Origin of the sequence: Micromonospora sp. LOL_024 (assembly GCF_048060415.1) — a bacterium.
Taxonomy (GTDB): Bacteria; Actinomycetota; Actinomycetes; order Mycobacteriales; family Micromonosporaceae; genus Micromonospora.
The window spans coordinates 1-55,200 of the sequence record NZ_JBHMIS010000012.1; the positions used below are offsets into that span (position 1 = coordinate 1).

A 55,200-nucleotide genomic window follows, 5' to 3' on the forward strand; every position below is an offset into this window, starting at 1 on the left:
ATCCGACACGCCGACACGGGCACCATCACTCACAGCCACAATCGATCATGAAACGGCCGTGCGCCGCTCTGTGGCGGCCGCCCGCGCTGTCGATCGGCGGTCGCCGATGTCGAGTGTCTCCGGTCAGAGCTCGACCGCAACTGTCGGTTCGTGGCGTACGGTGAAGTTCACCGAATTCGCGACGAAGCAGGCCCGGTGCGCGTCGTCGTGCAGGCTGGCCGCCCGCTGCGCCATAGCGGGGTCGGCCACCGTGACCGTCGGCGCGAGCACGACCTCCTCGAACCGGCCACCGTCGCTCCAGGCGAGCATCGTTGCCCGGGCACGGTCCACGTACCTGGTCACCGCCACCCCCGCAATCGTGCACAGGTGCAGGTAGGTCAGCATGTGACACTGCGCCAGCGAGGCGACGAGCAGCTGCTCGGGGTTCCAGCGCGCAGGGTCGCCCCGGAACGCGGGATCGGCGCTACCGGCGATCGGAGCCGGCCCGACGGCGGTCACGTCGTGGTCGCGGCCGTAGTCCCGATGCCCGCTTGTTCCCGTGCCTCGGTTGCCGGTCCACGTCACGACCGCCGCATAGCTGTGTGTCGTCATGGGGTCATCCATACCACTGCGCGGATCCCTCCCGCATGCACCGCGATGCGGTGGGGGAGGGGCCGCTGAGAAGCGAGTGCGGGGCCGACCAATCCGCTCCGGGCGAGGCCGGTGATGGTGCGGCGGCCGGGACGCCACGAGGCGCTCGTCATCGAGGTTGCTCAGTGCGGGCCGTCGGTGTTAGGACGTGCCGAGTCCTAGCCTCGGGGGTTCAGGGCAGCGGGTGCCACGGTGCGGTGATCCGCGGTTCCCGCCCGCGGCACTGGCGACGCTGCTTCATCGATCGACAGGATTGCGGTGACGCGCGGAGGCGAAACCGAGCCAGGTGTGCCGGTTGCCGGCCCAGCACCATCCGATCTTCGGCGCTCTGCGTCGGGCGATGCCGTCGCGTCCGGTTCCGCCGCTGATCCAGATGGCGGGGGTCCGGGCGTCGAGGGTGTCGCCAGTGGGTTTGCGGGAGCCGATGGTCATGAAGCAGTGATTGGGTTCGAGTATCTTCGGATCCTGTAGCAGCCAGCTGATTCCCTCGTTGACGGTGAGCGGCGTTCGTCCGCGTTCGAGGATGGCGGGTAGCGCCTCGTTGGGACTCCAGTTGCACATGTCGTCGCCGCGGTCGGGCTCGCGGACGAGATAGAGCGGGCAGTCGGGTAGGGCGAGACCGTCAATGGGTACGAACTGCTCGAGGTCGACCATGTCGTCGACGACGAAGCCGGGTTTGTTGTGGCGGCGCAGCAGCGGCGCCAGTTGACGCGCGGTGGCCAACTCGGGGTGCACGGCCAGCACGCACTGGGGCTCGTCTGGCAGCGCGGCGACGTGGGCGGCGAGTTCTGCCGGACTGCTGCCTGTGGCGTCGGCGAGTCCGGCTTCGAGTAGGCGCTGCAGTTGGTGGGTCAAGCTCATGTGCTCTCCTGGTGGAAAGGGGACCGTGACGTGGTGCACGGTTCGCCGCCGGTGCCGTTCGAGCTGTGGGCCGAACGGCGCGGACTGTGGTGCGTACGAGCGCTGCGTGTCGCGGTCCGGCCGGTTTCAGCGGCGCAGTCTGCGGTACGCGCGTGCCGACAGCGGCACGAAGACGGCGGTCAGCAGGAGCGGCCAGCCGACCGCCAGCCACACCGCCCCGTCAACCAGCGGCCCCTCGGTGATGCCGGTCGGGTTGCCGAAGAGCCCACGGGCGGCGGAAGCGGTCGCGGACAGCGGGTTCCAGGCGGCGATCGCGCCGAGCCAGCCGGGCATCGTCTCGGCGGACACGATCGCGGTGGACAGGAAGCCGATGGGCCAGACCAGCACCTGTACCGCCATCGTCGCGCCCTCGCCACGGAAGCTCAGCCCCACGAAGATGCCGATCCACAGGACGGCGAACCGAAACAGGAGCAGGAGCAGGACGGCCGGGGCCGCCGATGCCGGATCCGACGAGATCCGCCAACCGATGAGCAGGCCGCCGAGGATCAGGACCAGCAGTTCGACCGCCGAGTAGGCCAGGTCGGCGCCGACGCGGCCCAGCGCCACCGACGCACTGCCGATCGGCATCGAGCGGAACCGGTTGGTGATGCCCTTGCGGGCGTCGTTGGCCATCGCGGTCGCAGTGGCCTCCACCCCGAACATCATGCTCAATGCCAGCAGGCCGGGCAGCAGGAAGCTGATGTAGTCGCCGCTGCCCGGGACGCTGATCGCGTGGCCGAACAGGAAGCCGAAGACCAGCAGCAGCATGATCGAGAAGAGCAGGCCGAAGATGGGTGCCCACGGCTGGCGTACCCAGTGGGCCAGGTCCCGCTGGGTGATGATCCAGCCGGCGCGCAGTGTCGTCATCGCGCCACCTCCTTGTCGGTCAGGGTCAGGAACACCTCGTCGAGAGTGGGGCGGCGCAGCGTCAGGTCATCCGGGGTGACGCCGAGTTCGTCCAGGTCGCGGACGATGCCGGCGATCGCGACCACGCCGGTGCCTACCTCGAAGGTGATGCTGCGGGTGTCGGCGTCCATCGTGGGCGGCGCCCCGACCGTTGCCGACAGTCGCTGCGCGATGGACTCCAGCGGCTCGTGCAGCGGCACGGTAACGCTCACGCGGTCGCCGCCGACCTGGCGTTTGAGGGCGTCCGGTGTACCGCTGGCAATGATCCTGCCGTGGTCCATCACGGAGATCATGGCGGCCAACTGGTCGGCCTCATCGAGGTACTGGGTGGTCAGCAGGACCGTTGTGCCGCGGTTGGCGATCTTGCGGACGGCGGCCCAGACCTCGTAGCGGGCGCGGGGATCGAGGCCGGTGGTGGGCTCGTCGAGGAACAGCACCGCGGGGGTCAGGATGAGGCCGGCGGCGATGTCGAGCCGGCGGCGCATCCCGCCGCTGTAGGTCGAGACCGCCGGGTCGCCGCGTCCGTCAGTTCGAAGGTGTCGAGCAACTGGTCGGCGCGCACCCGGGCGTCGGCGGAGGTCAGGCCGTAGAGCCGGCCGAACATGACCAGGTTCTGCCGGCCGCCGAGGATCTCGTCGACGGCGGCATGCTGCCCGACCAGTCCGATGCGCCGCCGGACCCGGTGGGCCTGGGTGCGCACATCGAACCCGGCGACGGTGGCGCTGCCGCCGTCCACGTCCATCAGGGTGGCCAGCGCCATGACCGCGGTGGTCTTGCCGGCGCCGTTGGGACCGAGCAGCCCGTGGATGACACCGGGGGGGGCACGCTCAGGTCGAAGTCGTCCAGCGCGTGCACGTCGCCGTACCTCTTGCGTAGTCCGTCGGCGGTCAGGGTGTGGTTCGTCAACGCCGGCTCCTAACTCCGTACCCCTTACGGACATTGTGCCTGGTACACCGTACACCACACGGGGTAATCTGCCCGCATGGAAAGTCAGGACATCGACCGCACACTCGGACTGCTGTGGCGGCGCACCCTCGGCACACCGCAGGGCTCACGGGGACCGAAGCAACGGGCCACCGTCGACGAGGTGATCCGGGCCGCGATCGCGGTGGCCGACGAGGAGGGTCTGCCCGCCTTCTCCATGCGGAAGGTCGCCGGTCGGCTAGGGCTGAAGCTGATGTCGATCTACACCTACGTCCCCGGCCGCTCCGAGCTGATCGGCCTGATGGTGGACGAGGTGGCGGGCGAGCAGGAACTCCCGCCGCACGAGGGCCCGCTGCGGCAGCGGATGACCGGGGTCGCCGAGCAGTTGTGGGACGAGTTCCAACGGCATCCCTGGCTGCTGCAGGTGGAGAACAGTCGGCCGTGGATCGGTCCGAACGTCTCCGACCGGTACGAGTGGCAGCTCGCGGCCATCGAAGGTGCCGGTTTCACCGATCTGCAGATGGACCAGGTGGTCACGCTGCTGAGCGGGTTCACCGCCGGGATGGCGCAGGCATGGGTGGCCGCACGGCGTACGGCGGAGCGTTCCGGCATCTCCGACGCCGAATGGTGGGAGATCAACGCGCCGGTTCTCGAGCGGGTGATGCCCGCGGCCGCCTATCCGATATCCGGCCGGGTCGGGCAGGTGGCCGGCGAGGAGTACAACGCGGTCGACGATCCGGAACGCTCGTTCCGGTTCGGGCTCGACCGCATTCTGGACGGGCTGGAGCAGCTCCTCACCAGGTAGCCGCCGCCCGCCGCGGCTGGTTCAGCACATGCCCTGGTGATCGGATGGTGCCAATGGCGTGCCCGACGACCCTGTCCGGCACGGTTGGTTCCCGACTGTGGCGGTGTGGCCGGCACGATCTCCCGCTTGGCACGGAACTTCTCCGCCGCAACTGGGGAAGCGTCTCGGCGCAGACACCGTTGTTCGACAGCAACACCACGGTGGTGTCGTCCCTGATCCCGGATGCCACCAGTTGCTCGAGAAGGCGGCCGACGCCGTGGTTCATCCGCTCGATCTGGGCCGCGCACACCTGCGTGCGGCGAGCCACAGCGCGCCCGCGCCCAGGTGGTAACGAAAACTGTTTCCACTATAGTGGTGGGATGAGCGACGAGTACCGGATCTCCGGCGAGTACCTGCACCTGCTCAGCGAGCCGGCCTGGCAGGCCCTGCGTACCCCGGTGGCCGAGGCGCTGCGCGGCGCGGTGGGTGACGCGATCCTGCTCGACGTGGGCGCCGGCAGCGGCCTGGGCACCGAGGTGCTCGCCGCAGCCGTCCCCGACGGCGACCTGATCGCGGTGGAGCCGTCCCCGGTGCTGCGGGCAGTGCTGCTGGCCCGCCTGGCCGCCCGCGCCGTCCTGCGGCAGCGGATCACCGTGGTCGCCGCCGACGCTCTCGGTGTCGACCTGCCCGCCCGCCTCGGCGGCGTGCTCGCGATGAACATGATCGGTCACCTCGACCCGGACGGACGCCGGGCGTTCCTGCGGCGGGTGGCCGGGAGTCTCGTTCCCGACGCGCCGTTGGTGCTGAACCTGCAACCACCGGCGGAGCCGACCGCGGTCCCGTTCTCGGTCTTCGCCACGGTGCGGGTCGGCCGCTACACCTACGAGGGCGGCGGCGCGGCCGAGCCGTCCGGGCCGGACTCGGTGACGTGGCGGATGCGCTACCGGGTCCTGGACGTCGACGGTGCCGCGCTGCGAGAGGACCACGCCGACTACCACTGGCACGTCATCCCGGCGAAGGTGCTGCTTGCCGAACTCGCCGAGGCCGGACTGGCCGGCGAAATCGGACCGTTGGACGTCGTCCGGGCCGTACGTCAGCCCTGATCTGCGGGTCCACCCACCTGCCAGGCGAGCCCGAGCCCGGCGGGTGGGGCGCTGCGGTACGGGATTTTCAGGGCCTGGGGTTCCGGAGCCAGGTGCGGCGGGCGACCCAGACGGTGCGTTCGGTGCGCTTCGTCAGGTCGGTGCGGTGCCGATCGCTGTGCGGGCCGCTGATCGAGGAGCTCGTCGAGTGCGGTGAGGTCCTCGGGGGAGAGTGCGTCGGCGACGGCGCGGCGGCTGCGTGGCGATGCCCCGCCGCTAACCGGGCGGAAACAGTCCGCGCGTCCACGATGCGTCGGACCGGGCCCTGCCGACGAGGCCGCGATCGAGCAGTCCCCGGCAGAGGCTACGGGCTACGGCTACGGCGTAGCGGTTAGCCTGGCGTCATGGTGAACACCGACCTGGACGAGTTGATCGTCGCGGACGCCGACTCCCTGCGCGACTGGTTGTCGGCCAACCACGGCTCGTCGCCCGGCGTATGGCTCGCCCTGACCAGGAGGGGCGGCACAGTCACGACGCTGACCTGGCAGCAGGCGGTCGACGAGGCCCTGTGCTTCGGCTGGATCGACGGGCAGGGCCGTAAACGGGATCAGGAGACCTCCTGGATCCGGTTCACCCCACGCCGACCCCGCAGCTCCTGGTCACAACGCAACGTCGCCCACGTGGCCCGGCTGCAGGCGCAGGGGCGGATGCTGCCGGCCGGGCGGGCCGCAGTGGAAGCCGCGAAGGCAGATGGGCGGTGGGCGGCGGCCTACGCCCCGCCGTCGGAAGCCGAGGTGCCGGCCGATCTCCTCGCCGCCATCGCCGCCGACCCCGCCGCTCAGGCCATGTTCGACGTACTCACCAAGACCAACCGGTTCGCTCTCATCCACCGGCTCGATGCCGTCAAGCGGCCGCAGACCCGCGAGCGCAAGATCGGCGAGTTCGTCGCCATGCTGGCCCGTCACGAGACGACCTACCCGCAGAAGGTCAAGCCTCCGGAAGCGCCGTAATCCTATCCGTCCGCGGTCGGCACGGCCGACCGCGATCGGCGACAATGGACCAATGCCCCTCCTGCCTGCCCGCCGGCTCGCTGCGGAGCGCCGAACAGCGCCGTCTCGACACCGATGAGCACATGGTCCTACGGCCGTGGCGTCCCGAGGACGTCGCGACCGTACGGGCCGCGTTCGCGTGCCCCGACATCCAGCGGTGGCACGTGCGTCGGATGGACAGCGACGCCGAGGCGCGTGACTGGATCGCACACTGGTACCGGCGGTGGGCCGAGGAGGCAGATGCCAGCTGGGCCATCGCCCGGGGCGTCGACGACCAAGTCGTCGGCCAGGTGGGCCTGCGGACGATCATGCTGTCGGAGGCGTCGGCGCAGCTGTCGTACTTGGGTGCTGCCCACCGCGCGTGGGAGCGGCGTTGCCGCGCGCGCCGTCCGCACGCTGGCATCGTGGGCGTTCGGCACGCCGCGGTTGAACCGGCTCAGACGGCGCCTTGGTCGACCAGTCTGAACGTGGTGTCGACTGTCCCGTCGCCGAGAAACTCCACGTGGATCCTCTTTCTGCTGGGACTCCACGTCACCGTCCCGTACTCGTCGCTGACGATGGCGTAGGTGGTGCGTCCCTTGTCGTCCTTGCCGTCCTGGCGGACGATCCCGAACAACGTCGCCGCGGTCGGCTCACAGTCGGTGCCCACCAGCGACGTGGACCCCGCTGCGTCGATTTTGACCCCGAGGCACGATCGGTGCGAGACGTCCGGGTTCAAGGATTCGATCATGTGGTCGACGCCGACTGGTACGAGTACGAAGAGGGCATCCGAGGCGTTACCGTCGCCGACCTGGACCTCGTCGCCGGTCGGCAGCGAAAGGTCGCGGTCGATCTCCACGAGTTGCAGGAGGATTCGCCGCTGCCCGGCCAACACGGCCCGTGCACCGTCAGCCCCGGTCGACGGCGAACCGCTGGCCGTACTCGATCTGGGCCCAGGCGCGGCGGACGCCGACCGCTGCGTCGTCGGGTCGCTTGCCGTCCTCGCGCCGATGGGGTCCGGCTGGGACAATTCGCGCAGCAGTTGCGGGCCGAACAGGGCGACGGGCACCAGCATCGCGATCACCGCGGCGACCCCGCCCAGCCCGGCGAGCCAGGCACGCCTGCTCGATCTCGTACGGCCGGTCCTGCCTGGGCGTGACTGATTCGACCGCCGGCCCTGCTCATCGCTACCGGTGCCCGGCAACGCACGTGCCGTCGCGCCCTGGGGTTGGACAGCTCCGGTACTCCCCTTCGGTGCTGCTGCGGTCAGTAGCCCGTCGAGCAGTTGCCGGGCGGTGGGCCTGGCGGCAGGGTCCTTCTCCAGCGCCCAGGTGACCAACCCGCGCAGCGGACCTTCGAGTCCGGTCAGATCCGGCGGCTGGGTGAGGATACGCATCGCGGTGGCGGTGGGGGAGTCGGCCCCGAACGGATTGCGGCCGGTGGCGGCATGGGCGACCACCGCACCCCAGGCGAAGATGTCCGCGGCCGGACCCACCGGTTGTCGGGACGCGATGTCGATCCGCTCTGGCGCCATGTACGAGACGGTCCCGACCATCTGGTTCGTCCGGGTGTGCTGGCTCGTCGCCTCGAACGCGCGGGCGATGCCGAAGTCGATGACCTTGATGCCGCCGGGCGCGACCAGGACGTTCGCGGGCTTCAGATCCCGGTGGATCACCCCGGCGCCGTGGATCGCGGTGAGCGCGGTGGCCACCCCGACCGCGATGCTGTGCATCTGCGCCGGCCCCAGTGGCCCCCGCTCCCGCATCACCTGGGCCAGGCTGGGACCCTCTACGTACTCGACTACCAGGTAGGGCGGGTTGTGGTCCGGGTCGGCGTCCAGGACCTCGGCGGTGCAGAACGGTGGGACCTGGCGCGCCCGGTTCACCTCACTACGAAAACGGCCCCGGAACTCGGCGTCGTGTGAGAGGTCCGGGCGAACCACCTTGACGGCCACCGGCCATCCCTGCGGCGACCGGGCGAGGAAGACGCTTCCCATGCCGCCCTCGCCGAGTCGGTCGAGCACGTCGTACCTGCCGATGCGGGCCGGGTCACCGGGACGCAGTCCGCCGTTCACGCCGGATGCTCGCAGGCCAGAACCACCCGGTGAACCGTTCCGCCTATCACCCGTTCCCCTTAGGTCACCCGCACGCCGCCCCAGCCTATCGCCCGTCGATCCGACCCCTGTCGATGCCCTCCACTGGCGGCCGGGCGCAGGGGCGCCGCCGCCGGCGGGAGTGCGGAGGGCCGGCGCCTCGACGGTGCGGGTCGCGGCGGCCGTGGCCGAAGCCGCCGTTGGTCTCCAATGGGCACCTGCGCCCAGGGCAGCCGTTTCGGCTCGGCGTACAAGTCGCCGAACCGGCCGCCTCGGAACGTCGCCTGCTACTGATGCGCGCCTGGCTGACCAACCTCGGCGCCAAGGCGCTCGTGAAGGTCTGGGAGGATGTCGTCCGGGCTGTGGACCGGCGGCCGACCACCGGGCAAACCCCTCAGCAGTTCCTCAGATCTTCCCCAAGCGTCGGGGGCGCGGGGCCGGGAAGCTGTGGCTGGGTCTGAAGTCGTAGCCCTGTCGAGGAAGGCCACGCAGGTGGGAACGGGCCAGGGCTCCGTTGCTGTTGTCGATGGCCCGAGATCGGCCGAGTGGCCTGGATTTACCCGGGGCCCGCAGCGACATGAGGATCGCGATGCCCTCAAATGACTGACCGACAGGAAGACGGGATGACTGCTGTCTCTCAGCCACCGATGTCGACCACCTTCCACTCTGCCAGCGTCGCGCGCGTCGTGACCCTGGCCTTTCTGCTCGTCAACATTGTCGTGGTCCACGCGATGTTCTTCCTGGCCGGGACTCCGGCCTACAACGTCCTCGGCTCCATGGGTCGTCTTCTCGGCCTGTATCTGGCCTTCACGATGGTCGTGCAACTACTGCTGATCGCCCGGCTGCCGTTGCTGGACCGCGGTTTCGGGATGGACCATCTGACCGTCTGGCACCGGTGGACCGGGTTCGCGATCTTCTGGCTCGCCGTGCTGCACCCGGTGGTCGTGCTACTGGGCTTCGCCACCTACAGCAACGTCTCGTTCCTGAGCGAGACGGTCACCCTGTCCCAGCAGACGCCGGTCCTGCTGGGGATGATCGCCGTCGCTGTGATCGTCGTCGTGGTCGCCTTCTCGGTGCGGGCCGCCCGTAAGCGCCTGCCGTACGAGGTGTGGCACGCCGTTCACCTGCTGCTCTACGTGGCGGTCCTGCTCGCCGTGGTGCACCAGGTGTACACGGGCACCTCGTTCACCGGTAGCGCCCTGAGTCAGATCTACTGGTGGTCTCTGTGGGCCTTCGCCATCGGCGCCCTGCTCACCGGCCGGCTGTTTCTGCCGCTGGTCCGTAACGCGAGGCACCGCCTGCGGGTCGCCGCTGTGGTGCCCGAACCGGACAACGCGGTGTCGGTGCACATCACCGGGCGGAACCTGCACCTGTTGCCCGCCCGGGCCGGGCAGTTCTTCCTGTGGCGCTTCCCCGGTCACAACCCGTGGTGGCAGGTCAACCCGTTCTCCCTGTCCGCCGCACCGGACGGCCGTTCCCTGCGGTTGACCGCCAAGGGTGTCGGCACCACCAGTTCGGGGCTACGTGGTATACGGGCCGGCACCCGGGTCTTCGCCGAGGGACCGTACGGTGCGCTGACCGCGTCGCAACGCGTCCGTGAGTCGACCCTGCTGATCGCCGGTGGGATCGGTATCACGCCGATCCGTGCCCTGCTGGAAGATCCGGACCTGACCGACGTGGTCATCCTCTACCGCGTCCGGGACGCCAACAACGCTGTCCTGATCGGAGAGTTGCAGAACCTCGCCCGGAGCCGGGGTGCTCGGCTGCACCTGCTGGCCGGTCGGACCGGACCGGACAACAACCCGTTCGCGCCGGCAAACCTCGCCAGGCTCGTGCCTGACATCACCGAACGGGATGCCTTCATCTGCGGTCCACCGGCGCTCACCGTGGCGGTGCTGGACACCCTGCGCCGGCTCGGCGTCCCGAAGCGCCAGGTCCACGCGGAGCTCTTCCGCCTCGCCGGAGGGTGACCTGCGTTGCACACCTCAGGGCGGCCGCACCCCACCGACCATGAACTGCCAGCAAGAGATGGGCGAAAGGAAACGCACGGGTGACTGTGGTGGTGGGCGTGGACGGTGCCGGGCGAACCCGTCGGCTCAGTGAGGTCGCCGCAGCCTCCGGCCGGCCGGTCCTCCCGGTCGCCACCACCTCCGCGCAGGAGCTGGGTACCCTGCTCGCCCGCGCCCGCACCGACGGCGCGATGGTCGTGGTCGACGACGCGCACCGGCTGCCGGCGGAGGCGCTGCTGATGTTGGCCGATGCTGCCCGCACCGGCGTGTCGATGGCGATCGCCCGCCGCCCCACGATCAGGGGGCCGGAGTTGGCCGACCTCGACGAGGCGGTCGCGGCCCTGGGCACGGTCGAACACCTCGGCCCGCTCGCCCACGACACGCTTTCCGCGCTGGTGGCCGCCGTGCTCGGCGGGCCGGCCACGGCCGAGCACGTGGCCGCGGTCCACACCGCCTCAGCGGGCTTGGCCGCCGTGGCCGAGGCAGTGGCGGCTGAACCGGATGGCACACCGCCCGCGCTGGTCGCCCGTCTGCAACGCCGGCTCGCCGGGACCGGCCGCGACACCGCGGAACTTACCGCGCTTCTCGCGCTCGGCCTGGATCTCGATGACGACGTGGTCTGCGCGGCCGCCCGGCTGGACCCGGCGCAGGCGGCGGCGGCGACACGCTCGCTGCGTGACCAGGGACTGCTGGTGCCGGACGGCGAACGGATGATCCCGGCGGTCGCCCGCGCGGTCCTCGCCGACCTGTCTCCGCCGGAACGCCGCCGGCTGCACGACACCGTGGCGGGGGCCCTGCTGGCCACTCGTGCGGACCCGGTGCGCGCCGCGGAGCACCTACAGGCGGCCCGCGCCCGTACTCCCACGGCGGCCGCCGTCTACCAGCAGGCCGCGGACCAGCTTCGCTTCACAACGCCCGACCGGGCCCTGTTCTGGTACGACGAGGCACTCGACGCCGGTGCCGCTCCGGCCGTGGTGGCTGCCGGCAGGGCTGAGGCGGCGATCCTGCTCGGACTGCCGGTGGATGTGGACGCGACCACCGCGTCTCCGGCTGACGCCGCCCGGTTGAGATTGGTCGCCGGTGCCGCCGCTGCCCACGATGGCCGGCTGGGCCGTGCCGCCGAGGCGTTGCTGAGTGCCAGCCAGCCTGGTCCGGTACTGGCCGTGCCGGCACTGATGGCGACCGGACAGCCGGGGCCGGCGCGATCAGCGGCGACCGGTGGTGGCCAGTTGCCGCTTCGGCTCCTCGCCGACGCGGCGTTGGTGATCGGCAGACCCACCGTGGCCCTGCCACTGCTGATCGAGGCCGCCGAAGCCTATGAGCAGGCACCACCGGCGGTCCCGGTCCCCGATCTGCCGCACGCGCTCGGCGCGGTGGTCGCGGTGACCGTCGGTGACATCGTGACTGCCGAGCATCTTTTGGAGCGGGCGTTGACCGCGGGACTCGGTGGACCGGTGGCCCAGAACCGGCACCGGACGTTGCTGGCTTGGGCGCGGCTACGCGCCGGCCGATACGACACCGCCCTCGCCGAACTTCATCGCCTCTCCGGTACGGCGTTGCCGGGTCGGGAGCGCCTGACGTTCGCGTGTCTCACCGCGGGGCTCGCCCGGCGCCGGGGCGATATCGCTCAGCTCCGCGCGGCGTGGGCGTACGCCGAGCCGGTGCTCGCCCGGCGTGCGGTGGACCTGACGCATATGGAGATGATGGAGGAAGTTCTTGTCGCCGCCGCGCGGTTGCGCCAGCACCGGCGGATCACGCCGGTGCTCGACGACCTGGAGGCGGTGGTGGATCGGCTCGACCGGCCAGTCGACTGGGTGGTGTCGCTCGGCTGGATCCGGCTGCAGGTCGCCATCGTCGGTGAGGACCAGAGGTCAACCGCTGCCGCCGCGAGTCGACTCGGCAGCCTTGATCCCTCGGGCGTGCGGCAGCAGGCCCAGTGCCGTGCCGCCGTGCGCTGGTCCGATGCGCTCGCCGGCGACGTGTGTCCGGACGGTGTGCTGGCGGATGCCGCCGAACTCGACGCGGTCGGCCTGCCGTGGGAGTCGTCGCGGCTGCTTGGGCACGCCGCGATCCGGACCCGTGATCCGTCGGCCGCACGTCGGCTGCTGGAGCGTGCCCGAGAGCTGTCCTATGTGGATCTGGCCGCGGATGGTTCGGGCCAGGACGCGGGCCGGGGCAGCTTGTCCGACCGGGAGGTGGATGTGGCTCGGCTGGTGTTGGCGGGCCGCACCCACCGGGAGATCGGCTCGCAGCTCTACGTGTCCCCGAAGACGGTGGAGCACCACGTCGCCCGGATCCGTGCCAAGCTGGGTGCCGGCAGCAGAGCAGAGATGATCGCCGCGCTGCGCAGCCGTCTTCCTGCGGAGCCGTAGGCCACCGGGGTCTGGTGGCGCTGGTCCCCTAATCCCCTTCGCGTAGAACGGGGATAGCCCCGATGCGAGGCATCGGCCACGAGCCGCAAGCTCTATGTATCCGGCCAGTGGGGCCGGCCCCGAGCAGAGCAGGAAGCCATGTCTACTGTGGAAGTAACCCCGTTGATCATCGAGAACATCCGGGCCCTCTTCGAGAAGGTCTTCAGCAGCGAGGCGGAAACCGCGAAGTTCCTTGCCGACCCGGCAGGATCCTTCGCGGCCAACGACATCGACGCCGCGACGCTCAGTGCGGTCGACGTCGACCAGATCGTCAACGAGGCCGCCTTCGGTAGCAGCGGTGGCGGTGGCTTCGGTAGCAGCGGTGGCGGTGGCTTCGGTGGTGGCGGTGGTGGCTTCGGTGGTGGTGGTGGTGGCGGCTTCGGTGGTGGTGGCGGTGGCGGGGGAGCCGGTGCTGCGGCCTCGGCGCCGGCCGTGCAGACCGTGCAGCAGGTCAGCACCGTCACCCAAACCTTCACGACCCAGAACGTCGTGGACAACTCCCGCACCTTCACCGACAACTCCACCGACATCGACAACTCCGTGGAGCTGGACGTGGACGGCGAGGTACTCGGCGACATCGAAATCGACTCCACGAACCTCAACCAGGCCGGCGACGGCAACGTCGGCGGCACCGGCGACGGAGACGTCAACGCCGCGACCGGCGACGGTGCGGTCGCCCAGCAGGGCGACGGGGACCAGGTCGCCGCGACTGGTGGCGGGGTGGCCGCGGGAGACGACGCGTTCGCCGCCACCGGCGACAACTCGTCGGTGGAGTTCGTCGACGGCGACAAGGTCACCGCAGGCGACGGCGCGGTGGTCGGCACCGGAGACGGCGACGTGCTCGGCGCGACCGGCGACGGTGCGTTCCTCGGCACCTCGGAGGACGGCGACGTGGTGGGCAACACCGGCGACAACGCGGTGACGGCGGGGGACGACATCGACGGTGTCGTCAACACCGGCACCAACTCGGGCATCCAGGCCGACGGCGACGTCGACAAGGCCATCCTGGGCGACAACTTCGGCATCGTCGGCGACGACGTGGACAAGGCCGTCGTGGGGGACAACAACCAGACCGCTCAGCTTGACATCGACACCGGCGGCGGCGCGGGTGGCACGGCGGGCGGCAGCGGTGGTGCCGGGGGGACCGGTGGCGCGGCATCCGCCGACGGTGGAAGTGGCGGTGACGGTGCGGCCGGCGTCGGCGTCGGCACCGGCGTCGGTGTCGGTCTACGCGGCAAGGGCAGTGGCAGCGGCGAGGGCGAGGGCGACGGCGGTGACGGCGGGGCCGGCGGCGCGGGCGGCACCGCCAGCGGTGGGAGCGCCGCAGGGGGCGACGGCGTCGGCGGCAACGCCGGCGGTGGAGCCGGTGGCGCCCTCGGACCGATCAACTTGAACTTCGGTGGGGGCAGCCAGCAGAACGTCAACGCCGGCGACGTGGAGGATTCGTCGCTGTCCGCCGGCGGTGACGCCTCGACCGCGCAGGACTCGTTCAACGACCAGTCGACGAACGACTCGTTGAACGACCAGTCCGTCGACGACTCGTTCAACAACGACGACTCGTTCAACGAGGTGGACGCGTTCAGCAACAACGACACCACCATCGCGGACCCGGGTGACAGCCCCGAGCCGGCCCCGAGCCTCGGCGCCTGAGTCGAGGGTCGGACAGAACTTCGTGGACATCGTACGGCGAGCCGGATGAGGACATCGTGGCGTGGTGGGTGCGCGAACCACCACGCCACGCTCGTGCTCGTGCCAACCGATCGACCGGCCTCGGTCCGCCGTACCCCTATGTGACGGGTAGGAACGACGTTGACCGCAACCATCGCATCATCTGACGCCGACGACACGCTGCAGCAGGCGGCCCGGATCGTCGATCTCGCACAGCGCGCCTGCGAGGCGTACGACCGCTCGGACCTCGCTCGCAGGCTCGCAGTCGTCCGTGCCAGCCTGGCCGACCCGGTGGTGCACATCGTCGTCGTCGGCGAGTTCAAACAGGGCAAGAGTTCCCTGGTGAACGGGCTGGTCGGGCACGACATCTGCCCGGTCAGCGACGATGTGGCCACGGCCCTGCCGACCTACATCCGGTACGGCGAGCAGCCGTCCGCTCAGCTGCTCCTCGACGAGGTCCCGCCCCGACGCGAGCCGGTGCCGGTCGACCGGCTGCGGGAGTTGGTGCTGGAGAAGGAGACCGAGGCCACGGTGGCCGGCGTGACCGGGGTGGAGGTCCGGCTGCCCCGTAAGCTGCTCTCCAGCGGCCTCGTCATCGTCGACACCCCCGGAGTCGGCGGCCTCGGCTCGGTGTACTCGGCGGCCAGCCTGACCGCGGCCTCGATGGCCGACGCGCTCCTGTTCGTCACCGATGCGGCGCAGGAACTCACCCGTAGCGAGTTGCAGTTCCTCCGCCAGGCCCGTGAAGTGTGCGGCACGGCGGTGTGCGTCCTGACCAAGACCGACTTCTATCCGCACTGGCGCAAGATCCGTGACCTCGACGCGGGACACCTGAGCGGCGAGGGGGACATGCCGATCATCGCCGTCTCCTCCGACCTCCGGCGGCGCGCGGTCGCCCGCGGCGACAAGGAGCTCAACGCCGAGTCCGGGTTTCCGGAACTGGTCAGGTTCGTCGCCCAGCGGGTTTCCGGCGGAGCAGCTGTCCGGGCCGCCGCCCAGGCGGGCGCGTCGGTGGTCGGGGTCTGCGAGCAGATCGAGGGCGAGTTCGAGGCGGAACGGGCCGCGCTGGCGGATCCGGCCGCAGCGGCGAAGGTGATGGACGACCTCGCCGAGGTGAAGCAGCGGGTCGAGGCGCTCAAGACCGCCGCGGCGAAGTGGCAGCAGACGCTCAGCGACGGAATCGCCGATCTCAGTTCCGACATCGATCACGACCTGCGTGGCAGGTTTCGTCGGCTGGTCGAGGAGGCCGACGCGCAGATCGAGGAGGGCGATCCCGCCGACGTGTGGGAGGAGACGGAGCGGTGGCTGCAGGCGCGGGTCTCCGACGAACTGCTGGCCACCTACATGATGCTCCGGGACCGGTCGATCGTTCTCAGCGACGACGTCGCCATCCACTTCCAGGAGGCCGCGGGTCAGGCCCTTCGTCAGGTGGCGGTCACCGACCCGGTGTCGGTGGCCGGCAGCGCGCAGTTCGAGCACAAGATCGAGCTGGCGAAGATGAAGGTCGGGAAGCAGGCGATGGTGGCGCTGAAGAGCGCCTACGGCGGTGCGTTGATGTTCACCATGCTCGGCACCCTGGCCGGCGTCGCCCTTGGTCCGATCGGCGTCGGGATCGGCCTGGTGATGGGGCGTAAGGGGCTGCGCGAGGAGAAGAAGCGGCAACGGACGAATCGGCAGAATCAGGCCCGCAACGCCATCCGGCGCTACTGTGACGAGGTCAGCTTCGTGATGACCAAGGACTCCCGGGACACCCTGCGCCGCATTCAGCGGCAACTACGCGACCACTACAGCGGTCTCGCCGAGGAACTGTCCCGATCCAACACCAGGGCGCTGAGCGCCGCTGCGGAAGCGGCGCAGCGCACCAAAGCCGAACGCGAGACCCGCCTACGTGATCTTGCCGCCGAGCTAGACCGCCTGCGGCAGGTGCGAGAACACGCCTCGGCAATCGTCTCCTGACCCGACTCAGGTGCCGTCGATGTCGTCGATCTCCGGCGTGTCGTCGAGGATCGAGAGAGTGGCCCAGGGGTCGCCGTCCGGAACCGGCCCGTCGGCTGGCTCGTCGAGGGCCGACCGCTGCGGCGTGTCGATGTCTCCGGCCTGCGGCGCCACCGCGTCGAATGCCAACTCGTCGGCAAGTACCGGGTCAGCGGCCCCGGCGCCGTGGCCGAAAGCGGTGTCCGGCGGCACCGGTGCCAGGCCGCCGGGCGCGTCCTCGGTGTGGTGTCCTTGCTCATCGAGCAGATCCGCCGCGTCGAGGCCGTCCGGATCGACCGGCGCATCGATCTCCGGGACCGACCCCACGTCCGGTTCCGCCGTGCGGGCGGTGGCGAGCAGGTCAGACAGTTGTCCGATGTCGCCCGCCGCGGTGTCAGCCTGGGCGATCGGACCGTGTGCCATGACGAACGGTGCCAGATGCTCGGCGATCTCGGCCGGGGCGGTGTCGGCGAAGTTGACCACGGCCTCGGCGAGGAGATCCGGTGGTAGATCCGTGAAGCCGCTGGCCCGCAGGACGGCAGCGAGATCACCCGGGTCCCCGGCATCGCCGGTCAACCCCGTGATGATCTCATGGAGGGATCGCGCCGGTGCCATGTCACCAGAGTAGGAAGGCACCACCGGAGGTGGCAGGGGGACATCCCCTGACCTTCCCCTATCGGCGGTGTCACGACACCTCAATTCCCACCCCGGGGGGGCAGCGAGGGGGATTACCCCGATGCCCCGTACCAGCACCTCCTGGCACGCTCTCGTGGTGCTTCGTCGTCAGCGCTCGGCGCCGGCGGGCGAGACGCGCCGACGAGCGGAACGCGCGAATGAGCGAAGAGCGCCACGAGCGAGGAACAAGGACGGCGGACGACGTGATCGAAGCGATGAGCGATCTCGCCTCGGACGTCTGGCGGCACACCCTGGACAGGTCCGGGCCGGTCCCAGGCCGACCGTGTGCGGTGCCCCGGCCCTCGGTCGAAGGCAGCCCGCCGAATGCGTCGTTCCACCTCCGCGCGCGGCGCGGCCCCTGCCATGTCGGCAACGTTGTCACCAGGAAGCGCCGCCGCTGCGCACAGACACCCTGGCCGCCGGGCATCCGGATGGTCCGGTTCGGTCGCTGACCGACCGTACGTTACCGCCATCGATTCACCTTCGACGAACTCCGGAGCACTGGGATGTACGCACTCGGCATCGATCTAGGAACCACATATACCGCTGCGGCTGTCTGGCGCGCTGGCCGCGCCGAGATCGCTCCGCTCGGCAGCCATTCGGCGGCGATTCCCTCGGTGGTGCTGCTTCGCGCCGACGAGACGTTCCTGACCGGCGACAGCGCCAGTCGACGGGGACTGAGCGAGCCGAACCGGGTGGCCCGGGAGTTCAAGCGACGCCTCGGTGACTCCACTCCCATTCTGCTCGGTGGGGTCCCCTACTCGGCGGAGGCGTTGATGGCCCGCATGCTGCGGGCCGCCGTCGACGAGGTGGTGTCCCGCGAGGGCGGTGAGCCGGCGGCGGTCTGCGTCTCGCGCCCGGCGAACTGGGGACCGTACAAGATGGACCTGATGCATCAGGCGGTCCGCCTGGCCGGCATCGAGCAGCCCGTCACCTTCACCACCGAGCCGGAGGCCGCGGCCGTCTTCTACGCGCACCAGCAGCGCCTGGAGCCGGGTGCGGTGGTCGCCGTGTACGACCTCGGTGGCGGGACGTTCGACGCGGCGGTGCTGCGCAAGACGGCGCACGGCTTCGACCTGATCGGCGCGCCGGAGGGGATCGAGCGGCTCGGTGGCATCGACTTCGACGCCGCGATCTTCGCTCACGTCGCCGCGGCGATCGGCGACAAGTTGGGGGAGTTGGACGAGGACGACCCGGCGGTGATCGCTGCGGTCGCGCGGCTGCGTGAGGAGTGTGTGCAGGCCAAGGAGGCGCTCTCCGCCGACACCGATGCCGCGATTCCGGTGCTGCTGCCGAACATCAACACCGAGGTCCGGCTGACCCGCGCCGAGCTGGAGGCCATGGTCCGCCCGGCGCTGCACGGCTCGATCGAGTCGTTGCGACGAGCCGTCCGCTCCGCGGGGGTGGACCCGCGGGATCTGCACTCGGTGCTGCTGGTCGGCGGCTCGTCGCGGATGCCGATTGTCGCGCAGTTGGTCGGCTCGGAGCTGGGCCGCCCGGTGGCAGTGGACGCCCATCCGAAGCACGCGGTCGCGCTTGGTGCCGCCTGGCAGGCGAGCACCGCGATCGCCGGTCCCGGCAGGGCGCGGGTCGAGCCCGCGCGTACGGACACCCGGTCCGCGACCGCGGCTGTCGCACCCGCGCCGACCGCGGCGATGCCCGCCTACGCGCAACCGGTGCCGCCGGCGCCGGAACGGCCGGTCCGGAGTTGGCCTCCGACCGGGTACGGGGCCGCGTCCGTGCCAGGCACCCCGACGACGGACGACATCGACTCCACCGGGCAGATTTCCACCACGGCGTCGGCGCCGGACAACGGTGGCCGGCGACGAGGACCGCTGCTGGTCGCCGCGGCCGTGGTCGTGCTCCTGCTGGTCGGCGGCGCAACGGCCTGGGCCCTGGTCAATCGGAACGGCAAGAACAATCAGGAAAACCAGGGTGGCGATCTCGCCGCCGCGGCGGGCCAGCCGCAGAACGAGACACCGGCCGAAGGTACGCCGCCAGCCGACGAGGTCCCGCCGGACGAGGATTGCACGGAGCTGAAGCAGAGTACCCGCTGGGTCTGCATCACCAAGGCGACGGTGCGGGACGGCACCTTCACGGTGTGGTTCGACGCGGAGTGGAACGGCAGCAAGCCGAACATCAACAACGGCTTCCACCTACATCTCTACGGCGGCGACGGCACCGAGCCCGACGAGGACACCATGGGCAGCCAGGCCACCAGCCACGGCACGTACTACTTCGAGGACGAACAGCCCTCGGTGCGCCGCATCTCGGACAAGGACTTCGAGGCCGTCGGTGACGCCGAGAAGATCTGTGCTCGGGTCGCGCAGAACGGGCACCAGTTGGCCCGGGCATACGACGGCAGCTACCACACCGGCAACTGTTTTCCGATCCAACGCTACTGATCGACCACGCGAAACTGTCGAGCGGGCCCGGAGGTCACCTGTCGGGCCCGCTCTGCGCTCGGGCGGTGCCCGAGCCCGGCAGCCGGCGTGCCGGGCCCGAGCCGGTCCACTGTGCCGGGCAGCGGTGGGCCGCCCGGCACGCTGGGTCCGTCTACTATGGCGCTCGACTCGGGGCGGCCCTCACCGCACTCGGTGCCGGTCGGCGATCATGCCTTCGCAGGAACGGACGGCCACCCGTGCGGCAACCGCCATCGGCGCCGAGGTCAACGGGTTCTCGGCGCGGCGCTGCCAACGGGCCAAGGCACCGTCCGCTGCCGCGTCCAGCTCCGCGCCGGAGGCATCCGGTGGCAGCCGTAGTCGCTGATGGGGTGCGGCGCCGCTACCGCCGATGAGCTGTTCCAGATCGGCTATCACGTCGGGCTTGCCGGTCACCCATCCGGCGCGCAGGCCGGAGAGCACTCTGAGCTCGTTGAACGGGTGCGCGGAGGCGATGATCTCCTCCACCTTGCCGGCGACACTCTCACTGCCCGGCAGGGTGTGCAGGCGCGTGACTTCGGCCAGGGCGAGGAGGGCCGACCTTGACTTGAGTACGTCCCGACGTTCGAGGAACAGCGACCCTAGGACCTCTCGGAGCTGGGCGAGCCCGCTACGTTCGGTCAGTTCCCGGGCCAATTCGGTGGCGCTGCCGCAGGTGCCGTGTCGCAGCAGCGCGGCGGACAGCCGCAGCCCGAACATGCCGAAGCGGGTCAGTAGCTCCTCCCGTTCGATCGAGGTCATCCCCAGCTCGGGCATGGCCTGGACGAACCGGTCGGCGGAGAGCAGCAACTGGTCGGCCTGGTCGGCCGGCAGCTCCGAGATCCGGCGCAGCCGGGCGAACTCCGCCTCAGTGAGGGTCGCCGCGGTCTCGGCGAGCAGGCCAGCCACGGGAACGACGGACTGCACCAGCTTCCGGACGCTCGGGTCGGTGCCCAGCCGGCCGGCGATCCGACGTGCCGACGCCATCGCGTCGAGCCGGCCCACGGCGATCTCGTCGGCGCGGGACAGGACCCCGATGGCGTTGACCGGGTTGGGCCGGGACACCTCCACGTCGTGGAAGGCGCGGAGAAAGTCGACGTCGTTGCTGTGCAGGTGCCGCATCAGATAGATCACGGCGTCGGCGGGTGTCTCCTGTTCGTCCGGGACGAGCAGATTCCAGGACCGCTGCGAGACCTGCTCGGACAGCGACCCGATGCCCGGGGTGTCGATCAGTGTCATGGGGCGCAGCGCCTGCGACGGCCAGCTGACCTCCAGTTGTGCGACGTTGTCCGCGCCGAGGTCGCCGAGGTCGATGTCGATGGCCCCGTCCTCACGGCTGAACCGCACCTGCCGCGGCAGACCCTGATAGGGATGGGCCATGATCCGGTATGTGTGTCCGTCCTGATACCAGGTGACGATGCGGGTGCACTCGCCCGCGTCGGTGGGTGCCAGCCGCTCCCCGACCAGGGCGTTGAGCAGGGTCGACTTGCCGGCTTTGATCCGGCCGGCGATCGCCACCCGAAGTGGTTCGTCGAGCCGGTCGCGTAGGGCGGCCAGTCGCTGTTCGTGGGGTGTGTCGCGGTACAGGTCGACGGCTTGGTTGAGCACCATCCGCGTACGGTCGACGAGACTCATGCCTTCACCGCGTACGGGTGCCGTTCGAGCAGATGGATCCAGACCAACTCGGACCCCACATCCTCACCTCGTCGTTGTCCGGTTTACTTTCTGTGTAGCCGGGCGTCACCGTGCCGGCCGTCGCCCGGCCCGCGCCGGCCGGGTCCCCTGAAGCGGCCGGGTCCCCTGAAGCATCGGCCCGTCGCCGGGCCACCACTTGGCGGAAGTCTGAGGTTTGCCTGATGAACCTCTGAGCCCTTGCGGTGGCGGTCCGGCGGATGATCCCGAAATCCTGCCGCAGGGCGGCGGTGTCGTCGGTTGTCGTGAGGCTGTCATGGAGTTCCGGCCGTGGCGGACAGTAGGCTCAGCTCACTGTGGGAACTACCTATCGTTTTGGTGACTTTGAGTTGGATCCGTTACGTCACCAGCTTCGCCGGGCCGGTGCCGCGGTGCACGTCGAGCCCCGCGCCCTCGATCTCCTGCTGCACCTGGTGCGGCACCGGGACCGGGTCGTCACGAAGAACGAGCTGCTCGACCAGGTGTGGGGTAACCGCTTCGTCAGCGAGGCCGCACTCACCACGGGATTGCGGACCGCGCGACTGGCCGTGGGTGACACGGGCAGTCAGCAGCAGATGATTCGCACTGTCCACCGGCGGGGCTACCAGTTCGTCGGCCCGACCACTGTGCTCGAGGTCGGACCGACTGCTGGGACTGGGCGGGACCCCGGCGCCGAGTCGAGCCGGCCGAAACCGTTGACCGGCGCGGAGAGTCAGACGATCCGGTTCTGCAACGCGGACGACGGCACCGGTATCGCGTACGCCACCTCCGGTTCGGGTCCGCCGCTACTCAAGGCTGCCAACTGGATGACCCACCTGGACCTTGAGTGGTCGACTCCGGTGTGGTCGCACTGGCTCAACGGTCTCGCGCGTGATCGGCAGCTGATCCGCTATGACGAGCGGGGCTGTGGCCTGTCGGACTGGGTGGCGCCGAGCTACACCTTCGACGACTGGGTCGATGATCTGGAGACGGTGGTCGACGCGGTGGGCCTTGACCGCTTTCCGTTGCTCGGTGTGTCGCAGGGCGGCGCGGTGGCGGTGGCCTATGCCGTGCGTCGTCCCGAACGGGTGAGCAGGTTGATTCTGGCGGGCGCCTACGCGCGTGGACGTCGGGTGAGGGCCGGCAGCGTCGCCGAGGTCCACGCGGCGGCACTGGACCTGAGCCTGGCCCGGGTCGGCTGGCTCCATCAGGATCCTGGCTTCCTGCGGGTGTTCGCTTCCCAGTTCCTGCCTGACGGCACGCCGGAGGAGTGGCAGGAGTTCACCGCCTTCCAGCGGCAGACGACCTCACCGGAGAACGGGGTCCGTTTCCTGGAGGAGTTTGCCCGGATCGACGTGTCCGACATCGCGCACCGGGTGCAGTGCCCGACCCTCATCATCCATTCCCGCGATGACGCGCGGGTGCCGGCCGCGCAGGCCAGAGAGCTGGCGGCACTCATTCCGGACAGCCAGCTGGTCCTGTTGAACAGCCGGAACCACCTGCTCACCGCTGCCGAGCCGGCCTGGGACGAGTTCCTGTTCCACCTCGACGAGTTCCTGATCGAATAGTCTCACCGTTCCTGTCGTCGGCAGGAGGGCCGCCGCTCACCCGCGGGGCGCACGTGGCGGTGTGGGCCGGCGCGGGTGCCGGTCCGCGGCCGACGAGCGGCGGGAGGCCAGCAACACCCGGACGGCCATGGCCGGGGTCATCAGTGATTCTGGGCGCGCCAGCAGGTTCTGTACCCGCAGCACCCGCAGGGTCACCGGCATGGAGGTGTGGCACGCCCGGATCACCGTTGCTATGTACCGGTTGATGAGGTCGGTGCCGAGCGGCCTCGCTCCGCTGGTGCGGGGATCGGCGAAGTCGGCGCCCGCCGCGATCCGCCACGGCACGTCGATCACCTTGGCGGCTCGACGGTAGAAGTCGCCCGGCAGTGCGGGTGAGGTGGGGCCGTGCCGCTCGATGGTGCGACCGAGCGCCCTGGCCTGGAGGGCCGCCGAGGACATGCCCTGTCCGTACACCGGATTGAAGCTGCAGATCGCGTCTCCCAGCACGACGAATCCTGCCGCGCTGCGCTTCAACCGTTCCACGTGTCGGCGCTGGCTGGTGGGCATCCGGTGGGTCAGCACCGGGGTCAGTGCCTCGGAGCGGGTCAGGATGTCGGCGAGTACGGGCGAGGGCAGGGCGCGGGCGAACTGCTCGAACTCGGCCTGGTCGGTTGGTGGCACGTCGCCGTGGAAGGCGCCGAGGGTGACGATCCAGCGGTCTCCCTCTACCGGCACCACGGTTCCGATCCGGTGGCCGCCGGCCGGGTCCTCGACGATCAGCGCGAGGACGCTGTCGTGCTGATCCGGTCGCCGGCGCATCAGCCGGGTTCCGTAGGCCATGTCGAGGTGGATGGCTGACACCTCGGGTACGGGGAACCCCTCCTTGGCGAGATGGTCCAGGAATCGGGTGTTCCGGCCCGTGCAGGCGACGACCAGGTCAGCGCGGTGCTCCGTGCCTTCACAGCGCACGCCGGTGGTTCGGCCGCCCGCCACGACGAGGCTGTCCACCGCCGTCTGGTCGGCGATCGTCACGTTGGGTCGGTCCCGCACGAGTCGTCGGCGGATCGAGCCTTCGAGCAGCGGCCGGCTCATCGACATCCCCGGGTAGCCGGAGTCGGGCATCCGCCAGTAGTCGCCTCCCTGGTGCCAGAGCAGATCACCGCCGTGAATGGGAACAGCACCGCCGGCGGTCAGATCATCGACCAGTTCGGGTAACCAGTGACTGAACAGCCGCATGCCCGCAGCCATCAGCACGTGGGCATGACGTCCCTGCGGAACGCCTCTTCGCACCACCGGTTTCTCGGGCAGGCGGTCGCGCTCGATGATCTTCACCTGGTCGAAGTGGTCGCTCAGGACCCGCGCTGTGGCCAGGCCCGCGATGCTCGCTCCGATGACAATGGCCCTGCCGCCTCGACGCTCGCTCATCCCTACCCACTCCGCCCTGTCTCGGACCCGGCTGGGCTGCCGGTCGGTTCGAGCATCGGGTGACTGTCAGGCCGACGCTTGGGGGAGGTCTGAGGCTTCGCTGAGGAGACAATGAGGTCAGTCGGACGTGGCCAGTCCCGCGAGGAAGGTGTTGATGTGGTGCAGGAAGACGGCCCAGGCCGGTTCGGAGGCGGTGAGCAGGTGGTTGCGGCTTTCGAGCAGGACGAGGCGGTTGTCGGGGATGGCGGAGGCCAGCTGCCTGGCCTCCGTGACCGGCACTCGTTGATCTTCTCGGGAATGGATGATCAGCGTGGGGCACCTCACCCGGTGGGCGAGGGCCGATACGTCGATGCGGGCCAGCGCCTCCAGGAACCGGACGCCGTGCTCGGCAGAGGTGGTCTCCCGCTGCAGGGCCACGAATTCGTCCCACCGTTCCGGCGCGGCGTCCGCCTGGAACTGGGACGCGAAGAAGCGCAGAAAGCTGCGGTCCTGGGTGAGCCAACCGAGCCGGGCGACATCCAGGTCGACGGCTGCCGCATCGCGTTCGTTGTCGTCGGCGGCGCGGACGAGCCGCCCCCTGGCGTAGGCCCCGGTGAGGATCAGCCTGCTGACCCGCTCGGGACGCAGAGCGGCGTACGCCAGGGCAACCGCCCCGCCCTGCGACACGCCGATCAGCGGGAACCGGTCGAGGTTCATCGCGTCGACCACCGCGTCGAGATCGGCGATCCAGTCCTCCGGTGAGGTGCCCGGCGAGGTCCAGTCGGACAGGCCGGAGCCGCGCTCGTCGTAGCGGATCAACTGACGATCTCGGGTGAGGCCGTCGAACCAGTGTGACCACATCGCGACTGTTCGTTCGACGTCGATCCGGGTCAGCCAGTTGGCGGTCCTGATCAGGGGCGGACCATCGCCGGTGACCGCATAGGCGATGCGGGTGCCGTCCCTGGCCCGGCAGAAACGGATGACCTCGCGGTCCGCGCCGGACGCCCGGGACCTGACCGCCGGGCCGGGGACCGAAACGACGGGGTCAGAACCGGCAGGCGCGGTGGCCGGAACCGGTGTCATCGGAGCGACGAACTGGTAGCCGCGCCGTTGCAGGGTGCGAATGAGTCGCTGTTGTGCGCCGTCGTCACCGACCGCCCGGCGGGCGGTGCGTAGCGCGGTGGTGAGCGCGGCCTCGGTGACGAAACGTCCGCGCCACACCGTGTCGAGCAACTCGGCCTTCGTCACCACGCGATCACGGTTCTTGACGAGGTGACAGAGCAGGGCCAGGGCGCGCGGTTCGACATGGATCTGCTGATCCTCGCGGCTGAGCCGGCCGCGTACGACATCCAGGTCGAATGATTCGAAGCGGAACACGCCGTCAGTCATCGTGGGCAACTATAGGTTGATCGGCAAGTGACGTTTCACCGAGCCTTCCGCTTGTCGGCGATGCGGGAGCGCCGCGGTCAGTCCAGCACCTCCACAGTGTCGCCGACGCTGACCGTCCGACCTTCGTGGGATGCTCCGCCCGATTCGGCCCGCACTGCCAACTGGAGACCGAAGAGAAGTTTCTGGCCGATTCTCCGCCGCGCGGCGAGCGTCCGCAGCGGCTCGCGCCCCCGTTCGGCGGTGTCCTGGTCGATCGTCGCGATCACACAGCGGTCACATTCGCTGGTGCCGTGGAACATGGCCCCGCCGATCCTGATCCGTCGGCCGACCCACCCGCCCTCGGCCCACGGCGCCGCGCCGCTGACCACCACGTTGGGACGGAACTGGATCATCGGCAGCGGCCCCTCGTCGCTGCCCGCCTCCAGCAGCCAGTTGTTGAAGTCGTCCAGCGACGCGGTGTTGGCCAGCAGCAGCGGACTGCCGTCGGCGAAGCTCAGCTCGGCGCCGGAGCCGGCCGGCACCTGCCAGGGGACGACATTGCGGGTGGGGTCACCGAGCCAGACCAGGCGGGCGGTGCGCCCCAACAGTCGGTCGAGCCACTGGTCCGCCTCGGGACCGGCGGCCCGGACCGGCGCGGGCGGCCGATCCCGGTACACCCGGACCTCGATCGGCTCGCCACCGGTCGGTTCGGTCAGATCGAGCGGGGGTAGCCCCGGCGCCTCCAGGGTCAGTCCGCCGGGCCGGGACACCGCCCGCATCTTCACCAGTTCCCGGTGTTGGTGCTGGCTCAGGCCGAGTCCGTGTTCGTCGACGATCAGCCAGCGCCGGTCGCCCTCCAGGCCCCACGGCTCGACCCGCGCCGTGTCGCGGTCCATCCGGCGGCACCCCTTAACCGGGTACGTGTGAACCGATACGACTCGCATCCTGTCAGGATCACACGACGTGGCGTGTCGCCGGTACCCAGAACTCCGGTGGTCGTAGAACGGGCCGCGGCCTGACGCACATCAGGTGTCCGCGCCGCGTGGGAACCGTCCGGCCCGCGGGCCCCGCCCACATCCTCCGTGAGCAGATCGGCGGTCGCACCGGCCGCTGAACAAAGGGAAACGGGAACGGAGTCCCTTTTCGGCGCATGGCTACACTCAGTCCGGCGCCCGCCAGAGCAGCACCTACCACACCTTCGTCGGACTCGTCGCCCGCAAGCGCTGACGCCGGTGACCAGTGCGTAGACCCTGCGGTGTGGTGGGCTCCCTGGTGTGGGTGGCGTGGAACAGGGTGGCGATTGTGCGTTGAGTAGGCCGGACAAGCAGCCACTCGGCTTGAAGCTGGGGCGGCGCTGGTCCGCGCCACCCCCGCCGCGGGCGCTGTTACCTGGCGGCGCAAGGTGGGTGTGGAGTTGGAGCCGTTCCAGGAGGCGTTGAAGCCGAAGTTCGTGGTGCCGTTGGCGCTCAACGAACCGTTGTAGCCGGCGTTCGGCGCGCTGACCGACGAACCGCTTGAGGTGATCGTCGCGTTCCAGGAACTGGTGATGCTCTGGCCGTTGGGCCAGGTCCAGTTGACCGTCCACCCGGAGATGGCGGCGGTACCGGCCTGCACGGTGCCCTCGGCGCCGAGTAGACGCCGATCGACTGAATCGATCCTGAGAGGGTGGGCGGCATTGCTGCCTGCCACGGCTTGGCGGCTCCCAATCGAGATAACGTCGATGTAGGCGATACCGATGCACAAGGGGCCGCCCGACGCGTCGGCGCCGGAGCAGCCTCCTGGGTGTGCGAGAGCGTGCCGGTCCCGTTGATGTCAGCCGGATTCCAGCGCGGTCGCTACCCCGCGACGCCCGCACCGGCTGGCCGCGGTCGACGGGAAGCTACTCGCCGTCGACGCCGTGCTGGTACAGGGGCGTGTCATCTGGCAGGGGTCGGTACCGGCCGATCGCCTGCCGGCATCGGCTCGGGTCGGCGTACTGACCGGCGGGCGATCCGGAGAATTCTGCGGCCCGCTTCAGCCGATCTGTTCGGCCAGCGCGACGATGACGCCCGCGGGGCCGCGGAGGTAGCAGAGCCGATAGGCGTTCTCGTACTGCGCCACCTCGCCGAGGAGTTCGGCACCGTGGGCGCGCAGCCGGGCGATCGTGTCGTCGATGTCGTCGACGGCGAACATGACACGATGCAGTCCCAGCGTGTTGGGCTGCGGGTTCTCCGACGCACTACCGACCGCCACGGGAGCGTGGTACTTCGTCAGCTCAAGCTTGCTGTGGCCGTCCGGCGTCCGCATCATCGCGATCTCGCTGCGGACCCCGTCGAGTCCGACGGTGCGGTCCGCCCAGAGGCCCTCGATCTGTCCCTTGACTTCCAACTCCAGGCCGAGCTCGGTGAAGAACGCAACGGCGGCATCCAGGTCCTCGACGACGATGGCGACGTTGTCCATCCGCTTGATGGTCATGTCCGCGAGGATAGAGCAGCTGGGCGGGGTGCGCTGCCCTCGGATCGTGGTCAGCCGACGACCACGGCGATCCGCCGGCAAATTGACATTGTCACTGTGGCAGGGCGTTGACTGGCCGGCGGAGGTGGTTCCCATCGACTCGGCACACCGAAACCCATCGGCTACCCGGCTGCTCGACGCGTTGGCCGCCGGGAACCCGTCGATCCGACTCAAGGCGGCCCTGGCGATCGGTACCCGTCCCGAGCCCGGTCTCGTCGATGCGCTGGTGGCGCGGTGCGCGATCGAGCCGGACTTCTTCGTGCGTGACATGCTCACGTGGGCGCTGACCCGGCTCCCGTCGGAAGTCACCGTGCCGAAACTACGTGCGGAGCTACGTTCCGGGAGCACACAGGCCCGCAGCCAGGCGTTGCACACGCTATCCAAGATCGGCGACAGGGACGCGTGGCCCGCGATCACGTCGTCACTGCTGCGCGACGCCGACGACGAGGTTGCCCGCAGCGCGTGGCGCGCCGCCGTCGTCCTGGTACCCGAAGGTGAGCAACAGGTGCTGGCCACGGAGTTGGCGACGCAGCTCGGCCGCGGCGACCGGGAGGTGCGATTGAGTCTGAGTCGGGCCCTCGTCGCGTTCGGCGACGTGGTCGAGCCGGTCCTGCGCGCGGCCATGACCCAGCACGACCCCACGGTACGTGCGCATGCGGGCGCCACAGAACGGCTCCTACGCGACCCGGACGCCGGTTTCGACCTCGCCGTCGACGAGGCGAGACGGGTCTTCGCGCTCGGCCTGGAAGGGGAGGAGCCGCCGGAGTGTTGATCGGTGAGGTGGCCCGCCGCTCGGGGGTGAGCGCCCGGATGCTCAGGCACTACGACTCCCTCGGGTTGGTGCGGCCGACCGGCCGCACGCGGGGCGGCTACCGGGAGTACACCGCCGACGACGTCCGGCGGGTCTTCCACGTGGAGGGCCTGCGATGTCTGGGACTGTCGTTGCGCCAGATCGCGCGTACCCTCAACGAGCCCGATTTCGCCCCGTCCGCGCTGGTCGGCGACCTGATCCGGAGGACCGAAGAACGTCTGAGCCGGGAACACGAGCTCCTTGAGCGGCTCCGTGCGGTCGATGCGGCGGAACCCGTCGGGTGGCGTGACGTCGCGCGGATCGTCGAGCTTCTGCACGGACTGAGTTCGCCAAGTGCCGCGCGTCGGCAGCAGACCGTCCTGGCCCCGCCCGGGCGTGCGTCGGTTCCCGCCGAGCTGCTGGCCGAGGCGGTACTCACCGAATCGGACCCGAACGTCGCCGGTGCCCTGCGGTGGGCCCTCGCACGGGCCGGCCGTAACGGTGTGGCGAGCCTGGCATCCGGCATGGCCTCCGCCGACGGCGACGTCCGGCGGCGCGCGGTCCTGGCGCTCGCCGAGCTGCCCGAGGAGGCGGCGACCGTGTTGCTCACCGACGCGCTCGGCGACCCGGAGCCGGCGGTCCGCAGGCATGCCGCTCTCGCACTGGGCGCACGGGGCGTGACCCGGGCCGTGCCGGCACTGATCGAGACAGTGGTCGAGGGCCCCAACGATGTCGAGGCGTCCGAGATCCTGGGCACGTTGGCGCGGGACGCGACGTGGGCCAGGCGGATCATGTGCCGGCTGGTCGATGAGCTCGCCGGGCACGCCGGGGACTCGGCGGTGCGGATGCGGCTGACCCAGGCACTGGCCGAAATGCCGGGGACCATCGCGCTGAACACGCTGCGGCAACTGGCCGACGACGCTGACCGGCCGGTGGCCCTCATCGCCTCGGCCCTGGTGCGAGTGCTCGAAGGCCGGCTGGACGTAGGCAGACCATGTGGTGATCGACACCTCGGGGCCGGTTAGGGCTGGCTGGATGTCCGCAACCAGCGATCCGCACGGGTTGCCGGCTGACCGTAGGCGCGGTTCGACCTTCGGTCGGTTGCTGGGCATGGTGCTGCGAGCGCAGGGCCGCCGGGCGCCGGGCGGGGGGAAACGGCCCGTGGCGCCTGATTTGTGATCGCTAGCTTGTGACGGTCCTTTACATCGATACCTCATGATCCCTATAATCTCGCGTACCGACTGGCGAAGAGCACGGGGTGTCGAGTGGCCGGCTTGCGTACGGGTGTGTCGAGATGGTGGGCCGTCACGGTGATCGCGGTGCTGATGGCCGCTGGACTGGGTGCGCCCGCCCGGGCCGGTTCCACCACCGTCGTGCCGCCGCCGTCGGGCGTCGATTCCCCCGACTACATCGACGACGGCGCTCCGCGTGGCGGCGTCGGCGTGCCGGGCACCTTCCACGTGACTGCCCCGACGACCAACGCCGACGAGGTGCGGGAGTACGCCTACAGCCTGGACTCGGGCGTAGTGATCGGGGCGGAGACGGTGCCGGCGCGGGCGACGGACCATGGCGCCTCGATCACCCTGGCTCCGAGGCATTCAGGTATCAACGTGCTGCACGTCTGGTCGATCGACCACGCCGGCCGGTACTCCAGTCAGGTGACGTACACCTTCGCTGTCCGGGCCGGGCTGGGCCCGGCCGCCAACTGGACGTTCGAGGGCACCAGCCAGAATGTCACCGACGCCTCCGGCAACGGCAACACCCTGAACCTCGGGGGGACCGCCGGCCGGGTCGCCGGTCGGTCCGGGGTGGGCAGTGCGCTCTCGCTGCCCGGGACGGCCGCCGCTACCAGATCCGACCCGATCAACGCTCCGCACCCCTTCACCGGAGTCTCCACCCCGGTCCGGACCGACGCGAGTTTCACCGTGACCGCCTGGGCCAGGATCAGCTCCACGTCGGGTGGCGGCGCGCAGACCGTGGTCAGTGCGAGCGGGTCGCGGATCTCCGCGTACCGCCTGGGCTACACCAGCCGCGACGACCGCTGGCAGTTCAGCATGGCGTCCGCCGATTCCGACCTCACCCAGTTCCACGGCGTCCGCTCCGATGCCGCGCCCAATGTGGGCAGGTGGACCCACCTGGCCGGAGTGTTCGACGCGGCGACGAAGGAGATGACCCTCTACGTCAACGGCGTCGTGCAGGCGCAGACCGCGACCCTCGTCGACGGGTTCGACGCCAGCGTCGAGGTTGCGGTGGGCAAGCACCGGTGGCACGGCGGCGATGACGGATTCTTCACCGGCGACATCGACGACGTGCGGTTCTACCCCTTCGTGGAGACCTCGGCGAACCTCGCGGGCCTCGCCGTGCCGTTGCCACCGACGATCACCTTTCCCTATGGCGCGCAGGCCACAGTCGGTGGCCAGGTCACGGTCCTGTTCGGCGCCGGCGGGGACCGGAACGTCACCGGGTTCCGGTACGGCGTCGATGGCGCCGAAATGGGTGACATCGTCGAGTTGGACAAGCCCGGCGGTGCGGCGATCGTCGCCGTCGATGCTGGTAGCGTCACCGGGGAGCGGGTCGTCCACGCGGTCGCCCTGGACGACGGCAACCGGGTCAGCCTGATGAGCGGGGCCTCGTTCACCGTGACGTCCACGCCGAGGTTGTCCGGCACCGTCTGGGACGCCACCTTCATGCCGAAGTCCGGGGCCGTGGTCCAGTTGCAGCCGGGTGGTTACGAGGTCACCTCCGCCCCGGACGGCAGTTACACCCTGACCGGCTTCCCGGCTGGCCCCTACACGATCACGGTGCGGTTCGACGGCCGGTGTGTTCCGGGATTCCACGGGCCGGTGGAGATCTACTCGTCCGGACTGACGCTGGACATCTACCTGTCCGACGATTCGGGCGGCACCTGTTCCGATCCGGAGAGCGCACGGTGAACTCTCCGGATCGGGATTTCCGATCAGTCAGGTGAGCGGGACGACGTACGAGTCGACGCGGGCTATCAGCCCGTCGGGAAGGTGAACAGGTCGTTGAAGGCGAAGTGGACCGGCCCGCCGTCGACGCGGACGCCGCGTCCTTCGCCCATGGTCACGACGGCGGCACCGTCCTCGTAGACCCGCTCGACGTGGAGTTCGGGACTGCCGGTGAATGCGGGATTCTCGATCTCACCGTCGAACTCGACCTTCCCTCGGGTGCTGCGGTGGCCGTGGATGACCCACTCGACGTCGTCGGTGAGGGTCGTCAGGATTCGCGGATGGTCGCCCGTCCGGAATCCGGCCTGGCTCGTCTGGAGTTCGGCGGGAAGCTGCCGCTGGTGGACCGTGAGGTGTGTGCCGTCGCCGACAGGGTGGACGGTGACGGTCGTGCGGAGGCCGGTAGCGGGCTCGTCGAACACGAGCTCGTGCGGCGCGGCGATGCTCACGTAGACGAACCGGAGCCGGCGGCGGGCTCCGCTCGGGGCGTGGGTGTCCAGTGCGAACTCGCCGCCGGGACGCAGGTCGACGGTCACCGAGTTTGGGGGCACGGTGGCGTGCGAACCGCCCCAGAAGGCCGCGATGCTCGCCGGTGAGGTGAAGGCGGCCCAGACGCGGTCGGGTGCCGCCGAGAGGTCGCGCTCGGCGATCAGTTCGTCGCCCCGGAGCTCTGCCCTGGTCAACGGGCTGCCTCCTCGTCGGGCAGGTGCTGTTCGAGGGCGTCGAGCCGGTCGTTCCAGGTGCGGCGCTGGTCGTCGATCCAGGTGCCGAGCAGCGTCAGCCGATCGCCCTCTGAGCCGGCAGGGGCGTCTGGTGCCCTCGCGTCGTTGTTCGACCAGGCCGCAACGTCGGAGGACACCCACGTGGTGGGAGATGGCCTGAGGGGTCAGGTCGAACGGTTCAGCCAGCTCGCCCACCGTGGCGTCGCTTCGCGTCAGCCGAGTCACCAGGGCGCGACGGACGGGATCTGCGAGGACTACGAAGCCACCCGCTCGCCGACGGTGCGAGCCGGCCCGGTCAGTTGGGCCCCGCCATCCGAACGGGTGATCTCCGACCACACCGCGTCGAGGGAAAGGCCGAGGACGTCGGCGATGGCGGCGATGGTGGGGAAGGCGGGGGTGGCCACGCGACCGGACTCAATCTTCCGGAGCGTCTCCGGTGAGACGCCTGCGGCCAGTGCGGTGCCGAGCATCGAACGCTGCCCCCTGGCGCGACGCAGGAGGGCGCCGAGGCGCTGTCCGCGCTCGACCTCTGCGGGGGTGAGTGGCAACCTGACCATGACCCGATTCTAGTACCGGGATAATATGGCCGGGATAGCTATTGGCTGTAGAGGTAGGGCACCTAATGATCGAGATTTTCAATCCCACCGACCTGCTGCGGGCGAAGGACACCGGCGCCCTGGTCGCCGGCATCCTGCAGACCCTGAGGAGCCGCAGCGCGGTCGGCACGAACCTGCTCGACATCGACCGGTGGGCCAAGGCCATGATCATCGAGGCCGGGGCGCAGTCCTGCTACGTCGACTACGAGCCGTCCTTCGGGCGCGGGCCGTTCGGGCACTACATCTGCACATCGGTCAACGACGCCGTGCTCCACGGACTGCCGTACGACTACCCGCTCGCCAACGGCGACCTGCTGACGCTCGACCTCGCCGTCTCCGCCGGCGGTGTCGTCGCTGACTCCGCCATCAGCTTCCTCGTGGGCGACGTGCAGCCCCCGGAGAGCATTGCCCTGATCACAGCGACCGAGCGCGCGTTGAGTGCGGGGATAGCCACGGCCGGCCCCGGAGCTCGCATCGGTGACATCTCCCATGCCATCGGCTCTGTCCTGAGCGACGCGGGATACACGATCAACACCGAGTTCGGCGGGCATGGCGTCGGGTCGACGATGCACCAGGACCCGCACGTCCCGAACAGGGGACGGCCCGGTCGCGGATACCGGCTGCGCCCGGGTCTGCTGCTGGCGTTGGAGCCCTGGGTCATGGCCGACACCGCCGAGCTCGTCACCGATGCCGATGGCTGGACGCTGCGCAGCGCGACGGGCTGCCGGACAGCGCACAGCGAGCACACGATCGCGATCACCGACGACGGGGCCGAGATTCTCACCTAGCACCAGGCCGGGAACTCGTCCCCGCCGCGCGGTCACGGTTGCCCACCTCGCGCAGCATCCAGCCCTGTGGACGAGGTGGTGTGGTTCGCGCAGGAGCCGTTCGCTCAGCCGGACGGACCAGTGGAAGTCGCCGCCCCGCCCCAGACAAGGGCGAAGGTCGCCATGGTGGCGACCCGCCGATCTCACATCAGGCTCGACTCGGCCAACCGGTCGAGTACGCTCCGATCCCTGTCGAGCGGTCAGGGCCGACGATGTACGGCGCGGACGAGTCGACTAGGTCCCAGCCCCTCGCCGTACCCGCCCGGAGCCAGCCGCAGGATCCGGCTCGCCGTCGCTGCCCGAGACGGATCCGCGAGGCTCGGCCTGTTCGTCGCGGACGTTCGCACTGGCGACCATGACTGTGCAACCTGCCGCGATCGCACCTGGCAGCATGGCGGCGTGCTGATCTACAAGATCCTGTTGCCCGGCGAATGGGCCGAGTTCCAGGCCGCCGGCCGGTTCGACGGTTCGCCGTTCGATCGAGAAAGCGGTTTCATCCACTGCTCGTCACGAGCCCAGCTGCCTGGCACGGCGGCCCGTGTCTTCGGCCTTCGGCGAACAGCCACAACTCGTCGTTGTCGTGATCGACGCCTCCGCGCTCGGTGACGCGGTGCGGTGGGAGGACGCTCCGGGCGGCTCGTACCCGCACGTCTACGCGACGCTGCCGGTCGAGGCGGTGTCCGGGGTGCACCACGTCGCCGGTGCGGCACGGGTGGACCAGCAGGTCCCCGGCGAATAGGCCGCTCTGCCGGCAAGCGTCGGCTGTGGCGCTCAGTCGAGCAGTCCGAGCTGCAGTCGGACGTGGACCTGCTCGGTGAAGCTGTCCTGCCCGTCGAGGTCGGCCCGCAGGTCGGCGGCGAACGTGGATCGGATCTGGGGGGAGGGTAGGCCGTCGCCTGACATCGCGGAGAACACGCCGCCCACCATGTCGGCGATCGTCAGCGGTGCCTCGTACCGCACCGACGACTCCACATATCGGTAGCCGGCCGCGGTGAGGGCCTCGCGGTTGCGGCGGCGACCCGCCTCGTCGGTCTGGCACGTCGCGGTGACAGGCTGCCCGATCAGCCGCTCCAGGCTGCCCCGCAGCGCGCGCGACCACCCGGCGTCCTGCATCCACAGCGGCGTGCCGTTGGTGATCACGGCGATACCGCCGGCGGGGCGCAGCAGCGGCCGGGCAGCAGCGAACAGCGCGTCGCGGTCCATGAAGTGGATGGCGACGGCCACCGTCAGCGCGCCGACCGCCTGGGTACCGAGCACCCGGCCCAGTGCGGGCAGGTCGCGGTCGCTGCCGAGCAGCCAGGCGGCGTTGGCGCTGCCAGCGTCCTGCGCGGCCTGGCGGGCCAGGGCCAGCATGTCCGGTTCGGGGTCCACACCGAGGACGGCTCCCACCCGGGCGGCGAGCGGAAGGCTCAACTGGCCGGTACCGCAGCCGAGGTCGGCGTCGCCGAGCCCGTACGCCTCGACGACCGTGTCAATCACCCGAGGTGGATAGCCGCGCCGGTGCCTGGCGTAGTAGCTCGCCACCTCACCGCCTCTCGGCGCCCCAAACGCTCAGGAACAGCACCGTTGATCATGAGGTTAGCGGTGGACAAAGTGGGACATCAATGCCGCCAACCTCATGATCAACGCTGCCAGCCGGCCGTGTGGGGGTGGGGGGTTACTCGCAGAACACTTGGACTTTGGCGTCGGGCTGGTCGAGATCGACGGTGAGGTCGTCGAGCTGCTCGATGAGCTCCTCGATGTGTTGCGGCTTGAGTTGGGTGAGGTCGATCGGCACCCCTGACTTGCTCAGCTCCGCATTGGCCTGGGTGAGCGCCTGCGACGGGATCAGACTCGTGAGCCGGACCCCGGCGCGAAGTAGTTGCAGCGGAACCCGGACGTTGACCCGGTTCGGCCCGTCACCGCTGGATTCGTCCTCGAAGCGCACCACGACACGCAGGTACTTGGGTCGGGGCTTCAGGCGGGGTGTACCTCCCGACGGCGACTCGGCCTGCTCTCGTTCGAGGGCGTCAATCAGCTGCTCGGCCTCGTCAGCGGTGATCTTGGCTACGGTCAGCATCTGCAGGATCTGGCGGCGTTGCTCGTTCATGGTTGCTCCACCCTCTTGGATCGACTGACGCTGACCGACACGGCGGTCCGGCCGTGCTCAATATCGAATCGGGTGCCCGGCAGCGCGCACAGCAGGTGCCCCGTGCCGCGCAGCGCGCCCAACGGGCTCACCCGGAAAACCAGGCAGGCAGCCAGGCCGACCAGCGCGGCGAGCAGCAGTAGTGGTGACAGCACCAGCAGGACCGGCCGGACTGGGACGTGCCACCGCGACCATCGACCGTCGCGACGACGTTGGCGGTACGTCACCAGGTGCGGGATCATCGGGGCCGCTCCAACTCGGCCAGCGCCTCCTGGACGTTGATCTCGCCTCGCCGCAGGCGGTCGACGACGTCGGCGCCGGTGGGTACGGGGTCGGTGTCGACGAAGTCGAGGTGCTCGGCGACGCGGTTCAGTCGGGACTTGATCGTCGGGTAGCTCACCCCGAAGATCCGCTCCATCTCCTTGATCGAACCGTGCGACCGAACGAACGCGGCCACGAACACCTGGTCGTCGGCGCTGAGCTGAGCCAACTGCGGCGGCTCGAACTGGCCCTCGACGACGACGCCGTTGCCGAGGCGGACCCGCTCGACCACGAACCGCTGTCCGCGCGTCAGGTCCGTCAGCTCCTGCCACTCCACTCTTGCCTCCCGCGTTTCGTAACATGCTGGTGATTAATCTATACCTTCACTTCCTCAAGAATTTTACATGTTGCTCTTAAAATTATTGATCCGATGGGTTGCGGTCGGTGACACGAACATCTGGCGTGCGAGTTGCCGCCGGCCGGCGTGGCGGTCCTGCGCCTCGCCGCCGCGCACGAAACCATGGCGACGTGCCGATCGCCGTCCGAACCGACCATGCTGTGGCGGCCGCCGCGGAGCCGAGGACTGGGTGGGCAAGCTCCGTCAGATAGGCGTTCGCGGATGACGCCTTCCGGGGTTGGCGGCCTTTGTGTGGCCCACGTCGTCAACCCCGCTGCTCATGGCCGCTGGCCTCGCGGTCACCGGACAGGCCACCGCGATGCATCCTCGGCGCACGGCAGGCACGCCCGCCGACTACGGACGGGCGGGCTGCGGGCCTCTCACCTCGTCGGTGACATCAGCCGGTCCGCGGTTTGAAAGCCGGTGCGGTGACATGGCTGGAGGGTGTTCAGCGGGTTTTTTTGGTGGCGCGTTTGCGGGGTGGGGTGAGGAGGTCGGCGATGGTGGCGATGGTGGCGGGTATGAGGCGGTAGTAGGCCCAGACGCCGCGCTTGTCGCGTTCGAGGAGGCCGGCTTCGGTGAGGATGCGGAGGTGGTGGCTGACGGTGGGTTGGGAGAGGCCGAGTGGTGCGGTGAGGTCGCTGACGGAGGCTTCGCCGTTGGGGGCGGATTGGATGAGGCTGAGTAGGCGGAGTCGGGCGGGGTCGGCGAATGCTTTGAGTGCTGTGGCGAGTCGTTCGGCGTCGGCGCGTTTTATGGGTTCGCCGGTGAGTGGTGAGATGGCTGGTGTGGTGGTTTTGGCTGTTTTCACGTCGTCCATGGTGCCATCAACACCATCGATCGTCCGGCGGAACCGGGACCGGTACTCCGATGGCGCGAGAGGCCGGGTGCCAGGGAGACTGGGCTGGTGCGGCGAGGTACGACGCAGGGTCAACGGCCCGACGTTGGTGATCCCGCTGCCGTCCGTTGAGGACGGTGATGTCCGTGCTGGCACCGATCAGGCTGACCGCGAGGCCGTCGGGGTCGGTCACGTTCTCGTCGTACCAGCCGGGTCCGAGCCGGACCGTCCCGCTGGAGGCGACCCGGCCAACGGCATGGGCGACGGTGCGGCAGGGGGGGGCGGTCGCGGCACCGTAGTCGGCGGAGTCGGTACCGGAGAGCGACGGCAACCTCCGCGAGCGGCCCGTCGGCGGACGCCGGTGCCGGCGGGGCCGCCAACGTGGCCACCAGCGTGAGGACGAGGGGACAGGTATCCGGAGCGGGGGACACGCCGGCCATGCTGAACCTCCGACAGAGCCACCACCGAAGCCCGGTGGCATCAGCGTGGTCGCCCCTCCGGGCGGCCGAAGGGTCCTGATCGGTCGTCAGGTGTCGGCTTCCTGCTGGCGCTGGTATTGCTCGTTCTGCCGGAGGGCTTCTTCGAGCTGGTCCTCGAGGATGATGATCCGGCAGGCGGCTTCCAGCGGGGTGCCCTGGTCGACCATCTCCCGAGCCCGGGCGGCGAGGCGCAGTTGGTAGCGGGAGTAGCGGCGGTGCCCGCCGGCCGACCGGAACGGGGTGATCAGCTTCGCCTCGTCGAGCCGGCGCAGGAAGTCCTGCGAGGCGCCGGTGATCTCCGCAGCGCGGCCCATCGTGTAGGCCGGGTAGTCGTCGTCGCCGAACATGTCATCGGGTTGGGCCATATGCATCTCTCCAGGACGAGGGCCCCGGCGCGAAAGCGCCGGGGCCCAGGGTTGCGGGTCTAACACACCATCTACCGACAAATTCGTCGGGTTGTCGTATCCGCACCTGCCGCCGTCGGCGGCATGAGGTGCGAGGATCGCATAAGCGTGACCGGAGACCACCTCTCGTTCGATGGAAACTGCGGTGTCCGCCCCAGGGTTGGAACTGCGTCCCGGTGGCGGGCGATCCAACGGTGTTAAGCCCTCCCTTTCCTCTGCTTCCGATTCGCCCGTGACCTGGACCTGCGTCAGGGCTCGACTTTCAAGTGCCTTGCTCTGCGGTGACGCTGACGTCCACCGCGGTGCCGAGCGGGCCACGAGATGGTTCCGGGCCCTGCTTGGTGCTCGGTCTCCGTCCGCTTCTTCCTCGGACCTCGTCTGTCAACGACAGGAACGTTAGCAACTTCCGGCGACAATGTCTAGCGCGTCGAGCATAGATTTTCTCGGTGGCCGGCTGGGTTTCCCGGATCTCGGCGGATCTCAGCGACGAGACTGCTCTCCGGAGCCGGTGTCATGTACACGACAGGTCAGGGCGTGACGGCGGACGACATCGAGGCGGCGTCTCCTGCTGGCCAAAGCCGCCGGTGGCGACCACCGCGCCTCGCTCGACCGGGGAGTGCTCCGCGCTCGCCATCGGCAGGACCCGGTCGGGGCCGCGCAGTGGTTGCTCAGGGCCACGAAGCCCCCGATCAACACTTGAGCTCCGCCGCACGCCGGTACCAGTCCAGCGCCACGGCGTGTCGCCGCGGCCGGGGAACAGCGTGAGCGGAGTCACCAGTGACCAGACCGCCAGGCCGAAGGCGGCGGAGCGATCTGATCCTGTGTCGTTGGTTTCCCAAGCTGACAGTGCGGGTTCGATTCCCGTCACCCGCTCCATGTTGATGCAGCTAAACAGCTTGATCAACTCAAATCGGTTCGATGTTCGTGGATTGCACCGCCGTTTTGTTGGGGATCTTGTCGGGACGAGCGCTTCTGACGGACCCGAAGTGACGCGGCCAGCCGACGGCCAACGCACACCAAGCGGGAAGTTACTCGTTTCGTGACCAGGCCATCGAGTCGGCATCGCTGGCGACACCCTCCAGCGATGAGGCGCCAGCGTGACGTCAATCCGGTGGCGTCAGTGACGTTGACTGACGGCGTGAGTTCAGGTACCGGACCGGGTTCCTTGCAGCCGTGCCGGCCAGAGCTGCGTACGCCAGCCACGCCGACGCGCTGACAACGAGCACGCAGACCGCCCACCGCTTTGACCCGCCGAGCCGGACTTCGAAGATCCCGTGACGTCCGGCGCGGGAAGCGGTCGACTGCACGTTGCTCGGGCGGCTTCAGTGCTCCGGTCTGGCTACACTGCCGTGACTCACCGTGTCTCGACCGACGAGCAGCGACTGCAGGTGCTCCGGGGCAGATACTCGGGACGGGCTCTGTGCGACCCGCACGAGTTCGAAGCCGCTGTCCACGACATCGCCGACCGGATCGAGGCCACACCGTAGCCCATCGACTACCACCGCCGCCGCACCGCCCTGCGCGACTGGTGCATCGACCCCGGAAGCTGGACCACCATCATCGACCAGCTGCCAGCCCACGGCCGCGGGCAGCGACCTGAACTCGGCGACCGCCACCGGGACTGCGGCTCGATCATCGTCTGGTCCCGGATCACCGGCACCGAACGCGTCTTCGCGCCACACCCATCCGCGACCAGCAACCCGCCGACATGGCCGAACGGTGGCGGCAACGCGCCCACGTCGAGTTCGCCCGCGTCCGCGACGACGCCGGACACCCGCGCGGTACCGCCCTCAACCAGATCCTCACCGCATACGCTCAATGGCTCATCCGCGCCATCGACGCCACCGGCACGACACCGCCCGAACCCTGGACGGGGAGGCACCCGAAAACCAGTGGCGAAATATCGACCCGAGACCTCGACTCTCGCCCCCCATCGCTGATCCGCCACAGCCGCAGGGCGAAGCGCACCTGGCGAAGATCCAAGGCCGAGGAACCGTTCGGAGCGGTATTCGGTACTACCGTGTAGCGGTACTCGGTGCTACGGTATAGCGGTACTCGGTGGTACGAGGTACCTGGGGACCGAAGAGGAGCCGCGATGGACGACCTGACGGAGATGCTGAAGGGCACGCTCGAAGGCTGCGTACTCGAAATCATCGGCGGGGAGGAGACCTACGGGTACGCCATTACGCGTCGGCTGAACGAGCTCGGCTTCGCCGACGTCATCGAGGGGACGGTGTACACCATCTTGCTGCGGCTGGAGAGGAACGGACTCGTCGAGGTGACAAAACGGCTGTCCGAGGTGGGCCCGCCGCGCAAGTTCTACGCACTCAACGACGCCGGGCGCGAGGAACTCGTGAGGTTCTGGGCGAAATGGCGGTACGTCTCATCACGCATCGACAAGCTCAAGGAGGGCGGGAGATGAGCTTCTGGGAGACCATCACCGGCAGCGATCTCACCAGGGAATGGAAGGCGTTCGGAGCCCGGGCAGAGGCATTGCCGGCCGACTACCAGGCGGCGTGGGAACAGATCAAGGGCCACCTCTTCCCCTACTCCGGCTTCACCGGTCGCAACCTGATGCCGATCCTCGACGCCGCCCTGGGGCTGCTCGAAGAAGCATCGGCCGACGGGCAGAACATCCACGAGGTGCTCGGCGACGACATCCCCGGCTTCTGTGCGGCGTTGGCCGGCGGAGAGGGGGCCCGGACCTATCGCGACCGGTGGCGCGAGCAGTTGAACAGGAACGTCGCAAGGAAACTGGGCCGGCTAGGAGGCTGACGTGGGCATCCAAGACATCATCGAGGGCAAGAGGCAATGGCGAACGCACGTGGCTCGGGTCAGGGCGCTCCCGCCGGACTACCAGATCGTCTACAAGGAGATGCAGAAGTACCTGTTCAAGGTCGGACCGGTCGACCTGCCCGACGGGCCCCTGCTCCCAGGAATCGTCGACTTCTTCGAAGAGGGTGTCGCGGCCGGCAAAGGGGTGTTGGAACTCATCGGCACCGACGTGGCCGCCTTCTGCGACGACCTGATCAAGGACTCCCGCACCTACGCGGACGTCTATCAGGAGTCCATCACCAGGAAATCCGGCACGAACGAGAAGTAACACCCGTCGTCATCATGCCAGCGGGGTGAGCCCGCACGACGCCTGGCGAGCTGAGTAGCTTGCCAGCGCGTCGGCAGGTCCGCGCTCCGCCTAAGCGGCCACCCGCTGCACACGCCGTCGGCCCGGGGCCGGCCGCTCTCGATCGTGCCAGTCCCCAGGATGCACCGGGTCGGCCACCAGGCCCGTCAAGTCCGCCCTGCGCCCTGCGTCGCCGGTCCGGTTGATTCAGACGGTGGCATGGTCCAGACCTTGCGCATGACGTCTCGGGCGCCACTACCGGGGGGCACCGGCCCCGCGCAGATTTGTTGGGGATCTTGATGGGGAACGACGCCGGACCTACCCGTCTGAGCCCGGAGTGAGCCGGAAGGCGTTGCAACGTATCCGCAGCTCAGGGCCTGTTTATGAGACTGGCGCTGATCTAGCCGGATGACTGAGGCGGTTTTCCAATTCTGACGTGGCTGTCGTGGGCGGTGAATGGCTTTTCTGGGTGTGGTGATCAGCGGGTTTTTTTGGTGGCGCGTTTGCGGGGTGGGGTGAGGAGGTCGGCGATGGTGGCGATGGTGGCGGGTATGAGGCGGTAGTAGGCCCAGACGCCGCGCTTGTCGCGTTCGAGGAGGCCGGCTTCGGTGAGGATGCGGAGGTGGTGGCTGACGGTGGGTTGGGAGAGGCCGAGTGGTGCGGTGAGGTCGCTGACGGAGGCTTCGCCGTTGGGGGCGGATTGGATGAGGCTGAGTAGGCGGAGTCGGGCGGGGTCGGCGAATGCTTTGAGTGCTGTGGCGAGTCGTTCGGCGTCGGCGCGTTTTATGGGTTCGCCGGTGAGTGGTGAGATGGCTGGTGTGGTGGTTTTGGCTGTTTTCACGTCGTCCATGGTGCCATCAACACCATCGATCGTCCGGCGGAACGGTCTACCCATCCGTCTGCCCCTGCGCGCGCTCGGCGGGCTGGGCCGGCGGTACATGACCGCCTTCGGCCGCCGCCCGAACGGTGCGTGTTCCCGGTGGTGCCCCGGGGAGTGACGGCCGCCGCGCGAACGTGTGACGGTCACGTGACATTGCGGCCGCGGAACCTGCCGACCGATTGACCAGAGTTTTCCTCGTCCGGGCCGGGGGTAGCGCGATAGTCGACCGGGCGGTGATCGCGACGTGATCCGCCGACAGGTGCGCCCAGGGTGCGTGACGGATCGGGAGGTGACGGCTGTGCGACGTCTGCGGCGGCGTTACCGGCTCGACGAACCGGTCGGTCGTGGCGGCATGGCGACGGTCTGGCGCGGCTACGACCTGAGGTTGCAGCGCATCGTCGCGGTGAAACTGCTGTCGGCGCAGTCGCTGGGCGAACCGGGCGCCCGGGATCGCATCCGTCACGAGGCTCTGGCCGCCGCGCGGCTGGACCATCCCGGGGTCGCCCGGGTCTACGACTACGGCGAACAGCGGCACCTGGCCCGAACGCCCACCCCGTTCCTGGTGATGGAGTTCGTCGCCGGTTCGACGCTGGCAGCCCGGCTGCGGAGCGCCGGCGCGCTACCGCCGGACGAGGCGCTGCGGGTCGGGCGGCAGGTGGCTGCCGCGCTCGCCGCCGCGCACGAGCACGGCATCGTGCACCGCGACATCAAGCCCGGCAACATCATGCTCACCCCGAGCGGTGTCAAGGTGGTCGACTTCGGGATCGCTGCCGGCGCGGGGGACGACCCGGTGGAGCCGGACGGGCAGGTCTGGGGCACCCCGCATTACCTGCCGCCGGAGTTGGTCGTCGGGGCGCAGGCGGCACCGGCGGGCGACGTCTTCGCTCTCGGTGTCGTCCTCGTCGAATGTCTGACCGGTCGGGCACCGGCCCGGGTTCCGTCCGAACCGGTATCCGCTGCCGCCCTCGCCGTTCTGCCCGGGGCCCACGCGGAACTGATCGGCCGATGCCTGGCGACCGACCCGGATCTGCGCCCCGGTGCGGGCGAACTGGCGGAGGCGCTGGCGGCGGTCACTCCGGGCTCCGGGGTGGCGTCAACAGTCGTAACCACCCGGGCCGCGGCGCCTATCCGGGCCGCGGCGCCCACCCGGGCTGTCCCGGACCCTGCCCGGACTGCCCGGCCACCGAAGGGTACCGGCCGGCGCCGCGGGCTGCTGCTCGTAGCGCCCGCGGCAGCGGCCGCCACGCTCGCCGGAGTCCTGCCGGGCCTGGTCGCCGCAGACGGGGGCAATGCCGACCCGCCGACCTCCGAGGCCGGCTGCGTCATCGAGTACGAGGCACAGCAGGCGGCCGACGGTCGCTTCACCGTGCAGCTCAGCGTGACCGGGACCGGGACCGGGGATCCGGCGGTCGGGGGCAGGGCCCTGACCTTCACGTTGCCCGACAGCCAACGGCTGCTCGACGTGGGGGGTGCCGGCTGGGCATACGAGGAGCAGCGGGTGACGCTCCGCCTTGCCGAGCCCTTGGCGCCGGGCACGGGCGTGACGGCGACTCTGCACGGTCGGGTGGAGTCCGGCGGGCATGAGGCGCCAGCCCGGTTCAGTCTGGCCGGTGTTGCCTGTGAGCGTGCCGGCACGTACGTGCGGACGTCGGTGCTGCCGGCCGACGACGGGGAGCCGGCGACGGAGGAGTTGCGGGGGCGGACGGCGGACGCGCCGACGGCGGTGAGCGTGCCTCCGACCCCTGGTGCGCGAAGCCCGATCCAGTCGGCTGCCGGACCGACGGCTCCACCGGCGGCGACATCGTCCGGCACGCCGGTGCGGCCGGGCACATCGGCCACCTCCTCCCCACCGGCCACCTCCTCCCCACCGGCCACCTCCAGCCCCTCGGCCACCTCCAATCCACCGGACACCCCCGATCCACCCAGTCCGTCACCCACGCCGCTGCCCAGCGGTCCGTCGTCGACAGCAGACCCGTCCGATGCCGCCCCCACTGCGTCAGACACTGCACCGCAGGCAACAACCACCACATCGCCGAGCTCCGGCACCGATGCGAGCAGGGAGTCGGACCAGAACCCGGGTTGACCGAACAGGCCGGGCCGAATCTGGGGGCCGATGACAGGAGTCAAGGGCCGTCGTGTTGCCTGCCGGGCGTGGGCGTGGGCGTGGGCGTGGGTGGTTGGATGGCGATCTCCTGGGTGGCCGAGGCCACGCGCAGTCCATTTTCGGCGAGCCGGTCCAGGACGCGGCGGGTGACCTGGTCCTTGACCTGACGGGCGGAGCGCACGGGCACGACGAAGCGTGCGGTCAGCTCCACCCAGTTCGGGGTGGCCCGGACGAAGACGCGCGCGTCGACCTCTGCTTCGGCGACGGGGTAGTGGCGCGTCATCTGGGCGATCGCACGCCGCGCCGCAACAGTGGCGGAGATCGATTCGGCCTCCTCGTGCAAAATCCGTTCGGCCAGGTGCCAGTCCGACTGGTAGGGGATGGGCAGGGTGAGTTCCTCCCAGAGGTGATCGAGTACCGAACTGCTGTTGTAGACGGGCGCGGTGAACACGAACCGGTTGGACAGGGACACGACCCGCCCGGTGTACTGCCGTCCCCGGATCCAGGACTCCGGGTCGGTGGACGACCCGCTCTCCAGGATCTTGGTGCGCAGCGGCGTGATGTCGAGGACGTCGCCACGGACGCCGCACATCTGGATCCGGTCGCCCACCCGGTACTGGCGGCCGGTGAGAATGCTGATCCAGCCGGCGAATGCCCCGATGACCTCCTGCATCGCCAGGCTCAAGCCTACGGCTGCCAGCCCGACGACCAGGCCGATCCGTCCCGCGAAAGGTCGCCAGAGGACGGCCAGACCGATCAGTAGCACCGCGAACGTGGCGTAGTGCAGCGCCTTACGAAGGTAGTAGCGGTTGTGCGCGTCGGTCACCCGGCGGGTGGCGAGGCGGCCTGCGATGATCGCGAGCAGGACCGCCACCACGATCATCACGACGGTGGTCACCAGCCGACCGGCCACGGTGCGGGTGTCCCACACCGCGTCGATGAATGCATCCATGCGCTGTCCCGGTGTCGCTGATGACGCGTCGCCCTGACCCTAGACACGGGGCCGGGGGCGTGGCCGGCTTTTGCGTGGTTGTCCCCGCTAGGTTGGATAGGCCCGCATTCTGTCGGATTCTGCCGTCCAGGGCAGCTACGGCCTTTTCGTCACCTGGTGTTCCCGGTAGCGGGTTTAGCTGCCCTGAAGTGACGAACCTCGTCGACCGAGCGCGAGCGCCTGATCCTAACGGGGGACGTGCCGAGCCCGCTCAGCCCGCGCGCCGCCACCGGGGGTGCGCCTGGTCGACCTGGACCAGTTGCTGCGCGACTCCGACGTGGTGAGCCTGCATGTGCCCCAGAACCCGCAGACCACCGGGCTTGTCGGCGCTGCCGCGCTCAGCCGGATGCGGCCGGACGCGCTCCTGGTGAACACGGCACGGGCCGGGGTCGTGGACAGCGTGGCGGTGTTGGCCGCGCTCGACGCCGGGCAGCTGCGGGGTTACGCGGTGACGTCTTCCACCCCGAACCGCCGGACCTTGAGGACCCGCTGCTACGCCACCCCCCGGGTCTTCGCCACCCCGCACATGGCAGCGATGACCCACGACGCGTTGGACGCGATGGCCGTCGCCGTGGCGCGTGGCGTGATCGAGCACCTGGTAGCTCTGGAAGGATGCGACTCGTGACCCTGCCTGCCCCCGCGCCCACCCTCGAGTACTTCGGCGTTCCCGCGCTCGTCGACGACGAGACCCGCGTACTCCAGTCCGCTGTCCGCGACTTCGTCGACCGGCGGGTCCGTCCACACATCGCCACCTGGTACGAGCAGGGCCACCTGCCGGCTCGGGAGTTGGCCCTCGAACTCGGGCAGCTCGGCGTGCTCGGTATGCACCTTGAGGGCTACGGCTGCGCGGGCGCCTCCGCCCTCGCGTACGGCCTGGCCTGTTTCGAGTTGGAGGCAGGTGACTCGGGGCTGCGTTCCCTGGTCTCGGTGCAGGGGTCGCTGGCCATGTACGCGATCTGGCGGTTCGGCACGGAGGAGCAGAAGCGTCAGTGGCTGCCCAGGATGGCGGCGGGTGAGGCGATCGGCTGCTTCGGCCTGACCGAACCCGACTTCGGCTCCGATCCGTCGGGCATGCGGACCCGGGCCCGCCGCGACGGGGACGACTGGGTGCTGAACGGCACCAAGATGTGGATCACCAACGGGTCCATCGCGGATGTCGCCGTGGTGTGGGCCCGTACCGATGGGGGCATCCGTGGTTTCCTCGTCCCGGCGGGCACCCCCGGCTTCACCGCTCCCGAGATCACCCGAAAGCAGTCCCTGCGTGCCTCGGTGACCTCGGAACTCGTCCTCGACGAGGTGCGACTGCCCGCCGATGCGGTACTGCCGGAGGCTGTCGGCCTGTCCGGGCCGTTGTCGTGCCTCAACGAGGCCCGCTTCGGCATCGTGTTCGGGGCGCTGGGCGCGGCCCACGACTGTCTGGAGACGACGATCGGGTACGCCCGCAGCCGCCGGATCTTCGATCGGCCGCTCGCCGCCTATCAGGCCACCCAGTTGAAGATCGCCGACATGGGGCTGGAGTTGGGCAAGGGAATGCTGTTGGCGTTGCAGATCGGCTCGTTGAAGGACGCGGGCACGCTCGACCACCGGCAGGTCAGCCTCGGCAAGCTCAACAGCGTGCGGGAGGCCATCGCCATTGCCCGTGAGTGTCGGTCCATCCTCGGCGCGGCGGGCATCACCCTCGACTATCCGGTGATCCGGCACTCGGCCAACCTCGAAAGCGTGCTCACCTACGAGGGCACCTCCGAGGTGCATCAGCTGATCATCGGGCAGGCGCTGACGGGCCATTCGGCCTTCCACTGACACAGGCTGGACCTGGTACGGGACGCTATCCGGGGGACGTGCCGTACCAGGATCCAGTCCTGCCTACGCCGGGATCGACCGGGGGGCCGTGGCGGCGTCGTGGGCCGCCATGGTCTCCTGCCGGTCGGATTCCTCGCGCAGGACGGCGCAGTGTAGCCAGGAGTCCGGGATGGCGAAGCCGTCCACGAGCGTCCGCATGTGCGGGCGCAGCTCCTTGAGCAGGTCGTTGACCACCGCGGTGATCGCCTTCGAGCGGGCTGGCGTGAGCCGCCCGTGTTCCAGGAGCCATCCCTTGTTGGCCTCGATGACGCTGAGCGCGTAGAGGTCGCAGACGCGGGAGAGCAGCGCCTTGACCGCCGGGTCCGAGGTCTTCTCGATGCCGGCGACGAACGCCTCCAGGGTGACCCGGTCGATGTGTGCGGCGGCGACCGTGAGTACGTGGTCCTGGACGTCGTTGAAGATCTCGAACGGGCGGTCCTTCTTCGTGGCGGCGCCGTTGCGCAGGCGGCGGACCGCGCCGTCGAGGAGGTGCCCCTCGCGGTCCTCGAACACCCTGAGCTGCCAGCCGCGGTCGGTGACGGCGACCTCCTCGTCGCGGCCGGGCACCGCGCTGATCAGCCGCTCGATGACCGACCGCGCGGCGGTGCGTTCGAGCACCATTTCGCGGACCTGTTCGGCCACGAACGAGGCACGTCCCCAGCCGTCCAGTGAGCTGAACTCGTCCCGGTAGCCGGTGAGCAGGCCCTTTGCCACCAGTTGTAGCAGCACCGTGTTGTCGCCCTCGAACGTGGTGAAGACGTCCGTGTCGGCTTTGAGGCTGGGCAGCCGGTTCTCGGCCAGGTAGCCGGCGCCGCCGCACGCCTCGCGGCACATCTGGATGGTGCGGGTGGCGTGCCAGGTCTGCGCGGCCTTGAGACCGGCTGCCCGCGACTCCAGCTCCCGTTGTCGGTGCTCGTCGAGCGGGCCGTCGCCGCCCTGCACCTCGTCGAGTGCGGCGACCAGCTCGGTCTGGGCGAAGTTTAGCGCGTAGGTGGTCGCCAGGGCGGGTAGCAGCTTGCGCTGGTGGGCCAGGTAGTCGTTGAGCAGGACCTCGCGGTCGGAGTGGGGGGCGTCGAACTGGCGACGGACGTCGCCGTATCGGACCGCGATGGTCAGCGCCGACCTGGTGGCCGCCGAGGCGGCGCCGCCCACGCTGACCCTGCCGCGGACCAGGGTGCCGAGCATGGTGAAGAAACGCCGTGCGTCGTTCTCGATCGGGCTGGAGTAGGTGCCGTCCGGAGCGACCTGACCGTGGCGGTCCAGGAGCATGTCCCGCGGTACCCGCACGTGGTCGAAGCTGAGCCGTCCGTTGTCCACGCCGAGCAGGCCGGCCTTGGGCCCCGAGTCGCCGATGGTGACACCGGGCAGCGGGTTGCCCTGTGCGTCGCGGATCGGCACCAGCCAGGCGTGTACGCCGTACTCCCGGTCCTGGGTTTTCAGCTGCGCGAAGACCACCGCCATCCGCCCGTCCCTGGCCGCGTTGCCGATGTAGTCCTTGCGGGCCGCCTGGTGCGGGGTGTGCAGGTCGAAGGTCTGCGTCTGCGGGTCGTACGTGCAGGTGGTGCGCAGATGCTGGACGTCCGAGCCGTGGCCGGTCTCGGTCATCGCGAAGCAGCCGAGGGTCTTCGCGGAGACGATGTCCCGAAGGTGGGCGTCGTGGTGCCGGCGGGTGCCCAGGGCCATCACGGCGCCGCCGAACAGGCCCCACTGCACGCCCGCCTTGACCATCAGGGACAGGTCGACCTGCGCCAGCATCTCGCTGGCCACGATCGACCCGCCGACGTCGGACCTGCCGCCGTACTCGGTGGGAAAGGCCGAGGCGATGCCCAAGTCGACGGGTAGCTCGGTGAGCAGTCGGCTGATCCGCTCACGTGCCTGGTCACCGGTCTCGCCGTACACCGGGAGGAAGCGCGCGTCGAGGCCGTCCCGGTGCGCGTTGCGGACATCGGCCCACGGTCCGTCGAGTATTTCCTGCAGGCGGGTGAGGTCGATGGGGCCGGGCACCTGACTGAGCATGATCACCTCGGGGCGCTTGTGGGTACAGCTCGTACCCAGGTCAGCCTACAGAGCCGCTACAGTGATCCGGTGACCAACGCGGCGGTGAGGCGGGACACCATCGCCGCGCGTCGTGCCGGCGGCGTCCCGGACGAGCGGGCCCGGCGGCGTCAGTTGGTCGTGGAGGCGGCGGTCCGCGCCATCGAGGAGGACGGCACCGGCACCGGCCTGGGTACGGTCGCCGACCGGGCCGGCCTGCCCAGGCCGCACGTCTACCGCCTCTTCACCAGCAGGCAGGACCTCGACCAGGCCGTGGCCCGGCACGCCGCACGCCTGTTGAGCGCGCGGATCCGTCCGTCGCTGTCGACCGCCGGGGCGCTGCCCGAGGTGACGCACGGCATCATCGGTCAGGTGTTGAGCTGGGCGGTGCAACACCCGAACCTGTATCGGTTCCGGGCACGCCTCGGTGCCGCGCACGCGGTACCCGAACTCACCGCCGCCGCCGTCGCCAACCTGCGCGCCGCCGGATACGAGGCGCAGCTGCCCGCGTACGTGGTGGCCAGCGTCATCGGCCTTGTCGACGCCGGCATCATCTGGTGGTTCGACCACCAGGACGAGGTCGGTCCGGGCGAGCTGAACGACTGGCTCGCGGCCCAGGTGTGGTCGGTTGTCGCCGAGATGGTGGAGTAGCTGCTGTCCCTCGACCGGCCGAGGCAAACTTGATTGGTTCCAGAAAAGTGCTATCGTCGGCCGCGTGACGTCCGAGTTCGAGGCTCAGTTGCGGGCGGCCTCCCTGCGTGTGACCCGGCCCCGGATGGCGGTGCTGGGAGCGCTGCGCGACCATCCGCACGTCGACACCGACACGGTGATCAAATTGGTCCGGGCTGACCATCCCACGGTCTCCCACCAGGCGATCTACGACGTGCTGCGGGCACTCAGCGACGCTGGCCTGGTGCGGCGCATCCAGCCTGCCGGTGCGGCCGCCCGGTACGAGTCCCGGGTGGGGGACAACCACCACCACGTCGTGTGCCGTCGCTGCGGCGCGGTCGCCGATGTCGACTGCCCTGTCGGCCACGCCCCCTGTCTCACCGCCTCGGACGACCACGGATTCGTGGTCGACGAGGCGGAGGTCGTCTACTGGGGCACCTGCCCCGACTGCGCGACCGTACGCACCACCCAATGATCCGCCAGTTCGGAAGGAAGCGAATTGAGCAACGCACAGGACAACGCCCCGTCCAGCGCGCAGGGCGTGGATGAGAAGGCGGCGGCCGGCTGCCCGGTCGCGCACGACTCGGTGACCGCGCACGGTAGTGAGAGCGAGAACCCGGCGATCGATTCGCCGACGCCGAAGACCGGGGGTCGTCCGCGTACCAACCGGGACTGGTGGCCCAACCAGCTCGACCTGTCGGTGCTGCACGCCCACTCGTCCAAGGGCAACCCGCTGGGGGAGGACTTCAACTACGCCAGGGAGTTCGCCAAGCTCGACGTCGATGCCCTGAAGCAGGACATCGTCACGGTTCTCACCACCTCGCAGGACTGGTGGCCGGCTGACTTCGGCCACTACGGCGGGCTGATGATCCGGATGAGCTGGCACGCCGCCGGCACCTACCGGATCGAGGACGGTCGTGGTGGGGCCGGCGACGGTGGTCAGCGCTTCGCTCCGCTGAACAGCTGGCCGGACAACGCCAACCTGGACAAGGCCCGCCGGCTGCTGTGGCCGGTCAAGCAGAAGTACGGCCAGCAGATCTCGTGGGCCGACCTGCTCGTGCTCGCCGGCAACGTGGCCCTGGAGTCGATGGGCTTCAAGACCTTCGGTTTCGGTTTCGGCCGGGAGGACGTCTGGGAGCCCGAGGAGATTTTCTGGGGTCCGGAGGACACCTGGCTCGGCGACGAGCGCTACGCCTCCGAGAAGGAGATGGCGACCGGTGTCGGGGCGACCGAGATGGGTCTCATCTACGTCAACCCGGAGGGTCCCCGCGGCAACGCGGACCCGCTGGCAGCGGCGCACTTCATTCGCGAGACCTTCGCCCGGATGGCGATGAACGACGAGGAGACGGTCGCCCTCATCGCCGGTGGGCACACCTTCGGCAAGACCCACGGTGCCGGCATCGCCGACGACCACGTGGGCCCCGAGCCGGAGGGGGCTGCGCTGGAGGCGCAGGGCCTGGGCTGGTTGAGCACCCACGGCAGCGGCAAGGGCAAGGACACGATCACCAGCGGTCTCGAGGTGACGTGGACCGACCGGCCGACGCAGTGGAGCAACCGCTTCTTCGAGATCCTTTTCGGGTACGAGTGGGAACTCACCACGAGCCCCGGCGGGGCGAAGCAGTGGGTCGCCAAGGACGCCGAGGCGATCATCCCGGACGCGCACGACTCGTCCAGGAAGCACAAGCCGACGATGCTCACGACCGACCTGTCGCTGCGCGTCGACCCGGCGTACGAGAAGATCTCTCGCCGTTTTCTGGAGAACCCCGACGAGTTCGCGTTGGCGTTCGCCAAGGCGTGGTACAAGCTGCTGCACCGCGACATGGGTCCGGTCAGTCGCTTCCTCGGGCCCTTCGTCCCGGAGCCCCAGCTGTGGCAGGACCCGGTGCCGGCCGTCGACCACGAGCTCGTGGGTGACGCCGACGTCGCCGCGCTCAAGGCGAAGGTCCTGGCGTCCGGCCTGACGACCGCCCAGTTGGTCTCCACCGCCTGGGCCTCCGCCGCGAGCTTCCGGTACACCGACAAGCGTGGCGGCGCCAACGGCGCGCGGATCCGCCTGGAGCCGCAGCGCGGTTGGGAGGTCAACCAGCCCGAGCAACTCGCGACGGTGTTGGAAACCCTGGAGGGCATCGCGCGGGAGTTCAACGCCGCGGGCGGCGCGAAGATCTCGCTCGCCGACCTGATCGTGCTGGCCGGATCGGCCGCCGTCGAGAAGGCGGCACGCGACGCCGGCGTCGAGGTGACCGTGCCGTTCCGGGCGGGCCGCACCGACGCCACCGCGGAGCAGACCGACGTCGAGTCCTTCCGGGTGATGGAGCCGCGCGCCGACGGGTTCCGCAACTACCTGCGTCCGGGTGAGAAGACCCAGCCGGAGGTGCTGCTCATCGACCGTGCCTACATGCTCAACCTCACCGCGCCCGAAATGACCGTCCTGGTCGGCGGCCTGCGCTCTCTCGGCGCCAACACCGGCGGCACCGGGCACGGTGTGCTCACCGACCGGCCCGGCGTGCTCACCAACGACTTCTTCGCCAATCTGCTCTCCCCGGGCACCCGGTGGAGGGCGTCGGAGTCCGACGAGCACGTCTACGAGATCCGGGACCTGGCCACAGATGAGGTGAGGTGGACCGCCACCGCGGTCGACCTCATCTTCGGCTCCAACTCCCAGCTGCGGGCCCTCGCCGAGGTCTACGCCAGCCAGGACGCGCGCGACAAGTTTGTGACCGACTTCGTCGCAGCCTGGGCCAAGGTCATGGAGCTCGACCGCTTCGACATCGCCTGACAGCCGCTCCAACCGCCGAGCCCCGGTCGATCCGCCGATCGACCGGGGCTCGACGCTGACTCGCGTACGACCACCGGACCGCGCCGGGACCAGTTCGTATGGCCGCTGGTGCGGTGAACAGGGTCGCCCCCGGCGTGAGTGATCTCGCTCCGGGGCGCTCCGGGGTTCCGGCCCGGTACTCAGGCGTCGAACCCGCCAGCCTTGACGCCCTGGACGAAGCCGGCCCACTGGTCGGCGGTGAAGGATAGTGCCGGTCCTCGCCGGTCCTTGCTGTCGCGAACCATGACGACCTGGGGCGGTGTGGCGACCTCGACGCAGTTGCCGCTTGAGCCGGACCTGGTGCTCTCGCGCCAGGTGACGCGAGGCAGGTCCATGCGGTGCCCTCCTAGGTTGTCAGGTCGGCTGCGATCGAACGCAGCGTATCTCGCGTTGGTTTGGGTGCCAGCGCAAGGGCTTGTAGTTGTTCGTGCGCCGCAGCGTAGGCGGCCACCTCTCCCGGACGTTCCAGGTACAACACCCCGGTCAAGGTGTCGACGTAGACCATGCGTTCCTCGGCCGCGTCCGGGTAGGGAGCGGGCATCGGCGGGAAGTCGAGGATCACGAAGCTGCCATCGAACCCGACGCCAGCGGGAACTGCTGGCCGAGTACGACGGCGCTCCGGTCTCGCTGGCGCTCTACCTGGCTCGTGCCTGTTGGCCGCGAGCCAGGACATGGGTTGGGCACCGGCCGGGCTGCTGTACCGCAGGTTCCTCGGTTGGCTGCCGCGGTGACACCCCACGCGGTTGACCTGCTGGGCATTGGGACCCGCGTGGCTGACCCGTTGAGCCGTCAGGCCGGTGTGGTCGAGTGTGGGTCTAGTGCGGTCGGGCGGAGCCGTGGATGCCGTGTCGGGCGGCCTCGGCGAGGAGTGCCGGAAGCTGTTCGGCGAGGCCGGCGCCCACGGTGACACGCTGGGCGAACGGGATTCGGAGGTCGGTGTGCCGGTCCGGTGCCTCGGCGCGGAGCGCGATGCCGTCGGCGTCGAGGGCCACGGGCACGACCCGCGCCGAGCCGGCGGTCCACGCCGGGTCGACCAGCGTCGCGAGCTGATCGAGGACGTCGCCGTGCTGCTGCGCGAGGCGTTGCAGGAGGCCGGCCTCGTCGGCGGCGAGCGGGTCCGGGCGCGCGGCGCGGTAGACGCTGATGCCGACCGTGGTCTCGCCGCTGTCACGGGTGAGGCCCACGTCGACCGGCTCGACCACCCACAGCGCGACGGGCGGCAGGTCGAGCAGGGACATGATGGTGGTGTCGTCGCAGGACGCCAGACTGGCCGGGTCGAACCGGTGGGCAGTGCCCAGCACCCGCACTCTGGCCCGAACCCGGGAGCGTACGGCGACCGGAATGATTTGTGTCACGTCGAGCCGTACCGCACCCGGTCGACCGCGCGCGGCGACCAGCAGACCGCCGGTACGGCACATCGCGTCGACCGCGACGACCACCGTGCCGTCGGGCAGCAGGACGTGCGATCCGATGAGGTCGACGGTGGTGTCGCCGACCTGGAGCCGCAGGGACGTGGCGGTGGACAGGGCAGAGCGTGCCGCTACGGCATCCGAGCCGGTCGCCGCGCCCTCGTCCGCCGCCGCTCCCGCTTTCGCGTTGGCGGCGGCGGACGAGACGTCCGTCAGCTCCGCTGGCCCGGCTGGGTGAAACGCCATGTCGATCCCCTCGGCCATGAAGTGGAGGTGGTGTGGCCTAGGGATCCGACCCTAATAGGTAAGGCTTACCTTGCCAAGGCGGGGTCGAGTCGGGTGCCGCCTCCGTCGCCAGGCCGGCGCCCCGACGGGTGCCGTCATCCGTGGACGGGTGCGGACGAGGTCAGGCTGGCTGGTAGGTCAGGCAGTCGCTGGCGGTGGCGCCTGGGCCGACGGTGATGGACTCGGCCTTGCAGGCGAGGTTGGTGTTGTAGACGCACTCGGAGCGCGCGCAGGCGCCCACCGCGCCGGTCACCTCGGCGATCCCGCCCTGCACCGAGGACTCCACGAACGTCGCGCAGGACGCGGCGTCACCGGCCGACGCCACGGTGATCGCCGGGGCGTGACAGCCGCTGTCGTTGAAGCTGCACGCGGTGGCGGCGCACTCGCGTACCGGGGGCGACTGCAGCAGAGTCTTCATGGTGGTGTCTCCCAACTGTTGGCGCCGGCGAGGCGGCGGAACGCATCGGCTCGTGTGCTCGTGTCGGTCGTTATTTGCCGCGTAGGTGGCGAGGTAAACCCTCCACCAGTTGGTGCCGTGCAATTCACGTCCGAATATCACTCTAACATCGAAACGTCGCCCGCGCTGGACCCGATGCCGTTCATGTCGCGTTTCCAGGATAAACAAGATTAGCCTAACCTTTGTTAGGTCAGTCTTACTTCACTTGCCTGCGAACGGG

Annotated in this window: 53 protein-coding genes and 3 pseudogenes; 26 read left to right on the top strand and 30 right to left on the bottom strand. The window is 69.6% G+C overall.

Translation table 11 applies throughout. The features are described from left to right. Positions 1–123: 123 nt before the first annotated feature. The 4 genes and pseudogenes from ACFHWY_RS14865 to ACFHWY_RS14880 form a co-directional block, all read right to left on the bottom strand. Positions 124–591, bottom strand: coding sequence for an OsmC family protein (locus ACFHWY_RS14865; RefSeq protein ID WP_416580775.1), 468 nt, complete (start codon positions 589–591; stop codon positions 124–126). A gap of 276 nt (positions 592–867) precedes the next feature. Then, the gene (locus ACFHWY_RS14870) at positions 868–1,491 is read right to left on the bottom strand and encodes a DUF5701 family protein (protein WP_416580776.1); all 624 of its coding nucleotides are present in this window, start codon (positions 1,489–1,491) and stop codon (positions 868–870) included. 126 nt (positions 1,492–1,617) lie between these two features. After that, positions 1,618–2,397, bottom strand: coding sequence for an ABC transporter permease (locus ACFHWY_RS14875; RefSeq protein ID WP_416580777.1), 780 nt, complete (start codon positions 2,395–2,397; stop codon positions 1,618–1,620). Next, a pseudogene (locus ACFHWY_RS14880) lies at positions 2,394–3,342 on the bottom strand (ATP-binding cassette domain-containing protein). The gene ACFHWY_RS14875 and the pseudogene ACFHWY_RS14880 overlap by 4 nt, the downstream one beginning before the upstream one ends. A 76-nt stretch (positions 3,343–3,418) precedes the next feature. On the opposite strand from ACFHWY_RS14880, the gene ACFHWY_RS14885 reads away from it, so the two are divergent. From ACFHWY_RS14885 to ACFHWY_RS14900, 4 genes and pseudogenes are all read left to right on the top strand, one after another. Continuing rightward, on the top strand, positions 3,419–4,165 hold the full coding sequence (locus ACFHWY_RS14885) for a TetR/AcrR family transcriptional regulator (RefSeq protein ID WP_416580778.1): 747 nt from the start codon (positions 3,419–3,421) through the stop codon (positions 4,163–4,165). A 359-nt stretch (positions 4,166–4,524) separates the two neighbouring features. Continuing rightward, positions 4,525–5,247, top strand: coding sequence for a class I SAM-dependent methyltransferase (locus tag ACFHWY_RS14890; RefSeq protein ID WP_416580779.1), 723 nt, complete (start codon positions 4,525–4,527; stop codon positions 5,245–5,247). A 383-nt stretch (positions 5,248–5,630) separates the two neighbouring features. Further along, positions 5,631–6,236 (top strand): YdeI/OmpD-associated family protein, encoded by a 606-nt coding sequence (locus ACFHWY_RS14895; protein WP_416580780.1) that lies wholly within the window; start codon positions 5,631–5,633, stop codon positions 6,234–6,236. A 122-nt stretch (positions 6,237–6,358) separates the two neighbouring features. Beyond that, positions 6,359–6,634, top strand: a pseudogene (locus tag ACFHWY_RS14900) (GNAT family N-acetyltransferase); the annotation flags it as partial. 77 nt (positions 6,635–6,711) lie between these two features. On the opposite strand, the gene ACFHWY_RS14905 reads toward ACFHWY_RS14900, so the two are convergent. Beyond that, on the bottom strand, positions 6,712–8,328 hold the full coding sequence (locus ACFHWY_RS14905; RefSeq protein ID WP_416580781.1) for a serine/threonine protein kinase: 1,617 nt from the start codon (positions 8,326–8,328) through the stop codon (positions 6,712–6,714). 641 nt (positions 8,329–8,969) lie between these two features. On the opposite strand from ACFHWY_RS14905, the gene ACFHWY_RS14910 reads away from it, so the two are divergent. From ACFHWY_RS14910 to ACFHWY_RS14925, 4 genes are all read left to right on the top strand, one after another. Beyond that, on the top strand, positions 8,970–10,316 hold the full coding sequence (locus ACFHWY_RS14910) for a ferric reductase-like transmembrane domain-containing protein (protein WP_416580782.1): 1,347 nt from the start codon (positions 8,970–8,972) through the stop codon (positions 10,314–10,316). Between the two features lie 80 nt (positions 10,317–10,396). Beyond that, complete coding sequence (locus tag ACFHWY_RS14915; RefSeq protein ID WP_416580783.1) at positions 10,397–12,727, top strand: LuxR C-terminal-related transcriptional regulator; 2,331 nt, start codon at positions 10,397–10,399, stop codon at positions 12,725–12,727. A gap of 138 nt (positions 12,728–12,865) precedes the next feature. After that, on the top strand, positions 12,866–14,416 hold the full coding sequence (locus ACFHWY_RS14920) for a hypothetical protein (RefSeq protein WP_416580784.1): 1,551 nt from the start codon (positions 12,866–12,868) through the stop codon (positions 14,414–14,416). A gap of 159 nt (positions 14,417–14,575) precedes the next feature. Next, on the top strand, positions 14,576–16,390 hold the full coding sequence (locus ACFHWY_RS14925) for a dynamin family protein (protein ID WP_416580785.1): 1,815 nt from the start codon (positions 14,576–14,578) through the stop codon (positions 16,388–16,390). 6 nt (positions 16,391–16,396) lie between these two features. On the opposite strand, the gene ACFHWY_RS14930 is transcribed toward ACFHWY_RS14925, so the two are convergent. Continuing rightward, positions 16,397–17,023, bottom strand: a complete 627-nt coding sequence (locus ACFHWY_RS14930) for a hypothetical protein (RefSeq protein ID WP_416580786.1) — start codon at positions 17,021–17,023, stop codon at positions 16,397–16,399. A 566-nt stretch (positions 17,024–17,589) separates the two neighbouring features. Here ACFHWY_RS14930 and ACFHWY_RS14935 point away from each other — a divergent pair. Beyond that, on the top strand, positions 17,590–19,488 hold the full coding sequence (locus tag ACFHWY_RS14935) for an Hsp70 family protein (protein WP_416580787.1): 1,899 nt from the start codon (positions 17,590–17,592) through the stop codon (positions 19,486–19,488). 180 nt (positions 19,489–19,668) lie between these two features. Here ACFHWY_RS14935 and ACFHWY_RS14940 read toward each other — a convergent pair whose 3' ends face one another. Continuing rightward, the gene (locus ACFHWY_RS14940) at positions 19,669–21,138 is read right to left on the bottom strand and encodes a dynamin family protein (RefSeq protein WP_416580788.1); all 1,470 of its coding nucleotides are present in this window, start codon (positions 21,136–21,138) and stop codon (positions 19,669–19,671) included. A gap of 386 nt (positions 21,139–21,524) precedes the next feature. Between ACFHWY_RS14940 and ACFHWY_RS14945 the strand changes: the two genes are divergently transcribed. After that, positions 21,525–22,721 carry an alpha/beta fold hydrolase gene (locus ACFHWY_RS14945; protein ID WP_416580789.1) on the top strand — a complete coding sequence of 399 codons (1,197 nt, stop codon included), beginning with the start codon at positions 21,525–21,527 and terminating at the stop codon, positions 22,719–22,721. Between the two features lie 36 nt (positions 22,722–22,757). Here the strand turns inward: ACFHWY_RS14945 and ACFHWY_RS14950 are convergent, their stop codons facing one another. From ACFHWY_RS14950 to ACFHWY_RS14970, 5 genes are all read right to left on the bottom strand, one after another. Further along, positions 22,758–24,125: an FAD-dependent oxidoreductase gene (locus ACFHWY_RS14950; protein ID WP_416580790.1), complete on the bottom strand. Its 1,368-nt coding sequence runs from the start codon at positions 24,123–24,125 to the stop codon at positions 22,758–22,760. Positions 24,126–24,242: 117 nt separating this feature from the next. Then, positions 24,243–25,493, bottom strand: a complete 1,251-nt coding sequence (locus tag ACFHWY_RS14955; RefSeq protein ID WP_416580791.1) for an alpha/beta fold hydrolase — start codon at positions 25,491–25,493, stop codon at positions 24,243–24,245. A 77-nt stretch (positions 25,494–25,570) separates the two neighbouring features. Next, a complete protein-coding gene (locus ACFHWY_RS14960) occupies positions 25,571–26,416 on the bottom strand; it encodes an MOSC domain-containing protein (protein ID WP_416580792.1) in 846 nt (281 codons plus the stop codon). A 10-nt stretch (positions 26,417–26,426) separates the two neighbouring features. Further along, complete coding sequence (locus ACFHWY_RS14965) at positions 26,427–27,161, bottom strand: cellulose binding domain-containing protein (protein ID WP_416580793.1); 735 nt, start codon at positions 27,159–27,161, stop codon at positions 26,427–26,429. Between the two features lie 324 nt (positions 27,162–27,485). Then, the gene (locus tag ACFHWY_RS14970; protein ID WP_416580794.1) at positions 27,486–27,926 is read right to left on the bottom strand and encodes a VOC family protein; all 441 of its coding nucleotides are present in this window, start codon (positions 27,924–27,926) and stop codon (positions 27,486–27,488) included. Between ACFHWY_RS14970 and ACFHWY_RS14975 the strand changes: the two genes are divergently transcribed. The 3 genes from ACFHWY_RS14975 to ACFHWY_RS14985 all read left to right on the top strand — a co-directional run bounded on the left by ACFHWY_RS14975 (position 27,925) and on the right by ACFHWY_RS14985 (position 31,688). Beyond that, a complete protein-coding gene (locus ACFHWY_RS14975; protein ID WP_416580795.1) occupies positions 27,925–28,737 on the top strand; it encodes a HEAT repeat domain-containing protein in 813 nt (270 codons plus the stop codon). The genes ACFHWY_RS14970 and ACFHWY_RS14975 overlap by 2 nt on opposite strands. Next, positions 28,731–29,780 (top strand): HEAT repeat domain-containing protein, encoded by a 1,050-nt coding sequence (locus tag ACFHWY_RS14980; RefSeq protein ID WP_416580796.1) that lies wholly within the window; start codon positions 28,731–28,733, stop codon positions 29,778–29,780. Before ACFHWY_RS14975 ends, ACFHWY_RS14980 begins: the two co-directional genes overlap by 7 nt. A gap of 261 nt (positions 29,781–30,041) precedes the next feature. Next, positions 30,042–31,688: a LamG-like jellyroll fold domain-containing protein gene (locus ACFHWY_RS14985; protein WP_416580797.1), complete on the top strand. Its 1,647-nt coding sequence runs from the start codon at positions 30,042–30,044 to the stop codon at positions 31,686–31,688. Between the two features lie 65 nt (positions 31,689–31,753). On the opposite strand, the gene ACFHWY_RS14990 is transcribed toward ACFHWY_RS14985, so the two are convergent. The 4 genes and pseudogenes from ACFHWY_RS14990 to ACFHWY_RS15005 all read right to left on the bottom strand — a co-directional run bounded on the left by ACFHWY_RS14990 (position 31,754) and on the right by ACFHWY_RS15005 (position 33,003). Further along, a complete protein-coding gene (locus ACFHWY_RS14990) occupies positions 31,754–32,407 on the bottom strand; it encodes an SRPBCC domain-containing protein (RefSeq protein WP_416580897.1) in 654 nt (217 codons plus the stop codon). Next, on the bottom strand, positions 32,404–32,583 hold the full coding sequence (locus ACFHWY_RS14995) for a hypothetical protein (protein ID WP_416580904.1): 180 nt from the start codon (positions 32,581–32,583) through the stop codon (positions 32,404–32,406). Before ACFHWY_RS14995 ends, ACFHWY_RS14990 begins: the two co-directional genes overlap by 4 nt. Then, positions 32,570–32,782, bottom strand: a pseudogene (locus ACFHWY_RS15000) (ArsR/SmtB family transcription factor); the annotation flags it as partial. The pseudogene ACFHWY_RS15000 and the gene ACFHWY_RS14995, both read right to left, overlap by 14 nt. After that, entirely contained in the window at positions 32,701–33,003 is a 303-nt protein-coding gene (locus ACFHWY_RS15005; RefSeq protein WP_416580798.1) for a helix-turn-helix transcriptional regulator, read from the bottom strand. The gene ACFHWY_RS15005 and the pseudogene ACFHWY_RS15000, both read right to left, overlap by 82 nt. A gap of 65 nt (positions 33,004–33,068) precedes the next feature. On the opposite strand from ACFHWY_RS15005, the gene map reads away from it, so the two are divergent. The 3 genes from map (at position 33,069) to ACFHWY_RS15020 (ending at position 34,608) form a co-directional block, all read left to right on the top strand. After that, positions 33,069–33,830 carry a type I methionyl aminopeptidase gene (map, locus tag ACFHWY_RS15010; RefSeq protein ID WP_416580799.1) on the top strand — a complete coding sequence of 254 codons (762 nt, stop codon included), beginning with the start codon at positions 33,069–33,071 and terminating at the stop codon, positions 33,828–33,830. A gap of 162 nt (positions 33,831–33,992) precedes the next feature. Further along, a complete protein-coding gene (locus ACFHWY_RS15015; RefSeq protein WP_416580898.1) occupies positions 33,993–34,475 on the top strand; it encodes a DUF952 domain-containing protein in 483 nt (160 codons plus the stop codon). Next, the gene (locus tag ACFHWY_RS15020; protein ID WP_416580800.1) at positions 34,408–34,608 is read left to right on the top strand and encodes a DUF952 domain-containing protein; all 201 of its coding nucleotides are present in this window, start codon (positions 34,408–34,410) and stop codon (positions 34,606–34,608) included. The genes ACFHWY_RS15015 and ACFHWY_RS15020 overlap by 68 nt, the downstream gene beginning before the upstream one ends. A 32-nt stretch (positions 34,609–34,640) precedes the next feature. On the opposite strand, the gene ACFHWY_RS15025 is transcribed toward ACFHWY_RS15020, so the two are convergent. From ACFHWY_RS15025 to ACFHWY_RS15050, 6 genes are all read right to left on the bottom strand, one after another. After that, a complete protein-coding gene (locus ACFHWY_RS15025; RefSeq protein WP_416580801.1) occupies positions 34,641–35,348 on the bottom strand; it encodes a class I SAM-dependent methyltransferase in 708 nt (235 codons plus the stop codon). Between the two features lie 178 nt (positions 35,349–35,526). Then, positions 35,527–35,958 carry a hypothetical protein gene (locus ACFHWY_RS15030; protein ID WP_416580802.1) on the bottom strand — a complete coding sequence of 144 codons (432 nt, stop codon included), beginning with the start codon at positions 35,956–35,958 and terminating at the stop codon, positions 35,527–35,529. Then, positions 35,955–36,239 carry a hypothetical protein gene (locus tag ACFHWY_RS15035; protein ID WP_416580803.1) on the bottom strand — a complete coding sequence of 95 codons (285 nt, stop codon included), beginning with the start codon at positions 36,237–36,239 and terminating at the stop codon, positions 35,955–35,957. The genes ACFHWY_RS15030 and ACFHWY_RS15035 overlap by 4 nt, the downstream gene beginning before the upstream one ends. Continuing rightward, positions 36,236–36,595: a DUF2089 domain-containing protein gene (locus ACFHWY_RS15040; protein ID WP_416580804.1), complete on the bottom strand. Its 360-nt coding sequence runs from the start codon at positions 36,593–36,595 to the stop codon at positions 36,236–36,238. Before ACFHWY_RS15040 ends, ACFHWY_RS15035 begins: the two co-directional genes overlap by 4 nt. Positions 36,596–37,103: 508 nt before the next feature. Continuing rightward, positions 37,104–37,475, bottom strand: a complete 372-nt coding sequence (locus ACFHWY_RS15045; protein WP_416580805.1) for an ArsR/SmtB family transcription factor — start codon at positions 37,473–37,475, stop codon at positions 37,104–37,106. A 544-nt stretch (positions 37,476–38,019) separates the two neighbouring features. After that, positions 38,020–38,337 (bottom strand): MerR family transcriptional regulator, encoded by a 318-nt coding sequence (locus tag ACFHWY_RS15050; RefSeq protein WP_416580806.1) that lies wholly within the window; start codon positions 38,335–38,337, stop codon positions 38,020–38,022. Positions 38,338–39,725: 1,388 nt separating this feature from the next. On the opposite strand from ACFHWY_RS15050, the gene ACFHWY_RS15055 reads away from it, so the two are divergent. Beyond that, positions 39,726–39,863: a hypothetical protein gene (locus tag ACFHWY_RS15055; RefSeq protein WP_416580807.1), complete on the top strand. Its 138-nt coding sequence runs from the start codon at positions 39,726–39,728 to the stop codon at positions 39,861–39,863. 8 nt (positions 39,864–39,871) lie between these two features. Here ACFHWY_RS15055 and ACFHWY_RS15060 read toward each other — a convergent pair whose 3' ends face one another. After that, a complete protein-coding gene (locus ACFHWY_RS15060; RefSeq protein ID WP_416580808.1) occupies positions 39,872–40,195 on the bottom strand; it encodes a hypothetical protein in 324 nt (107 codons plus the stop codon). A 276-nt stretch (positions 40,196–40,471) separates the two neighbouring features. On the opposite strand from ACFHWY_RS15060, the gene ACFHWY_RS15065 reads away from it, so the two are divergent. Genes ACFHWY_RS15065 through ACFHWY_RS15075 form a run of 3 tightly spaced genes read left to right on the top strand, consistent with a single transcriptional unit; the run spans position 40,472 to position 41,479 of the window. Continuing rightward, entirely contained in the window at positions 40,472–40,798 is a 327-nt protein-coding gene (locus ACFHWY_RS15065; protein WP_416580809.1) for a PadR family transcriptional regulator, read from the top strand. Beyond that, positions 40,795–41,151 carry a DUF1048 domain-containing protein gene (locus tag ACFHWY_RS15070; protein ID WP_416580810.1) on the top strand — a complete coding sequence of 119 codons (357 nt, stop codon included), beginning with the start codon at positions 40,795–40,797 and terminating at the stop codon, positions 41,149–41,151. Before ACFHWY_RS15065 ends, ACFHWY_RS15070 begins: the two co-directional genes overlap by 4 nt. Position 41,152: 1 nt before the next feature. Further along, positions 41,153–41,479 carry a DUF1048 domain-containing protein gene (locus ACFHWY_RS15075; RefSeq protein ID WP_416580811.1) on the top strand — a complete coding sequence of 109 codons (327 nt, stop codon included), beginning with the start codon at positions 41,153–41,155 and terminating at the stop codon, positions 41,477–41,479. Between the two features lie 496 nt (positions 41,480–41,975). On the opposite strand, the gene ACFHWY_RS15080 is transcribed toward ACFHWY_RS15075, so the two are convergent. After that, positions 41,976–42,347, bottom strand: coding sequence for an ArsR/SmtB family transcription factor (locus ACFHWY_RS15080; RefSeq protein ID WP_416580805.1), 372 nt, complete (start codon positions 42,345–42,347; stop codon positions 41,976–41,978). A gap of 328 nt (positions 42,348–42,675) precedes the next feature. Here ACFHWY_RS15080 and ACFHWY_RS15085 point away from each other — a divergent pair, with 328 nt between their 5' ends. Continuing rightward, positions 42,676–44,460: a protein kinase domain-containing protein gene (locus tag ACFHWY_RS15085; protein WP_416580812.1), complete on the top strand. Its 1,785-nt coding sequence runs from the start codon at positions 42,676–42,678 to the stop codon at positions 44,458–44,460. 40 nt (positions 44,461–44,500) lie between these two features. Here ACFHWY_RS15085 and ACFHWY_RS15090 read toward each other — a convergent pair whose 3' ends face one another. Further along, positions 44,501–45,433 (bottom strand): mechanosensitive ion channel family protein, encoded by a 933-nt coding sequence (locus tag ACFHWY_RS15090; protein ID WP_416580813.1) that lies wholly within the window; start codon positions 45,431–45,433, stop codon positions 44,501–44,503. A 274-nt stretch (positions 45,434–45,707) separates the two neighbouring features. On the opposite strand from ACFHWY_RS15090, the gene ACFHWY_RS15095 reads away from it, so the two are divergent. Continuing rightward, the gene (locus ACFHWY_RS15095; RefSeq protein ID WP_416580814.1) at positions 45,708–46,097 is read left to right on the top strand and encodes an NAD(P)-dependent oxidoreductase; all 390 of its coding nucleotides are present in this window, start codon (positions 45,708–45,710) and stop codon (positions 46,095–46,097) included. After that, positions 46,094–47,272 carry an acyl-CoA dehydrogenase family protein gene (locus ACFHWY_RS15100; RefSeq protein WP_416580815.1) on the top strand — a complete coding sequence of 393 codons (1,179 nt, stop codon included), beginning with the start codon at positions 46,094–46,096 and terminating at the stop codon, positions 47,270–47,272. The genes ACFHWY_RS15095 and ACFHWY_RS15100 overlap by 4 nt, the downstream gene beginning before the upstream one ends. Before the next feature lie 63 nt (positions 47,273–47,335). On the opposite strand, the gene ACFHWY_RS15105 is transcribed toward ACFHWY_RS15100, so the two are convergent. Further along, positions 47,336–49,327 (bottom strand): acyl-CoA dehydrogenase, encoded by a 1,992-nt coding sequence (locus ACFHWY_RS15105; protein ID WP_416580816.1) that lies wholly within the window; start codon positions 49,325–49,327, stop codon positions 47,336–47,338. A gap of 69 nt (positions 49,328–49,396) precedes the next feature. On the opposite strand from ACFHWY_RS15105, the gene ACFHWY_RS15110 reads away from it, so the two are divergent. The 3 genes from ACFHWY_RS15110 (at position 49,397) to katG (ending at position 52,790) form a co-directional block, all read left to right on the top strand. Beyond that, positions 49,397–49,996 carry a TetR/AcrR family transcriptional regulator gene (locus ACFHWY_RS15110; RefSeq protein WP_416580817.1) on the top strand — a complete coding sequence of 200 codons (600 nt, stop codon included), beginning with the start codon at positions 49,397–49,399 and terminating at the stop codon, positions 49,994–49,996. Between the two features lie 64 nt (positions 49,997–50,060). Beyond that, positions 50,061–50,489 (top strand): Fur family transcriptional regulator, encoded by a 429-nt coding sequence (locus tag ACFHWY_RS15115; RefSeq protein WP_416580818.1) that lies wholly within the window; start codon positions 50,061–50,063, stop codon positions 50,487–50,489. Positions 50,490–50,513: 24 nt separating this feature from the next. Beyond that, positions 50,514–52,790, top strand: coding sequence for a catalase/peroxidase HPI (katG, locus tag ACFHWY_RS15120; protein ID WP_416580819.1), 2,277 nt, complete (start codon positions 50,514–50,516; stop codon positions 52,788–52,790). A gap of 179 nt (positions 52,791–52,969) precedes the next feature. On the opposite strand, the gene ACFHWY_RS15125 is transcribed toward katG, so the two are convergent. From ACFHWY_RS15125 to ACFHWY_RS15140, 4 genes are all read right to left on the bottom strand, one after another. After that, positions 52,970–53,164, bottom strand: a complete 195-nt coding sequence (locus tag ACFHWY_RS15125; RefSeq protein ID WP_416580820.1) for a DUF397 domain-containing protein — start codon at positions 53,162–53,164, stop codon at positions 52,970–52,972. Between the two features lie 11 nt (positions 53,165–53,175). Beyond that, positions 53,176–53,391: a Scr1 family TA system antitoxin-like transcriptional regulator gene (locus ACFHWY_RS15130; RefSeq protein WP_416580821.1), complete on the bottom strand. Its 216-nt coding sequence runs from the start codon at positions 53,389–53,391 to the stop codon at positions 53,176–53,178. A gap of 253 nt (positions 53,392–53,644) precedes the next feature. Then, complete coding sequence (locus ACFHWY_RS15135; protein ID WP_416580822.1) at positions 53,645–54,484, bottom strand: DUF2470 domain-containing protein; 840 nt, start codon at positions 54,482–54,484, stop codon at positions 53,645–53,647. A 160-nt stretch (positions 54,485–54,644) separates the two neighbouring features. Continuing rightward, positions 54,645–54,941, bottom strand: a complete 297-nt coding sequence (locus ACFHWY_RS15140) for a DUF1540 domain-containing protein (RefSeq protein ID WP_416580823.1) — start codon at positions 54,939–54,941, stop codon at positions 54,645–54,647. Positions 54,942–55,200: the final 259 nt, after the last annotated feature.

What these genes read in the sequence shown, in the direction of transcription:
- ACFHWY_RS15015 (WP_416580898.1), top strand. Translation starts at nt 33,993, where the DNA reads ATGGTGGCGACCCGCCGATCTCACATCAGGCTCGACTCGGCCAACCGG.
- ACFHWY_RS14935 (WP_416580787.1), top strand. Translation starts at nt 17,590, where the DNA reads ATGTACGCACTCGGCATCGATCTAGGAACCACATATACCGCTGCGGCT.
- ACFHWY_RS14875 (WP_416580777.1), bottom strand. Translation starts at nt 2,397, where the DNA reads ATGACGACACTGCGCGCCGGCTGGATCATCACCCAGCGGGACCTGGCC.
- ACFHWY_RS14975 (WP_416580795.1), top strand. Translation starts at nt 27,925, where the DNA reads ATGTCCGCGAGGATAGAGCAGCTGGGCGGGGTGCGCTGCCCTCGGATC.
- ACFHWY_RS14950 (WP_416580790.1), bottom strand. Translation starts at nt 24,125, where the DNA reads ATGAGCGAGCGTCGAGGCGGCAGGGCCATTGTCATCGGAGCGAGCATC.
- ACFHWY_RS15090 (WP_416580813.1), bottom strand. Translation starts at nt 45,433, where the DNA reads ATGGATGCATTCATCGACGCGGTGTGGGACACCCGCACCGTGGCCGGT.
- ACFHWY_RS15125 (WP_416580820.1), bottom strand. Translation starts at nt 53,164, where the DNA reads ATGGACCTGCCTCGCGTCACCTGGCGCGAGAGCACCAGGTCCGGCTCA.
- ACFHWY_RS14955 (WP_416580791.1), bottom strand. Translation starts at nt 25,493, where the DNA reads ATGACTGACGGCGTGTTCCGCTTCGAATCATTCGACCTGGATGTCGTA.
- ACFHWY_RS14930 (WP_416580786.1), bottom strand. Translation starts at nt 17,023, where the DNA reads ATGGCACCGGCGCGATCCCTCCATGAGATCATCACGGGGTTGACCGGC.
- ACFHWY_RS15070 (WP_416580810.1), top strand. Translation starts at nt 40,795, where the DNA reads ATGAGCTTCTGGGAGACCATCACCGGCAGCGATCTCACCAGGGAATGG.
- ACFHWY_RS15030 (WP_416580802.1), bottom strand. Translation starts at nt 35,958, where the DNA reads ATGAACGAGCAACGCCGCCAGATCCTGCAGATGCTGACCGTAGCCAAG.
- map (WP_416580799.1), top strand. Translation starts at nt 33,069, where the DNA reads ATGATCGAGATTTTCAATCCCACCGACCTGCTGCGGGCGAAGGACACC.
- ACFHWY_RS14940 (WP_416580788.1), bottom strand. Translation starts at nt 21,138, where the DNA reads ATGAGTCTCGTCGACCGTACGCGGATGGTGCTCAACCAAGCCGTCGAC.
- ACFHWY_RS15080 (WP_416580805.1), bottom strand. Translation starts at nt 42,347, where the DNA reads ATGGACGACGTGAAAACAGCCAAAACCACCACACCAGCCATCTCACCA.
- ACFHWY_RS14960 (WP_416580792.1), bottom strand. Translation starts at nt 26,416, where the DNA reads ATGCGAGTCGTATCGGTTCACACGTACCCGGTTAAGGGGTGCCGCCGG.
- ACFHWY_RS14895 (WP_416580780.1), top strand. Translation starts at nt 5,631, where the DNA reads ATGGTGAACACCGACCTGGACGAGTTGATCGTCGCGGACGCCGACTCC.
- ACFHWY_RS15065 (WP_416580809.1), top strand. Translation starts at nt 40,472, where the DNA reads ATGGACGACCTGACGGAGATGCTGAAGGGCACGCTCGAAGGCTGCGTA.
- ACFHWY_RS15005 (WP_416580798.1), bottom strand. Translation starts at nt 33,003, where the DNA reads ATGGTCAGGTTGCCACTCACCCCCGCAGAGGTCGAGCGCGGACAGCGC.
- ACFHWY_RS15135 (WP_416580822.1), bottom strand. Translation starts at nt 54,484, where the DNA reads ATGGCGTTTCACCCAGCCGGGCCAGCGGAGCTGACGGACGTCTCGTCC.
- ACFHWY_RS15045 (WP_416580805.1), bottom strand. Translation starts at nt 37,475, where the DNA reads ATGGACGACGTGAAAACAGCCAAAACCACCACACCAGCCATCTCACCA.
- ACFHWY_RS14910 (WP_416580782.1), top strand. Translation starts at nt 8,970, where the DNA reads ATGACTGCTGTCTCTCAGCCACCGATGTCGACCACCTTCCACTCTGCC.
- ACFHWY_RS14920 (WP_416580784.1), top strand. Translation starts at nt 12,866, where the DNA reads ATGTCTACTGTGGAAGTAACCCCGTTGATCATCGAGAACATCCGGGCC.
- ACFHWY_RS14970 (WP_416580794.1), bottom strand. Translation starts at nt 27,926, where the DNA reads ATGACCATCAAGCGGATGGACAACGTCGCCATCGTCGTCGAGGACCTG.
- ACFHWY_RS14870 (WP_416580776.1), bottom strand. Translation starts at nt 1,491, where the DNA reads ATGAGCTTGACCCACCAACTGCAGCGCCTACTCGAAGCCGGACTCGCC.
- ACFHWY_RS14865 (WP_416580775.1), bottom strand. Translation starts at nt 591, where the DNA reads ATGACGACACACAGCTATGCGGCGGTCGTGACGTGGACCGGCAACCGA.
- ACFHWY_RS15035 (WP_416580803.1), bottom strand. Translation starts at nt 36,239, where the DNA reads ATGATCCCGCACCTGGTGACGTACCGCCAACGTCGTCGCGACGGTCGA.
- ACFHWY_RS15105 (WP_416580816.1), bottom strand. Translation starts at nt 49,327, where the DNA reads ATGCTCAGTCAGGTGCCCGGCCCCATCGACCTCACCCGCCTGCAGGAA.
- ACFHWY_RS14885 (WP_416580778.1), top strand. Translation starts at nt 3,419, where the DNA reads ATGGAAAGTCAGGACATCGACCGCACACTCGGACTGCTGTGGCGGCGC.
- ACFHWY_RS15050 (WP_416580806.1), bottom strand. Translation starts at nt 38,337, where the DNA reads ATGGCCCAACCCGATGACATGTTCGGCGACGACGACTACCCGGCCTAC.
- ACFHWY_RS14890 (WP_416580779.1), top strand. Translation starts at nt 4,525, where the DNA reads ATGAGCGACGAGTACCGGATCTCCGGCGAGTACCTGCACCTGCTCAGC.
- ACFHWY_RS15140 (WP_416580823.1), bottom strand. Translation starts at nt 54,941, where the DNA reads ATGAAGACTCTGCTGCAGTCGCCCCCGGTACGCGAGTGCGCCGCCACC.